Raw genomic sequence first — 56,909 nt, 5'->3', positions numbered from 1 at the left:
GGAGAACATCCACCGGCACCTGGAGGCCGGCGATGGCATGCGCGAAGCGGCCATCAAGGGCGCCGGGGAAATCGGCTTCACCGTGGTGTCCATCAGCTTCTCCCTGGTGGCGGCGTTCATTCCGCTGCTGTTCATGGGTGGCGTGGTGGGCCGGCTGTTCAAGGAGTTCGCCCTGACTGCCACCTCGACCATCATGATCTCGGTGGTGGTCTCGCTGACCCTGGCGCCGACCCTGGCCGCGCTGTTCATGCGTGCCCCGGTGCATCCGCCCCATGGCAAGCCGGGTTTCGGCGAGCGCCTGCTGGCCCTGTACGAGCGCGGCCTGCGCCGAGCCCTGGCGCACCAGAAGCTGATGCTGGGCATCTTCGCCCTGACCCTGGGCATGGCCATCGCCGGCTACATCCTGATTCCCAAGGGCTTCTTCCCGGTGCAAGACACCGGCTTCGTCCTCGGCACCACCGAGGCCGCGGCGGATATTTCCTATCCGGACATGGTGAAGAAGCACCAGGCCCTGGCCGAGATCGTCGCCGCCGACCCGGCGGTGCAGGCGTTCTCCCATTCGGTGGGGGTGTCCGGCAGCAACCAGACCATCGCCAACGGCCGCTTCTGGATCTCGCTGAAAAAACGCGGCGAGCGAGACGTCTCCGCCAGCGCCTTCATCGATCGCATCCGTCCGCAATTGATGAAGGTGCCGGGCATCACCCTCTACCTGCGGGCCGGCCAGGACATCAACCTCAGCTCGGGCCCCAGCCGTGCCCAATACCAGTACGTGCTCAAGAGCAACGACGGTGCGACCCTGGCCACCTGGACCCAGCGCCTGACCGAGAAACTGCGCGGCAACCCGGCGTTCCGCGATATCTCCAACGACCTGCAACTGGGCGGCAGCATTACCCACATCGATATCGACCGGGTCGCCGCCGCTCGCTTCGGCCTGACCGCCAGCGATGTCGACGAGGCGTTGTACGACGCCTTCGGCCAGCGCCAGATCAATGAATTCCAGACCCAGGTCAACCAGTACAACGTGATCCTGGAGCTCGATACCCAACAACGCGGCAAGGCCGAAAGCCTCGACTACTTCTACCTGCGCTCGCCCCTGACCGGGCAGATGGTCCCGCTTTCCGCCCTGGCGCGCTTCGATGCACCCACCGTAGGCCCGCTGTCGATCGCCCACGACGGCATGTTCCCGGCGGCCAACCTGTCGTTCAACCTTGCTCCTGGCGTGGCCTTGGGCGATGCGGTGATCCTGCTCGACCAGGCCAAGCGCGAGATCGGCATGCCGGCAGCCATCAGCGGCAACTTCCAGGGTGCGGCCCAGGCGTTCCAGAGCTCCCTGGCCAGCCAGCCGTACCTGATCCTGGCGGCGCTGGTGGCGGTCTACATCATCCTCGGGGTGCTGTACGAGAGCTTCGTGCATCCTTTGACCATCATCTCCACCCTGCCCTCGGCGGGCCTGGGCGCCCTGCTGATGCTCTGGCTGTGTGGCCAGGACTTCTCGATCATGGCGCTGATCGGCCTGGTGCTACTGATCGGCATCGTCAAGAAGAACGGCATCCTGATGATCGACTTCGCCCTGGAAGCCCAGCGCAATGGCGGCCTGTCTGCGCAGGAGGCGATCCACCAGGCCTGCGTCACGCGCTTCCGTCCGATCATCATGACCACCCTGGCCGCCCTGCTCGGCGCCCTGCCACTGATGCTCGGCTACGGCACCGGCGCGGAGTTGCGCCAGCCCCTGGGCATCGCCGTAGTCGGCGGCCTGCTGGTGAGCCAGGCGCTGACGCTGTTCACTACCCCGGTCATATACTTGTGGCTCGAGCGGCTGTTCCACCGGCCACGATCGGCCCTGGCGCCAGCAACCAATTCCTGAGGCGGGTCATGCGCGTCCTGATCATCGAAGACGAAGAAAAAACCGCGGACTACCTGCATCGCGGGTTGACCGAGCAAGGCTACACCGTGGACCTGGCCCGCGATGGCATCGAGGGCCTGCACCTGGCGCTGGAAAGCGACTACGCAGTGATAGTGCTCGACGTGATGCTGCCGGGCCTGGATGGCTTCGGCGTGCTGCGGGCCCTGCGCGCGCGCAAGCAGACTCCGGTGATCATGCTCACCGCCCGCGAACGGGTGGAAGACCGGATCAGGGGCCTGCGCGATGGCGCCGACGACTACCTGGGCAAGCCGTTCTCCTTCCTCGAACTGGTGGCCCGGCTGCAGGCCCTGACCCGACGCAGCGGCGGCCACGAACCGGTGCAGATCGGCATCGCCGACCTGTGGATCGACCTGATCAGCCGCAAGGCCAGCCGCGCCGGCACCCGCCTGGACCTGACCGCCAAGGAGTTCTCGCTGCTCAGCGTGCTGGCCCGGCGCCAGGGCGAGATCCTGTCCAAGACCGCGATTGCCGAGATGGTCTGGGACATCAATTTCGACAGCGACGCCAACGTCGTGGAGGTCGCGATCAAGCGCCTGCGGGCCAAGCTCGACGGGCCTTTCGAACACAAGCTGCTGCATACCATCCGCGGCATGGGCTATGTGCTGGAGAACCGCAGTGCCGAGTAATTCCATCGCCCTGCGCCTGAGCGGGCTGTTCACCCTGGTGGCGCTGCTGATCTTCCTGCTGATCGGCGGGGCGCTCTATCAACAGGTGGACAAGGGCCTGGGCCTGCTGCCGGAAGCCGAGCTGGATGCGCGCTACAGCGTGCTGGAGTCGGCCCTGACGCGCTACGGGAACCCGGAGCACTGGGCCAAGATCAACGCCAAGCTCAAGCTGCTCAGCGAGGAAGACAAGCGCATCCGCTTCTGGGCCATCAGTGGCGACCCGGGCTATGAATACGGCAACCCCGATGCACGGATCCGCGCCTTCGCCCAAGGCCCGCTGGGCATGCGCGACCTGACCCTGGAGGAACATCCCTATCCGTTGCGGGTGCTGGTCAGCCAACTGCCTGCCAAGGAACAGCGCCCGCCCCTGCGCTTTTTGATCGCCATCGATACCGATACCTTCCACCAGACCCAGCACCATCTGTTGATGGCCCTGATCGGCCTGGCCATCGTCGGCGTGCTGCTGGCCTCGGCCCTGGGCTACTGGGTGGCGCGGATCGGCCTCAAGCCACTGATCAAGCTGTCCCAGGAGGCCCAGCGCCTGGCGCCGCCACGGCTCTCCGGGCGCTTGCAGCTGTCACCGCTGCCGCCGGAACTGAGCCAGTTCGTCAACTCGTTCAACTCCACCCTGGAGCGGGTCGAGGTGGCCTACTCGCGCCTGGAGTCGTTCAACGCCGATGTGGCCCATGAGCTGCGCTCGCCACTGACCAACCTGATCGGCCAGACCCAGGTGGCCCTGACCCGGGGACGCTCGGCGGAACACTACTTCGAAGTGCTGCAATCCAACCTCGAAGAACTGGAGCGCTTGCGCTCGATCGTCAACGACATGCTGTTCCTGGCCAGCGCCGACCAGGGCAGCAAGGCCACCAAGCTCACCAGCGCTTCCCTGGCCACCGAGGTGGCAACCACCCTGGACTACCTGGACTTCATCCTCGAAGACGCCCAGGTCAGGGTCGAGGTGGAAGGCGACGCCCAGGTCAGCATCGAGATCGCCCACCTGCGCCGGGCGCTGATCAACCTGCTGAGCAACGCCGTGCAGCACACCGCCGCCGGCGAAGTGATCCGGGTCCGGATCGAGGTTCAGGAACGGCAAGTGGCGATCGCCGTCAGCAACCCGGGGCAGGGTATCGCCAGCGAGCACCTGCCACGCTTGTTCGAGCGTTTCTATCGAGTGGATGCCTCGCGCAGCAACAGTGGCGCCAACCATGGATTGGGCCTGGCCATCGTCAAGGCCATCGCCCTTATGCATGGCGGCGACGTCTTCGTGCACAGCGACCGGGGCATCAATACCTTCGGTCTCTACCTGCCCCGCTGAAACCACCGCGCCCCCTGACCTGGGACAAGAGGCAGTAAAATCCTGCAACCATCGCGCTCTTGACTGTTGTTTTTTTGGTAACAGTCCTTATCCTGTTCGGCTCTTTTTCCAGCCTCATCGTGGTTATATTTTTGTCGTACCGAATTGAACTTGCACTGCAAGAAGGTCTTCAGAAATGTCCAACAGCATGGGTATTGCCAGCGCGTTCGTCTTGTCTTCCCTGTTCGTGGCGCCTGCCGCCATGGCCGAAGAATCCCAGGCTTTCGTCGCACGCAATGCCGCACGCGCCGCCGCGTTCGAACAAGCACAGATCGCCCAGGCGGCCCAGCAGCAGAACAGTCAGCAAGCCCAGAAGATCACTGCCGAGCACAGCAAGGCTGATGCCCGAAAGGACAGTTGATCCAAGCCACCGACTCGTTTCCCTCGATAACTTCTCTGCGCTCTACACCGGAGTAAGTTGTCTTAAAGCCGCTGAATCCAGCGGCTTTTTTTTGTCGTGGAGAAACCCGCGGCACGTTCGTCATCTACAGAACAAGAACGCACCGAATTCAAAATAAAAAATCATCTTCACCCACCAAAGGAGCAATACGTTGTTTAGGACTTCACTGAAGGTCAGCCCGCTATTCATTGCAATCGCTGCAACTATCCCAAGCCTTGGACAAGCCGCCGAGGACAGCGCGACCGAAGGTTTCGTCGCCGGTTCGAGCCTCAAGCTCAACGCTCGCAACTACTACATGCACCGCAATCGCCAGCAGCACAACGATGACAACATCGAGTGGGGCCAAGGCTTCCTGGGGGTTTTCCAGTCCGGTTATACCGAAGGCACCGTCGGTTTCGGCGTGGATGCCAATGCCATGCTCGGCCTCAAGCTCGATGGCGGTGGCGGCACCGATGGTTCGAGCATCCTGCCGATCAGCCGTAGCGGCAAGGACGGCGGCAAAGCCCCGGGCTCCTTCTCCACCGCTGGCGCGGCCCTGAAGATGCGCGCCTTCGACACCGAACTGAAAGCCGGTGACCTGTTTCTCAACAACCCGGTGATCGCCGGTGGCATGAGCCGCATGCTGCCGCAGACCTTCCGTGGCGTGAGCCTGACCAACCACAGCTTCGACGGCTGGTTGATCGAAGGCGGCCAGGCCAGCTTCACCAAGCTCTACAACCAGAGCGGCCACAAGCGCATCGGTACCGCCTACGGCACCTTGCCCAGCAATGATGAAAGCCGCCACCTGAACTGGGCCGGGGTGGCCTGGAGCGGCGTGCCGGGGCTGACCAGCAGCCTCTATGCTTCCGAGCTCAAGGACATCTGGAACCAGTACTACTACGACCTGGACTACACCTACGCGGTCAACGACCTGGTCAGCCTCAACCCGGGCCTGCACTACTACCACACCCAGGACACCGGCAAGGCGCTGCTGGGCAACATCGACAACAACACCTACAGCCTGCACTTCACCGTCGGCGTAGGCAGCCACAGCGTCACCGCCGCCTACCAGCGGGTCAACGGCAATACACCGTTCGACTACATCACCCAGGGTGACAGCATCTACCTGGACAACTCCCAGCAGTACTCGGACTTCAACGGCCCCAACGAGCGCTCGTGGAAGCTCAAGTACGCCTATGACTTCGCCGGCGTCGGCCTGCCCGGCTTGACCTCGGCGCTGTCCTATTCGCGCGGCGAGCTGGACCTGACCAAGGTCAACCCGGACAGCCGTGGTTATGCCAACTGGTACAGCGCCGATGGCAAGAATGCCAAGCACTGGGAACGTGACCTGGATCTCAAGTATGTGGTGCAAGGTGGCAAGGCCAAGGACCTGGCGGTGCGCCTGCAATGGGCAACCAACCGGGGCGGCAATGGCTACGGCGCCGTGGATAACGACACCGACGAATACCGCGTGATCGTCGACTACCCGATCAATGTGTTCTAAGACGCTATAAATAGAAGGCCAGCAGGTTTTGCTGGCCTTTTGTTTATGTGGGATTTATACAGGCGCGAGGGCCTGGCCGCATGCCTGGCCAGTTCCCCGTAGAGCCGGTAAATCCTCGAGGTGGTAGAAATCAGAACCATGAGCGCGAGCAATGCGATATCCCCCCGGGGGAAATCCGCATCGACCTCCGAACGACTGTTGATCCTGGCCAGCTCGCTGATCGTCGCGGCCATTCTCAGTATCGTCACCTTCCTGCTGATCCGTGAGCGCGCCGCCGCCGAGCAAGCCGCCATTCGCGCGGCGAACAACATCGTGCAACTGATCGACGCCGACGTGATGCGCAACGTCGAACTCTACGACCAGTCCCTCAAGGGCCTGATCAGCGCTGCCCAGCGCAGCGACCTGCAAGATGCCTCCGCCGCCATCCGCCACCTGGCGTTCTTCGACCGCGCCAGCGCCGCGCCGTACAAGGGCGATATCCTGCTGCTGGATAAAAAAGGCGATGTGCTCGCCGACTCGGCCTCGGTGCAGCCACGGGAAGGCAACTTCGCCGACCGCGAATACTTTCGCAACCATTTGCAGAACCCGACGCTGGACATGCTGATCAGTCGTCCGTTTCGCGCCCGCACCAACGAACAGGACTGGCGGATCAGCTTCAGCCGTCGGCTCAACGATGAAGACGGCCACTTCCTCGGCGTTGCCGAAGCGGCCATGCGCCTGAGCTATTTCAACCAGCTGTTCAAGAGCCTCGATATCGGCCGCAACGGCACCATCAATCTGATCAGCCGCGAGGGCATCCTCCTGGCCCAGCAGCCGCAACTGGCCGACGACCTGGTGGGCAAGGACTTCAGCCAGCGGCCGAACTTCGTGCGCTTCCTGCGCGAGGGCTATGGCAGCTTCAGCAGTATTTCCAGTGTCGACCAGACGCCTCGGCTGTACACCTTCTCCAAGGTCGGCGACCTGCCGCTGATCGTCATCGTCGCCCTGGCCAACGACGAGGTCTTCGGTTCCTGGCGGCGCACCGCACTGCTGGTCAGCGGTGCTACCGGAGCCCTGTGCATCGCCCTGCTGTGGCTGACCCTGTTGCTATGCCGCGAGCTGCGCCGCCGGCACAACGCCGAGCAGGAACTGGCGCGTCTGGCCGCTGTGGATGCACTGACCGGGCTGGCCAATCGCCGGAGCCTGGACCTGGCCCTGAAGAACGAATGGGCCAGGGCCCAGCGCTCGCTCCAGCCGTTGTCGCTGCTGATGATCGACATCGATCACTTCAAGTCCTTCAACGACCGTTTCGGCCACCCCCTGGGAGATCAGGCCCTGCGCCTGGTGGCGCAGAACATTGCCGACTGCGTGGGGCGCCCTACGGACCTGGCCGCGCGTTATGGTGGCGAAGAGTTCGCGGTGATCCTGCCCGGCACCGATACGGCCGGCGCCTCGCTGCTGGCCGAGAAGATCCGCGCCAGCGTCGAAGCACTGCCGGCCATTGCCGAACATGTTGCCAGCCTCACCGTCAGCATCGGTATCAATACCTGGTCGGGCAACCCCGGCACTCGCCAGGAAGACTGGGTCGGCAACGCCGACAAGGCCCTGTACCAGGCCAAGTCCAGCGGCCGCAACCGCGTGGTCTCCAACATGTCCCAGGGCCACTCCAGGCGCAGCGCCTGAAATATCGCGGGCATAAAAAAAGGCCATCCGGGGGGATGGCCTTCAAAACAAAAGGAAAGAGAGTATTACTTACACGGCCGCGACTGGACGCATGTAAGAGATCGGTGCAGTGCTGGCATCTTCGAAGGTCACCACTTCCCAAGCATCCTTCTGCTCAATCAACTTGCGCAGGAGTTGGTTGTTCAGGGCGTGGCCCGACTTGAAGCCTTTGAACTCACCTATCAGGCTGTTGCCCAGCAGGTAGAGATCACCAATTGCATCCAGGATCTTGTGCTTGACGAATTCATCTTCGTAACGAAGACCGTCTTCATTCAGTACGCCATCCGAATCGACCACAATGGCGTTTTCCACGCTGCCGCCGAGTGCGAGGTTGTGCTTGCGCAGGTACTCGATGTCACTCATGAAACCAAAGGTACGGGCGCGACTGACTTCTTTTACGAACGAAGTACTGGAGAAGTCCACGCTTGCACTCTGGGTGCGGTCACGGAAAACCGGGTGATCGAAATCGATCTCGAAGCTCACTTTAAAACCATCGAAAGGCACGAAAGTGGCGCGCTTGTCGCCGTCTTCCACTGTCACTTCACGAAGGATGCGGATGAACTTTTTAGCTGCGTCCTGTTCTTCGAGGCCAGCAGATTGAATCAGGAATACGAAGGGTCCGGCGCTACCGTCCATGATCGGGACTTCGGACGCGGAGAGCTCGACGTAGGCGTTATCGATGCCCAGGCCAGCCATGGCCGAGAGCAAGTGCTCCACCGTGTCCACTTTGACGTCACCATTGACCAGAGTGGTCGACATGGTGGTTTCGCCAACGTTTTCCGCGCGAGCAGGAATCTGCACCACAGGGTCCAGGTCGGCACGACAAAACACAATGCCGGTGTCGACAGGCGCAGGCTTGAGGGTCAGGTATACCTTCTCCCCGGAATGCAGGCCTACACCTGTGGCACGGATAATATTCTTCAGGGTGCGTTGTTTAATCATGGCTTGGGCCGCTTCAGCGCAAATTGCGAACTGGTATCAACAAAGGCTGGCGATAATAGCAGACCACGCCTTTGCTGAACACCAATCACCCTAATACCCCTGATGCATTCCATCAATCGGCCTGACGACGCAGGAATGCCGGGATGTCCAGATAGTCCAGATCATCTTGCGGATTCAACTTCGCTGCGGTCGCCGCGTTCGATTGCGCCTGATTACGCATGACGGTCGGACGATCCAGGTCGCGGTAGTTCACCGACGGCAGCTCCTGGCGAGCAGGGGCTGGCGCTTGCGACTGCGCGGACGACATGGAGGTCTGAACGGTATTGTCGATGACCTTCACAGGCTTCTCGATCTTCGCGCCCAGGCCGGTGGCCACTACGGTCACGTGCAACTCGTCACGCATGTCCGGATCGATAACGGTACCGACCTTGACCATGGCGTGCTCGGAAGCGAAGGCCTCGATGATGCTACCCACGTCGGAGTACTCGCCCAGGGACAAGTCGGGACCGGCGGTGATGTTCACCAGGATGCCGCGAGCGCCTTCCAGGTTGACGTCCTCGAGCAGCGGGTTGCGGATCGCCGCCTCGGTGGCTTCGCGTGCACGGTTAGGACCGCTGGCGCAGCCGGTACCCATCATCGCCATGCCCATTTCGCTCATCACGGTACGAACGTCGGCGAAGTCGACGTTGATCATGCCCGGACGCTTGATGATGTCGGAGATACCGCGAACGGCACCAGCCAGCACGTCATCGGCCTTGGCGAAGGCAGACAGCAGGCTGGCGTCCTTGCCCAGGATGGTCAGCAGCTTCTCGTTGGGGATGGTGATCAACGAGTCGACGCTTTCGCTCAGCGCGCGGATACCTTCATCGGCGATCTGCATGCGCTTGCGGCCTTCGAACGGGAACGGACGAGTCACCACCGCAACGGTGAGGATGCCCATTTCCTTGGCCACTTCGGCGATGATCGGCGCCGCACCGGTACCGGTACCGCCGCCCATGCCAGTGGTGATGAACACCATGTTGGTGCCCGCCAGTACTTCGGCGATACGTTCGCGGTCTTCCAGGGCGGCCTGACGACCGACTTCCGGATTGGCACCCGCGCCCAGGCCCTTGGTCACACCGGTACCCAGTTGCAGGATGGTCCGCGCGCCGATGTTCTTCAGCGCCTGAGCATCGGTGTTGGCGCAGATGAACTCGACGCCTTCGATGTTGCTCTTGACCATGTGATTGACCGCGTTGCCGCCGCCACCGCCTACGCCGATAACCTTGATTACCGGACTTTGCGGGATGTTGTCTACGAGTTCGAACATTTTCCCTCTCCTTTCATTCTCTAGTTTTTCGCCTACTGCCTACTGCTTTGTTGCCTGCTGCTTTACTGCGTACCGCTTGAAACCTGTTGCTTGTAACCGCGTATCAGAAGTTGCCCTGGACCCAGCTCTTGATGCGATCGAGCAAGGCGGCCTTGGGCTCGTCGCTGCTGTAGCTGTCGCGGTTGCCGATGCCGGAGAACTGGATGCCGTCGGACTGCTTCTGCAATCCGTACTGCAACAGGCCGACACCGGTGGAATAGATCGGGTTGCGCACGACGTCGGTCAGGCCCTTGACACTGTGGGGCACGCCCAGGCGGACCGGCATGTGGAAAATTTCCTCGGCCAGCTCCACCGCGCCTTCCATCTTCGAGGTGCCGCCGGTGAGCACGATGCCCGCCGGGATCAGGTCTTCGTAGCCGCTGCGGCGCAGCTCGGCCTGGATCAGGGTGAACAGCTCGTCGTAGCGCGGCTCGACTACCTCGGCCAGGGCCTGGCGCGACAGCTCGCGCGGCGGACGGTCGCCGACGCTCGGCACCTTGATGGTTTCGCCAGCACCGGCCAGCTTGGCCAGGGCGCAGGCGTAGCGGATCTTGATCTCTTCGGCGTACTGGGTCGGAGTCCGCAGGGCCATGGCGATGTCGTTGGTCACCTGGTCGCCGGCGATCGGGATCACCGCGGTGTGGCGAATCGCGCCTTCGGTGAAGATCGCCATGTCGGTGGTACCGCCGCCGATATCCACCAGGCACACGCCCAGTTCCTTCTCGTCGTCGGTGAGCACCGCATAGGCAGAGGCCAACTGCTCGAGAATGATGTCGTCGATTTCCAGGCCGCAGCGACGTACGCACTTCTCGATGTTCTGCGCCGCGTTGACCGCGCAGGTCACCACGTGGACCTTGGCTTCCAGGCGCACGCCGGACATGCCCAGGGGCTCGCGCACGCCTTCCTGGTTATCGATCACGTAGTCCTGCGGCAGGGTGTGCAGGACCCGCTGGTCCGCCGGGATCGCTACCGCCTGGGCCGCGTCCAGGACTCGTTCCAGGTCCGCCGAGCTGACCTCGCGGTCGCGGATCGCCACGATGCCGTGGGAGTTCAGGCTGCGGATGTGATTGCCCGCCACGCCGACGAACGCCGAGTGGATGCGGCAGCCCGCCATCAGTTGCGCTTCTTCCACTGCCCGCTGGATCGACTGCACGGTGGACTCGATGTTCACCACCACGCCCTTCTTCAGGCCGCGGGACGGATGGGTACCGATACCGACGATTTCCAGCGAGCCATCGGCCGCGACTTCGCCCACCAGCGCCACCACCTTGGAGGTGCCGATATCCAGGCCGACGATCATTTTGCCGCTTTGCACATTTGCCATGGTCCTGCCTCTTCTTAATTCTTCGCGACGGCGGGCTGCGCCGTCGTGGGTGCCGCCGGATCGCGCCAGCCCACGGCCAGGCCGTTGGCGTAGCGCAGATCGATGCGCGCGATGTTCGTGATCTGTTCTTTCAGCGTTTTTTCATAAATGGCAATGAAGCGGCGCATCTTTTCCACCAGATGATCGCGACCCAGCAGCAACTCGATTCCCGGTCCGGCACTGCCGGCACCGGTGGTCAGGAACCAGCTGCCACGCTCGCGCAGTTCCAGACGGGCAATCGAGAAGCCCAGCGGCCGCAGCATCTGGCTCAACACCTGATACTGCTGCATCACTTGCTGCTGGGCCCGCTGCGGCCCGAACAACTGCGGCAAGTGCTCATAGTTCGCCAGTTCACGCGGGGTGAAGGCCTGGCCCTGGTTGTTCAACAGCGCCTCGTCGCCCCAGCGGGCCACGGGTAGTTGTTCTTCCAGGCGAATCACCACCTGGTCCGGCCACACCCGGCGTACCTCGGCATGGGCGATCCAGGGCATCTGCTCCAGTTCGGTGCGCATGCTCGCCAGGTCGATGGTGAAGAAGCTCGCCGCGACGTAAGGCGCGATTCGCTGCTGCACCGCCTGCTGGCTGATGTAGCTCAAGTCCCCCTGCACCGCGATCTTGGTGATCGGGCGGTCGGCATAGGGCAAAAGACGCTGGGCGCCTTCGTAGGTGCCGAACCCCAATGCCACCAGCAGCACAGGCCAGAACAGGCTTTTCAGGAAGCCGAAGTTGGCTTTTGGCAGGCGCACCGACATCGGCTCTTTGGCCACCATCCGGCTGGCACCCCGCGGCACCGGCTTGCGGCCGGGTACGGGTTGCTGATGACGAAGCGATGCGCCTTGCATGGTCTTAACCTCGCGCCTCAAGACTGGCTGCCAGGATGGCCAACACCAGTTGCTGGAAATCCAGACCGGCCGCACGAGCGGCCATCGGCACCAGACTGTGGTCGGTCATGCCTGGAGCGGTGTTCACTTCCAGGAACCAGAACTGCCCCTGGGCATCCTGCATCACATCGGCACGCGCCCAACCGGCGATACCGAGCGCCTCACAGGCCTTGGCCGTGAGTTCCATGAGTTCCTGCTCTTTGTCGCTATCGAGGCCGCACGGGATCCGGTACTGGGTATCGGAAGCCAGGTACTTGGCGTCGTAGTCGTAGAACGTGTGGGGAGTGCCCAGGGCGATAGGTGGCAAGACCTGGCCGCGCAGGGTCGCGATGGTGAACTCTGGACCCTGGATCCATTGCTCGACCAACACTTGCGAATCATAGGTACTGGCCGCCTTCCATGCCTCGATCAACTCGGAGCTGGTGGTCACCTTGGCCATACCGATACTGGAACCTTCATGGGCCGGTTTGACGATCAAAGGCATGCCCAGTTCCGCCGCCGCGCAAATACAGTCGCTTTCGGAGCTCAGCACCGCATGGCGTGGCGTCGGAATGCCCAGGCTGTGCCAGACCTGCTTGGTCCGCAGCTTGTCCATGGCCAGCGCCGAGGCGAGGATGCCGCTGCCGGTGTAGGGAATCCCCAGGCACTCCAGCAGGCCCTGCATGCTGCCGTCTTCACCGCCACGGCCGTGGAGGATGATGAAGGCGCGATCGATCTTTTCGCTCAACAGGCGCTGCAGCAGGTCATCGCCGACGTCGATGCCGAAGGCATCCACACCGCCGCCCTGCAGGGCTTCGAGCACGGCCTTGCCGGACTTCAGCGACACTTCGCGCTCGGCACTCTTGCCGCCATACAGCACGGCCACACGACCGAAGTCGGCCGGGGGCACGGTGGAGAACAGCTTGGCGTAGGCAGCGATCATTTCGACGCTCCCTTGCCAGCAGCCACGGCTCCGGCGAACAGTGGACTGTTGAGCAGCTTGGGCGCCAGGCCGCCGATGTCGCCGGCCCCCTGGCACAACAATATGTCGCCGGCACGCAGCAACGGCTTGACCAACGGCGCCAGGTCGACACCGCGCTCGATGTAGATCGGGTCCAGTTGGCCGCGCTGGCGGATGCTGTGGCACAGCTGGCGGCTGTCGGCTCCGGGAATCGGCTCTTCACCGGCCGGATAGACTTCCATCAGCAGCAATACGTTGGCGTCGGTCAGCACCTGCACGAAATCGTCGTACAGGTCGCGGGTGCGGCTGTAGCGATGCGGCTGGTAGACCATCACCAGGCGGCGTTCCGGCCAGCCACCACGCACGGCCTTGATCACCGCGGCGACCTCGGTCGGGTGGTGCCCGTAGTCGTCCACCAGCATCACGTTGCCACCTTCCACCGGCAGTTCGCCGTAGACCTGGAAGCGCCGGCCCACGCCCTGGAAGCCCGACAGGCCCTGGACAATGGCTTCGTCGCTGATGCCTTCGTCGGTGGCGATCGCGATCGTCGCCAGCGAGTTGAGCACGTTATGGTTGCCCGGCATGTTCACCGACACATCCAGTGGCTCGCGGTCGCGACGCAGCACGGTGAAGAAGGTCTGCATGCCTTGCTGGCGAACATTGATCGCGCGTACGTCGGCTTCTTCGTTGAAACCGTAGGTCACGGTCGGCCGCTTGACCTGCGGCAGGATCTCGCGCACCACCGGATCGTCCAGGCACATCACCGCCAGCCCGTAGAACGGCAGGTTGTGCAGGAAGTCGACGAAGGTCTTCTTCAGCTTGTTGAAGTCACCGTCATAGGTCGCCATGTGGTCGGCGTCGATGTTGGTCACCACGGCCACCAGCGGTTGCAGGTGCAGGAAGCTGGCGTCGCTTTCATCGGCTTCGGCGATCAGGTAGCGGCTGGTACCCAGTTGCGCATTGGTGCCCGCGGCATTGAGCCGGCCACCGATGACGAAGGTCGGGTCCAGGCCGCCAGCGGCGAACACCGAGGCCAGCAGGCTGGTGGTGGTGGTCTTGCCATGGGTACCGGCCACGGCCACGCCGTGGCGATAGCGCATCAGCTCGGCGAGCATTTCCGCGCGCGGTACCACCGGCACCCGCCGCTCCAGGGCAGTGGCGACCTCCGGGTTGGAAGTGTTCACGGCGCTGGATACCACCAGCACGTCGGCATGGGCGGCGTTCTCGGCACGGTGGCCGATGAAGATCTGCGCCCCGAACGACTCCAGGCGCTCAGTAACGGCCGAGGCCTTGAGGTCGGAACCGGATACCTGGTATCCCAGGTTCAGCAGCACCTCGGCGATCCCGCACATGCCCACGCCGCCGATACCGACGAAGTGGATGCGGCGGATGCGGCGCATTTCCGGTTGCGGCATGGCTTTCTGGCTCTCAACCATGGGCCACCTCCAGGCAGATATTCACCACGTCCTGGGTCGCTTCGGGTTTGGCCAGGCGGCGTGCGGCACGGGCCATGTTGTCGAGTCGTTCTGGTTGCATCAAAACCTCTGTCAGGCGCGCGGCAAGGTCCGCTGCGCCAGTCGTTCTTTGCGGCATCAGGAAGGCGGCGCCTTCACGAGCCAAATATTCGGCGTTGCGAGTCTGGTGGTCGTCGATCGCATGGGGCAAAGGCACCAGCATCGAGGGCAGACCGGCGGCAGCCAGTTCGCTGACGGTCAACGCACCTGCGCGACAAACCACCAGGTCGGCCCAGCCATAGGCTTGGGCCATGTCTTTGATAAAGGGCTGCACCTGCGCCTCGACGCCAGCGGCGCGGTAACGCTCTGCAGTGACCTCATCGTGATTTTTGCCAGCCTGGTGGAACACCTCCGGGCGCAGCTCGGGGGCGACCTGTGCCAGGGCTTCCGGCAGCAGCTTGTTCAACGGCTCTGCGCCCAGGCTTCCACCCAGGACCAGCAAACGTGCCTTGCGTCCGGCCAGGGCCTCGCGCGGTGCTTCGAGGAACAGCTCGGTGCGTACCGGATTGCCCGTGGTGCGGCGGCTACCGGAGGCCCCGAAGGTGTCCGGGAAAGCTTCGCAGACTCGGGCGGCCAACGGCACCAGCAGCCGATTGGCGGTACCGGCGACCGCGTTCTGCTCATGAACAATGACCGGCACCGAGGACAATTTGGCGGCAACTCCACCAGGCCCGGTCACATAACCACCAAAACCCAGCACGCAGACCGGCTTGAGCTGGCGCATGATCCGCCGCGCCTGGAGCACTGCCTTGAGCAGCACGAAAGGCGCCTTGAGCAACGACAGCTTGCTCTTGCCACGCAACCCGGTGACGTTGATCAGGTGCAGGGGCAGGCCCGCAGCCGGCACCAGGTCGTTCTCGATTCCCCGCGGGGTGCCCAGCCAGTGCACGCTATAGCCGCGCGCCTGGAACTCCCTGGCACAAGCCAGCGCCGGGAACACGTGGCCACCGGTGCCGCCGGCCATGATCAGCACGTTAGCGCCCATGGGTCGGCTCCTCGGCAAAGTCACTTTCATTGAACTCCATCTCTTCGCTGCCCAGGTGGGTCCTGCTCTCCCACTCGATACGCAGCAACAAGCCCAGGCAGGCACAGCAGATCACCAGGGAACTGCCGCCATAACTGAGGAACGGCAGGGTCAGGCCCTTGGTCGGCAAAAGGCCGACGTTCACCCCGATGTTGATCAGGAACTGGCCGATCCACAGGAACGACAGGCCATAGGCGACGTAGGCGGCAAAGAACTGCCGGGCCTTCTCGGCCCACAAGCCGATGTACATGCCACGGATACAGACGAAGCCGAACAGCGCCACGGTGCACAGCGAGCCCACCGCCCCCAGTTCCTCGGCCAGCACCGAGAACACGAAGTCGGTGTGGGCCTCTGGCAGGTAGAACTGCTTCTGTACGCTGTTGCCCAGGCCAACGCCCAGCCACTCACCGCGGCCGAAGGCGATCAGCGCCTGGGACAGCTGGTAGCCGGCGCCGAACTGGTCGGCCCACGGGTCGGCGAAGTTGGTCAGGCGCGCCATCCGGTAAGGCTGCATCTGGATCAGCAACACCACCGCCGCCACCGCCAGCACCACCATCAGGGAGAAGCGGAACAACCCGACGCCCCCAAGGAACAGCATCGCCGCAGCCGCGCCCATCATTACTACCGTGGCGCCGAAGTCGGGCTCCATCAGCAGCAGGCCGGCCATCGGCAACAACACGATGAATGGCTTGAAGAAACCCATCCAGCTTTCGCGTACTTCCTTCTGCCGCCGCACCAGGTAGCCGGCGAGATAGATCACCACGAACACCTTGGCGATCTCGGAGGGCTGGACGTTGAAGAAGCTGAAGCCGATCCAGCGCATCGAACCGTTCACCTCACGACCGATGCCCGGGACGATCACCATCACCAGCAGGCCGAAGGCGCCGATCAGCATCATCCAGCCCAGGCGCTGCCAGGTGGCGATCGGGATCATCATGGTCACGATGCACGCGCCCAGGCCCAGCAGGATGTAGATCAGGTGCCGGATCATGTAGTACAGCGCGCTGCCGGACTGGGCCGCGGCCACTTCGGTAGACGCCGAGGCGATCATGATCAGCCCGAGGCCGAGCAGCGTCAGGCAGCCGGCGAGCATCGGGAAGTCGAGGTCGACGCCGCGTCCGGTGATGATCGGCGATGGATACGGCTTGATGATGTTCCTCAGGTTCATGCCAGCTCCTCCACGATACGGACGAACTGGTGACCACGGTCTTCGTAGTTCTTGAACATGTCGAAACTGGCGCAGGCAGGCGACAACAGCACCACATCGCCCGCTTGGGCAACGGCTCGGCACTGGGCCACCGCGTCAGGCAGCGAAGCGGCGCGGATCAGCGGCACACCATCGCCAATGGCCTGGCCGATCTGCTCGGAGTCGCGACCCATCAGGACCACGGCACGGCAGTTGGCCGCCACCGGATCACGCAGGTCCTTGAAGTCGGCACCCTTGCCGTCGCCACCGGCGATCAGCACGATCTTGCCGGTGATGTCGGCGCCCAGGCCTTCGATGGCGGCCAGGGCGGCCCCCACGTTAGTGGCCTTGGAATCGTTGTAGTAACCCACGTCATCCAGGTCACGGACCCACTGGCAGCGATGCTCCAGCCCGGCGAAATTGCGCAGCGCCGCGAGCATGGCATCGAACGGCAGGCCCACCGCGTGTCCCAGGGCCAGGGCCGCCAGGGCGTTGGACTGGTTATGGGCACCACGGACCTTCAGCTCGCGCACCGACATCAGGTTCTGGAATTCGAAAGCCAGGTACTTCTCGCCATTCTCCTCACGCAGGCCGAAGGCCTTGAAGTCCGGCGCACCCAGGCCAAAGCTCCAGCACGGCAGCCCCTCACCCACCAGCGGCCGGGTCAGGGCGTCCTGGCGGTTGAACACCACTTGCCGGGCACCGCGGAAAATCCGGTGCTTGGCCAGGTGGTAGGCTGGTAGGCCGCTGTAGCGGTCCATATGGTCTTCGCTAATGTTCAGCACGGTGGCCACTTCGGCACCGAGCTGGTCGGTGGTTTCCAGCTGGAAGCTGGACAGCTCGAGGACGTAGAGCTCGACGTCATCACCAAGCAGGTCCAGTGCCGGGGTCCCGAGGTTACCGCCCACAGCGACGCGCTTGCCGGCAGCGGCAGCCATCTCGCCCACCAGGGTGGTCACGGTGCTCTTGGCATTGGAGCCGCTGATGGCGACGATCGGCGCCTTCGCGTTACGCGCGAACAGTTCGATGTCACCGGACAGTTTCACCCCACGCGCGGCGGCAGCCTGCAGGGCCGGAGTCGCCAGGGCCAGGCCGGGACTCACGTAGAGCTCGTCGGCACGGCACAGGAAGTCGACGTCCAGCTCGCCACAACGCACTTCCACCTGTGGATAGTCACGGCGCAGCGTGGCCAGCTCCGGTGGATTTTCCCGCGTGTCGGCCACCGCAAAAGCAACGCCCCGGCTCGCCAGGAAGCGAACCAGGGACATGCCGCTCTTGCCGAGGCCGACAACGATGCGGAAGTGGTCGGAAGCGATCAGGGACACTCGTTCTACCTCAGCTTCAGGGTTGCAAGGCCGATCAGCACGAGAATCACGGTGATGATCCAGAAACGGACGATCACACGTGGCTCAGGCCAGCCCTTGAGTTCAAAGTGGTGGTGGATCGGCGCCATGCGGAACACCCGCTTGCCGGTCAGCTTGAACGAAGCGACCTGGATCACCACCGACAGGGTTTCCATCACGAACACGCCGCCCATGATGAACAGCACGATTTCCTGGCGCACGATCACCGCGATGGTGCCCAGGGCCGCACCCAGCGCCAGGGCGCCGACGTCGCCCATGAACACCTGCGCCGGATAAGTGTTGAACCACAGGAAGCCCAGGCCCGCACCGATCAGCGCACCGCAGAACACGATCAGTTCACCTGCGCCCGGCACATAGGGGATCAGCAGGTATTCGGCGAACTTCACGTTACCCGACAGGTAGCAGAAGATCCCCAATGCGCCGCCGACCATCACCGTCGGCATGATCGCCAGGCCATCGAGGCCGTCAGTCAGGTTGACTGCGTTGCTCGAGCCGACGATGACGAAATAGGTCAGGACCACGAAGCCGGCACCCAGGGGAATGCTCACGTCCTTGAGCATCGGGATCAGCAGGGTGGTATCCACCGGGCTTTGCGCGGTCATGTAAAGGAAGATCGCCGCGCCCAGGCCGAACACCGACTGCCAGAAGTACTTCCAGCGGCTCGGCAGACCCCGGGAGTTCTTCTCGATCACCTTGCGATAGTCGTCGACCCAGCCGATGGCACCGAAAGCCAGGGTCACCAGCAGCACGACCCAGACATAGTGGTTGCGCAGGTCGGCCCAGAGCAGGGTGCTGACACCGATGGCCGAGAGGATCAAGGCGCCGCCCATGGTCGGCGTACCGGATTTGGACAAGTGCGATTGCGGGCCATCGTTACGTACGGCCTGGCCAATCTGCCGATTCTGCAGAGTACGGATCATCCACGGACCCAGGCACAGTGCCAAAGACAAGGCGGTCAGCACCCCGAGGATCCCGCGCAGGGTCAGGTACTGGAAGACCGCGAAGCCTTTGTAGAACTGTTGCAGGTACTCCGCTAGCAGCAGCAGCATTAATGTTTCACTCCGTCTTTTTCTTGAAGATGGGAGCCACACAGGGCCGCAACGATGTTTTCCATCGCCGCGCTGCGCGATCCCTTGATCAAAATGGTGGTGTTTGGATCTTGCTCGACGTCCAGGGCGGCAATCAGTTCAGCCTGGCTGGCGAAGTGGCGCGCGTGCGCGCCAAAGGCAGTGACGGCATGGGCCATCATCGGGCCTACGGCGTAGAGGGCCGAAACCTTGCCAGCGGCATATGCACCTACGTCGCGGTGCCCCTGCTCCGCCCAATCGCCCAACTCGCCGATGTCTCCGAGCACCAGGACGGTGCGACCGGAAAAGCCGGCGAGTATATCAACGGCGGCGCACATTGAGGTGGGGTTTGCGTTGTAAGTGTCATCGATCACCCGCATGCCATTCCTGGCCAACTGCGCGACAGTACGGCCCTTGACCGGCTGCACCGCGTTCAGGCCAGTGGCGATGCCGAACAACGACACGCCCATGGCGTGGGCAGCCGCAGCTGCAGCCAGGGCGTTGGCGACATTATGGGTGCCCAGCAGGTTCAGCTGGACCTGCTCGGTGCCCTTGGGGCTATGCAGGGTGAAGGACGGGCAGCCACGGGCATCGCGTCCGATATCGGAGGCGTAGAAATCCGCTGCGCTGTCGGTCAGGGCGAAACTCAGTACCTGGCGCCCGGCGGCGCGGGCCTTCCAGATCGAAAATGCCTTGTCATCCAGGTTCAGCACGGCAATTCCGGAAGCATCCAGCCCTTCCAGGATTTCGCCCTTGGCCTCGACGATTTTCTCCGGACCACCGAACTCGCCGACGTGGGCGGTACCGGCGTTGTTGAGGATCGCCACCTGGGGATGGGTCATCGCCACGGTGTAGGCGATTTCACCAATCCGCGAGGCACCCAGCTCGATAACCGCGGCGCTGTGCTCCGGAGCCAGCTCCAGCAGGGTCAGGGGCGCGCCCAGGTCGTTGTTCAGGTTGCCGCGGGTGGCAAGCACCGGGCCGCGGGTACGCAGGATGCTCGCCAGCATCTCCTTGACCGTGGTCTTGCCACTGGAGCCGGTAACGGCCGCCACTGGATGGGTGAAGGCGCCACGGTTCAGCGCACCCAGCTGGCCCAGCGCCAGGCGTGTGTCCTTGACCAGCAGCTGCGGCAGAGTACTGTCGGGAATCTCACGCTCTACCAGCGCAGCCACCGCGCCCTTGCCGGCCACCTCGTTCAGGTAATCATGACCATCGAAGCGCGGACCGGTGAGCGCCACGAACAACTGGCCCGGCTGGATCGCCCGGCTATCGATGCTCACGCCACTAAAACGGGCATCGCCCGCTATCAGGCGGGCGTTCAACGGAGCGGCTACTTCACTGAGTTTCAGGGGCTTAAGCACTGGCCACCTCCCACGCCGCCAAGGCCTTGCCCGCCTCGACGAGATCGGAGAAGGCATGGCGTTGACCGTTGATTTCCTGGTAATCCTCATGCCCCTTGCCGGCCAGCACCACCACGTCATCAGCCGAGGCGGACGCGATCAGGCGGGCGATGGCAGGTCCACGGCCAGCGATGAATTCGACCTGGTCCGCGTTCAGGAAGCCGGCGCGGATATCGGAAAAAATCTGCGCGGGGTCTTCAGTACGCGGGTTGTCGTCGGTGACCAGCACGCCATCGGCCAGGCGCTCGACCACCTCGGCCATCAGTGGCCGCTTGCCGCGGTCGCGATCACCACCACAACCGAACAGGCACAGCAGGCGCCCCTTGGCATGGGGCCGCAGGGCCAGCAGAACTTTCTCCAGGGCATCCGGGGTATGGGCGTAGTCGACCACGACCAATGGCTGGCGACCGCCGCCCAGGCGCTGCATGCGCCCGGCCGGGCCTTCCAGCTTGGGCAGGACCGCGAGAATCTCGTCCAGCGCATATTCCAGGCCCAACAAGGCGCCCACTGCGGCCAGCAGGTTGCTCAAGTTGAAACGCCCCAACAGGCTGCTGCGCAGGTGATGTTCACCTTGCGGCGTCACCAGGGTCGCGCGCACGCCGTCGTCATCGAAACGAGCTTCGCGGCAATACAGATAGGCGCCGGCATCTTCCTGGCTGTAGGTAATCAGCCGCGACTCGTGGGCCTCGGCTGCCAGCTTGCGGCCAAAATCGTCGTCGAGGTTGATCACCCGGCAACGCAGGTCGGTCCAGTTGAACAGTTTGGCCTTGGCCTCGCCGTAGGCCTGCATGGTTCCGTGATAATCCAGATGGTCACGGGACAGGTTGGTCAGTACCGCGACGTCGAAGGCCAGGGCGGTTACACGACCCTGATCCAGGCCATGGGAAGAAACCTCCATGGCCACGGCCTTGGCGCCGGCACTCTTCAAATCGGCCAGGGCCGCCTGGACAGCGATGGGGTTCGGCGTGGTGTGCAGGCCACTTTGCAGCGCGCCATGGAAGCCTGTTCCCAAGGTGCCCACCAGGCCACAACGCTGGCCAAGCAGATCCAGGGCCTGGGCCACTAGCTGGGTCACGCTGGTCTTGCCATTGGTGCCTGTCACGCCCACCAGGTTCAGTTGACGACTCGGCTCGCCATAGAAGCGCCCGGCGATGTCCGACAGCTGCGCAGCCAGCCCCTTGACCGGGATCAGCGGAACGTCGGTCAGCGGCAGCACTGTGGCGCCTTCTACTTCATAGGCCACTGCCGTCGCACCACGCCGCAGCGCATCGGCGATGTGTTCACGACCGTCGAACCTGGCACCCGGCACGGCCAGGAACAGATCACCGGCACGTACATTGCGGCTGTCCAGGGTCAGTTCGCGGATCAGCAAGTCACGACCGGCGTGGGCAAAAATCTTGTTCAGGCTAAGGGACATCAGCCGCGCCCTCCATTGGCTCGTACAGGGGTGCCGGTGGCATTGGCCTGTTGCGTGGTCGGCAGGTTATCCGGGGTGATGTTCATCAGGCGCAGCGTGCCGGACATCACTTTGCTGAATACCGGGGCCGATACCAGGCCACCGAAGTAACCAGCCTTGCTCGGCTCGTCGATCACCACCACGATGGCGTAGCGCGGATCGCTCATGGGACCGAAGCCGGCGAACAGCGAGCGGTAGGAGTTCTCGGCGTAGCCCTTGGTGCCCACCGAAGTCTTGCGCGCGGTACCACTCTTGCCGGCAACGTGATACGCCGGGACCTGGGCGCGGAACACCCCGCGCGGGGCCTCGATCACTTGCTGGAGCATGCCCTGCATGGTCTTGGCGACCTTCTCCGGGATCACCTGGGCAGTTTGTGGCGCCTTGTCGGATTTGATCAGCGTCAGCGGGGCGATGCGCCCGTTGTTGGCCAGGGCGGAGAACGCGTGCACCAACTGGATCGCGGTCACCGAGATGCCGTAGCCATACGACAGCGTCGCGGTCTCGGCCTTGCGCCACTCCCTGTAGTTGGGGAGGTTGCCAACACGCTCACCAGGGAAACCCAGGCCGGTGTCCTGGCCCAGGCCGATCTTCTGCGCCAGGCGGAAGATGGTTTCGCCACCGATGTCGAAGGCGATCTTGCTCATGCCAACGTTACTGGAATTGATCAGGATGCCGGTCAGGTCGAGGATCGGACCTTCAGTCTTGGATACGTCACGAATGGTGTACTTGCCCAACTGCAGGGTGCCCGGATAGACCTCGACGGTGTCGCTGGGCTTCCAGCGCCCGGTTTCCAGCGCGGCGCTCATGGAGATGGCCTTCATGGTCGAGCCAGGCTCGAAGACGTCGATCATCGCCCGGTTGCGCATCATCGCCGGCTGCAGGTTGCGGCGGTTGTTGGGGTTGTAGGTCGGCTGGTTGACCATGGCCAGGATCTCGCCGGTCTTGACGTCCATGATCACCAGGCTGCCGGCCTTGGCGCCGTTCTCGACGATGGCGTTGCGCAGCTCGCGATTGGCCAGGTACTGCAGGCGCAAGTCGATGGACAACGCCAAGGGCTTGCCGGCCTTGGCGTTCTTGGTGACTTGTACATCCTTGATCAGCCGGCCGCGCCGGTCCTTGATCACCTGGCGCTTGCCCGGCACCCCGGCCAGCCATTCGTCATAGGCCAACTCGACGCCTTCGCGTCCACGGTCGTCGATATCGGTGAAACCCACCATGTGCGCGGTCACTTCGCCGGCCGGATAGAAGCGCCGGAACTCCTCGATGCCGTAGACACCCGGGACCTTGAGATCGAGCACCGCCTGGCCCTGCTCCGGGGTCAGGCCCCGCACCAGGTAGATGAATTCCTTGTTGGCCTGGGCCTCGAGACGTTCGGTCAAGACCTTGGGATCCTGGCCCAGCGCCATGGCCAGGGCTGGCCAGCGGTCCTTGGCCAATTGCATTTCCTTGGCATTGGCCCAGAGGGTGGTCACCGGGGTACTCACCGCCAGTGGCTCGCCGTTGCGATCGGTGATCAGGCCACGGTGCGCAGGAATCGGAATATGCCGCACGCTACGAGCGTCACCCTGCCCCTTGAGGAAGTCACGATCCACCACTTGCAAATCGATGATGCGCCAGGCGATCGCCGACACCATGACAGCAAGCAAGCCCAGCACCACGCGGAAACGCCAAGGATAAAGAGCACCGTCGAGTTTCATGGCGCCACCATTCGGACTTCGGCTGCGCCGGGGATGTGCATTTTCAGTTGTTCGGTGGCCAGCACTTCGATCCGGCTATGGGCGGTCCAGGTACTTTGCTCCAGGATCAATCGCCCCCATTCGGCCTGGGCCTTGTCGCGCACGCTCAACTCGCCGTACAGCGTATTGAGCAGCTGACGGTTCCAGTGGGCGCTGTAGGACACCGCGATCGCGGAAACCAAAACGCCGATGAACAGCAGAAGCATGAAGAAGCTTCCGCCTGGAAGTGGCTTGGCGAAAAGCTTGCTCACCGAAGCTTCTCCGCAACACGCATGACGGCGCTACGGGCACGGGGATTGGCTTTGAGCTCGGCTTCGGAAGCGAACTGCGCTTTGCCGTGGATCTTGATTTTTGGCTGGAAAGCTTCGAAGCGCACTGGCAAGTTGCGCGGCAGGTTGTCGGCTTCACCCTTGGCCAGGCGACGCATGAACAGCTTGACGATGCGGTCCTCCAACGAGTGGAAGCTGATCACCACCAGACGCCCGCCAATTTCCAGGGACTCCAGTGCAGCTTCCAGGCCGGCCTCGAGATCGCCCAGTTCGTTGTTCACGTGGATACGCAGCCCCTGGAACGCCCGTGTCGCTGGGTTCTTGCCCTTCTCCCAGGCAGGGTTGGCCACCTTGAGCACTTCGGCCAGGTCGGCCGTGCGTTCGAAAGGCTGGACTTCGCGGCGCTCGACCACGGCCCGGGCCATGCGGCCGGAGAAACGCTCTTCGCCGTATTCCTTGAATACCCGGGCGATCTCCTCTACCGGGGCGGTGGCGATGAACTGGGCAGCACTGATGCCTCGGCTCGGATCCATGCGCATATCCAATGGACCGTCATTGAGAAAACTGAAGCCACGCTCAGGGTCATCCAGTTGCGGCGAGGACACGCCCAGGTCCAGCAGCACGCCACTGACCTTGCCATCCAGCCCACGTCCAGCGACCTCGGAACCCAGCTCGGCAAAACTACGCTGTACAACGACAAAGCGGCCGTCTTCGGCCGCTAGCGCTTGCCCGGTGGCAATCGCTTGGGGGTCCTTGTCGAATCCGAGGAGCCGCCCACCTGGCCCGAGCTTGCTGAGAATCAGCCGGCTGTGGCCCCCGCGCCCGAATGTGCCATCCAGATAGCAGCCATCAGGACGTACCGCGAGAGCCTCGACGGCTTCGTCAAGCAGTACGGTGATGTGGTTAAAGCCGCTATCAATAGTCACAGGATCAAATCACGCAGTTCATCGGGCATGGCGCCCGGTTGTTGAATAGCTGCCAGGTCAGCTGCAGAAACAGCGTTCCAGGCATCCTCGTCCCACAGTTGGAACTTGTTCAGTTGGCCCACCAGCATCGCGCGCTTATCCAACTTGGCATATTCACGCAGGCGCGGCGGCACCAGAAAACGACCACTACCGTCGAGTTCGAGATCGACGGCATTACCAATCAGCAAACGCTGCAGCCGGCGGTTCTCTTCACGTAGAGAAGGCAAGGCACGCAGCTTGGTTTCTATCAGCTCCCACTCGTCGAGGGGGTAGACGCACAAACAAGGATCAACGGCGTCGATGGTGACGATCAGCTGTCCGGAACTTCGCGAAACGAGCTCGTCACGATACCGGCTGGGCATGGCTAGCCGGCCTTTGGCATCGAGACTGATAGCGTTGGCTCCGCGAAACACGTCAGCGTTTCTCCAAATTTTAGCGTTTTGCGTTCAAAAAACCCACTTTGTGCCACTTTCCGCCACTTGCGCACACTATAGGAATGCGCCCACACCACCGTCAAGGCACGCGGCGACGGAAAACCCTTATAGAACGGAGATTTAGGAGGCTTAGCGGAGGGGTAACGAGAATTCGAGAGACATTCCACGACGTCAACTTCATACAGCTCAGGAAGCTGCATCGCGAAGTTAAAGTAATTTATTAAGAGTAAGATTTTTTCGGTATTACAAAAACGCTTCTGCTATTGAATCAAGCAGGGAAGGAAGGGGGTGGAGAGTCGATCTGTAAGCCGGGTTCTGTCGAGGACAGTCATTCCTCTACGATGGCCATCACTGGACATCTTTAGCAACCTACCCGGTTCCAGCGCGGGCCACGCCTTGGAACCCTATTTGGTCTTGCTCCGAGTGGGGTTTACCTAGCCACGAACTGTTACCAGACGTGCGGTGCGCTCTTACCGCACCTTTTCACCCTTACCGGCACCGAAGTGCTTAGGCGGTTATTTTCTGTGGCACTTTCCGTAGGCTCACGCCCCCCAGGCATTACCTGGCACTCCGCCCTATGGAGCCCGGACTTTCCTCCCCCCTCTAATTTTCATAGAGGGCAGCGACTGTCCAATCGACTCTCCGCCGCGCAGGTTAACGGCAGAGCGGTCTCAGGACAAGCGATAAAAGCCTTTGGCCACCCTGCTCCGCTATTTATTGCTCTTTCTGCTTTTCCAGGGCGAGCTGATACAACACGTTCTTGCGCTCGCCAGTGATCTCTGCAGCCAGTGCCGCCGCTCTTTTGAGCGGCATCTCCTTGAGCAACAGGTCCAGAATTCGCATCGTCTCGCTGCTGACGGCCTCATCACCCTGCGGAGCAGTCCACCCCGCCACCAAAACCACACACTCCCCACGCTGCTGGTTGGAATCGGATTCGACGAACCGACGCAATTCGACCAACGGCAACCCCTTGAGGGTTTCGAAAGTCTTGGTCAGCTCACGAGCCAGCAACGCCGGGCGATCACCACCGAACACCGCCTCCATATCCTGTAGGCATTCGAGAATGCGATGGGGGGCCTCATAGAAAATCAGCGTACGCGGCTCTTCGCGGACCTGCTCCAGGCGCGCTCGGCGCCCACTGGCCTTGGCCGGCAGGAAACCCTCGAAGATGAAACGATCCGAAGGCAGTCCTGCGGCGGATAGCGCCGCTATCAGCGCACACGGCCCGGGCACCGGGACGACATTGATTCCCGCGGCCCGGGCTTGGCGCACCAGGTGATAGCCGGGGTCGGAGATCAGCGGCGTGCCGGCATCGGAAATAAGCGCGACATCATCACCCGCCAGTAGACGAGTAATGAAACGACTACCCTCATCACGCTCATTGTGCTCGTGACAAGCGGCCAAGGGGGTGGAAATGCCAAAGTGCTGCATCAGGCGCTGGGAGTGCCGGGTATCCTCAGCGGCAATCAGGGACACCTCGCGCAACAACTTCAAGGCCCGGGCACTTATATCGTCCAGGTTGCCGATAGGCGTCGCCACCACATAAAGCGAGCCGGCAACGGAATTCATGGAACCTGGAGCAGTCAAAGCGCACACCTCGCGATCAGCAAAAGCGCCATTGTACGCACTGGAGGCTGATCAATGCGTATCGCGTTCACTCAAGCGCACCTGACACAGCAACATCTGCATTCGCTAAATAGACGGTTTATCGCCAGCAACATCGCGCCCCGGCCAGTGCTTGGGTACAATTCAACGTTCATTTGATCGAGTATCAGGAACACTTACATGATCGCTTGCCTGCGGCTGTTTATCGCCCTCTGCCTGGCTACCCTTCTGGTGGCTTGCGCCAGCTCGCCCTCCTCCAGCCTTGGCGAACTTCCACGGACACCGGATGCCAGCATCGAGCAACTGCTCGAAGAGGCCGCCACCAGCAAAAACCCCGACAAAGCCGCCCTATTACGCCTGAGCGCCGCCGACCTGGCCTACCGCCAAGGCAATGCCGGACGCGCCGGACAGATCCTGCAGCAAGTCCAACTGGACCAGCTCAAGCCTGCCCAGCAGATTTTCGCCAGTACCCTCGCGGCGGAACTGGCCATGACGCGCAACCAGCCCAAGGCTGCGTTGACGGCCCTGGGCCATCCGAGCCTGCAACACCTTGGTGAGCTTCCCGCCGCCCAGCAGGTACGCACCCTGAGCGTCCACGCCCGCGCCCTGGAGGCCGATGGCCAGACCCTGGCGGCAGCCAAGGAGCGGATTACCCTGGCCCCCCTGCTCAAGGATGACGCTGCGGCTAAAAACCACGAAGCCATCTGGTCCCTGATCGCCGCCCTGCCTACCGACCAACTGCAACCTGCCGGAAACGACGACCTGAGCGGCTGGCTGAGCCTGGCCCTGGTAATCAAGACCGCAGGCACCCTGGAACAGCAGCAAGCCGCCATCGACAACTGGCGCACCCAGAATCCGAAACACCCGGCAGCAGTTCAATTGCCACAACCACTGGTCAAGCTCAAGGAACTGGCCAGCCAGCCCGTTTCGAAAATCGCCCTGCTGCTACCGCAGGAAGGCCCGCTGGCAGCAGTTTCCAAGGCCCTGCGCGAAGGTTTCATGGCCGCCCACTACCAGGCACAACAAGCCGGGCAAAAACCACCCAGCATCGAGTTCTATGACAGCTCGCGCCTGAAGTCCCTGGATGAGTTCTATCGCAAGGCCCAAGCCGACGGCGTACAACTGGTGGTTGGCCCCCTGGAAAAGCCACTGGTCAAGCAACTGGCCGCCAGTCCACAACTGCCCATCACCACTCTGGCCCTGAACTACAGCGAAGGCGAACAAGCTCCTGCACAGCTGTTCCAATTCGGCCTGGCCGCCGAAGATGAAGCTCGCGAAGCTTCTCGGCGTGCCCGCGCCGACGGCCTGCATCGCGCCGCGGCACTGGTACCCAAGAGCGAATGGGGCGATCGTGTATTCAAGGCTTTCCGCCAGGACTGGGAAAGCAACGGCGGCAGCGTACTGGCCATCGAGCGAATCGACCAACCTGTAGCCCTGGCCCAGCAAATTGCCAACCTGTTCCAGTTGCGCCAAAGCGAAGCTCGTGCCAAGAGCCTGCAGAGCACCGTTGGCAGCCAGGTGGCTGCCCAGCCGTCGCGTCGCCAGGATATCGAGTTCATTTTCCTCGCATCCACTCCGCAACAGGCCCAGCAGATCAAGCCGACCTTGAATTTCCAGTACGCCGGTGACGTTCCTGTCTACGCCATCTCCAACGTCTTCAGCGCCAGTGGCGACCAGAACCAGTACAACGACATGAACGGCATCATGTTCTGCGAGACGCCATGGCTGCTGGACGCAAACGGCACAATGCGGCGCCAGGTCACCGCCCAATGGCCGCAGGCCGGCGGCAGCCTTGGCCGCCTGTACGCCATGGGTGTCGACGCCTACCACCTGGCCCCGCGCCTGGGTCAGCTCAAGGCCTTGCCTGACACCCGCATCGACGGCGAGTCCGGCAGCCTGGGCATGGCCGCCGGCCAGCGGATCGAGCGCCAACTGCCATGGGCCAAGTTCGTCAGCGGCCAGGTCACTCGCCTGCCCGATACTCCGCGCTGATGCACCCCGGATCACGCCAGCAAAGCGGAAGAGATGCCGAAAGCCTTGCGCTTCGGCATCTCCAACAGCAGGGCCTGCGCCTGGTGGCGCAGAACTGGCTGTGCAAGCGCGGCGAGCTTGATCTGGTCATGCTTGACGGCGATACAGTAGTATTCGTCGAAGTCCGCTACAGACAACACACACAATGGGGTGGCGCTCTGGGCAGTATCGATGGGCGCAAGCGCCAAAAACTGATCCTTGCCGCGCAGTTCTTTCTGCAAAGCGAATCACGTTGGTCCAACCACCCCTGTCGCTTCGACGTGGTCGCCATTGACGGCACCCCGGGCCCCCAGGCCCAGTTGAACTGGCTACGCAACGCCTTTGACGGCTGAAAGACGCCTGCAGGCCGCGCCACTTCCACCCAATTTCTTTGCTCTTTGCACTGCGGGCTGCACATTCACGTGCCACCAAGCCCAGCTACTTAAGGTCACACAGATGGACATGCAATCCCGAATTCGCCAGCTTTTCCAGGCCAGCATCGACACCAAGCAACAGGCGATGGACGTACTTGCACCGCACATCGAGCAAGCCAGCCAGGTCATGGTCAACGCCCTGCTCAACGAAGGAAAGATGCTTGCCTGTGGCAATGGCGGCTCAGCCGGCGACGCCCAGCACTTCTCCTCGGAGCTGCTCAATCGTTTCGAGCGTGAGCGGCCCAGCCTGCCTGCCATAGCACTGACCACCGACAGTTCGACCATCACCTCGATCGCCAACGACTACAGCTACAACGAAGTCTTCTCCAAGCAGATCCGCGCCCTGGGACAGCCTGGCGACGTTCTGCTGGCCATCTCCACCAGCGGCAACTCGGCGAACATCATCCAGGCGATCCAGGCCGCACATGATCGCGAAATGATTGTCGTAGCATTGACCGGTCGCGACGGCGGTGGCATGGCCTCCCTGCTACTGCCTGAAGACGTGGAGATTCGTGTACCGGCCACCGTTACCGCACGCATCCAAGAAGTCCACCTGCTGGCGATCCACTGTCTCTGCGACCTGATCGACAGCCAATTGTTCGGGAGTGAAGAATGACCCCTAATCGCCTCGGCCTCCTGGCCCTGACCCTGTGCCTGAGCCTCACTGGCTGCAGCTCGGTGATTACCGCCACCCGCGACAAACCCATCGACGACGACCGCGGCACCCGCACCTTCGGCAGCAAGATCGACGACTCCCTGATCGAAACCAAGGTCGCCGTGAACGTCGCCAAGGCCAACCCGGACCTGGAAAACAACTCGCACATCGTGGTTACCAGCTTCAACGGCGTAGTGCTGCTGGCCGGCCAGACCCCGCGCCCGGACCTCAAGGCAACGGCCGAACAAGCCGCCAGCGAAGTACAACGCGTCAAGAAGGTGCACAACGAGCTGCAAGTACTGCCTCCTTCCGGGTTCCTGGCCCGGCAGAACGACAGCTGGCTGACCACCAAGATCAAGACCCAGATGCTCGCCGATGCCAACGTCCCAGCCTCACGTATCAAGGTGGTGACCGAGAACGGCATCGTCTACATGCTGGGATTGCTGACCAAGCAGGAAGCGGCCCAGGCAACGAACCTCGTGCAGGGCGTCTCGGGCGTGCAGAAGATCGTCAAGCTGTTCGAGTACATCGACTAAGCCTGCCCACAGGCACAAAAAAGGCGATCCCCTCGGATCGCCTTTTTTATTACTTGACCACCTTCAAGCTTGGCCTGCCACTTGGGCGCGGCGGCTCACTGTCTGGCGGCGGCATATCGTCATCCGGCTCGACATCCTCCTCGTCATCCAGAGGAGACTCCAGGTCGAAAACCATGCCTTGGCCATTCTCCCGGGCATAGATTCCCAGAATCGCGCCAACCGGCACAAACAAGCTATGAGGCACGCCACCAAAGCGCCCTTCAAAGGTGACTGCGTCGTTATCCATGTGCAGATGACGCACGGCACTGGGAGAAATATTCAGGACGATCTGTCCATCACTGGCAAACCCCTGAGGCACCTGCACCGCTGGATAATCGGAGTTGACCAGCAAATGCGGGGTGCAATCATTGTCCACAATCCACTCATAGAGCGCGCGGACCAGATAAGGTCGACTGGAGTTCATAACGGCTCCTTAAGCCTTAGCGCATGTCGCGTTCGACACCAGACAGACTTGCCTGGAAAGCCTCACGCGCAAATTGGCGCTCCATATAATCGAGCAACGGCTTGGCTTGCCGCGGCAGTTCAATACCCAGGACCGGCAACCTCCAGAGTATGGGCAGTAGGCAGCAATCCACCAGGCTTTGTTCCTCGCTGAGGAAGAACGGCTTGTCGGCGAACAGCGGAGAAACACCGGTCAGGCTTTCCCGCAGCTCCTTGCGCGCCTGCGCACGCACCGCATCCTTGGTCCGCGAATCGAGTATCAGATCCACGTGCCCGCACCAGTCACGCTGGATCCGATGCATCAGCAAGCGACTGTTGGCTCGAGCTACAGGATAGACCGGCAGCAATGGTGGATGTGGATAACGCTCATCCAGGTATTCCATCACTACGCTCGACTCCCACAGCGCAAGATCACGATCGACCAGCGTAGGCAAGCTCCCGTAGGGATTCACTTCGATCAGCTTCGGCGGCTGACGGCCCGCCTCCACACTGATGATCTCGGCGCTGACACCTTTCTCCGCAAGTACAATGCGCACCCGATGGGAATAGTGGTCGGCGGGGTCGGAGTAACAGGCCAACCGATTGGTCACGCCCATGGCGATCCTCCTCGCGTGTTGAAATTATCGAAAGCAGAAAAAACGAACGCGCCCTGAGGGCGCCTCTGGTAACCCCCGAATGATACAGGGTTGTTACAGCTTCAGAGACGCCCTTGGGCGCGCACGTTCAACAACTGATGCTTAAAACGCTATCAATGCACATCTTTCCAGTATTCGCGCTTGAGCAGATAGGCGAATACGAAGAAGAAGGCCAGGTACAGCAGCACGTAGGTACCGATACGCTGGTGCTGCAGCTTGACCGGGTTGGCCGAGTAGGCCAGGAAAGTCACCAGGTTCTTGACCTTCTCATCGAATTGCGCCTCGTTGAGGGTCCCGGTGTTTTCCTTGACGGTCAACTGATCGCAAGCCTCGTGGGTCAGCGGAGTGCCGGTCAGCGGGTCGAACTGCTTCTTGCCGTCTTCGACAATCTGCACCTGCTTGCAACCGATCACCTGACGACCCTGAAGCCCGACCAGAACGTTAGGCATACCCACGTTCGGGAATACCTTGTTGTTCACACCCCAAGGGCGTGCCGGATCTTCGTAGAAGGACTTCAGGTAGCCATACAGCCAATCGGTACCACGAACGCGGGCCACCAGGGTCAGGTCTGGCGGAGCAGCACCGAACCAGGTCTTGGCGTCGGCTGGCTGCATGCCGATGTTCATGTGGTCACCGATCTTCGCACCGGTGAAGACCAGCTTGCTCATCATCAGGTCATGAGGGATGCCAAGATCATCGGCAACCCGCTCGTACCGCTGGAACTTGGCGCTGTGGCAGCCCATGCAATAGTTGGCAAAGGTACGCGCACCGTCCTGCATTGCAGCCTTGTCGGTCAGGTCGATATCGACCTTTTCCAACTCAGGACCACCGTGCTCGGCTGCGAAAGACAATACAGGCATAGCAGCAAGAATCAGTACAGCAAATAGCTTTTTCATCAGCCAGTCACCCTTTCCGGAACCGGTTTGGTCTTCTCGAGCCTGGTGTAGAACGGCATCAGAATGAAGTAGGCGAAGTACAGGAAGGTACATACCTGCGACAGCAACGTACGACCCGGAGTCGGCGCCAGTACGCCCAGCACGCCCAGGATCACGAAGGAGATGCAGAACACCAGCAGCCAGATCTTGCTCAGCCAGCCTTTGTAGCGCATGGACTTGACCGGGCTGCGGTCAAGCCATGGCAGCACGAACAGCACGGCAATCGCAGCACCCATGGCGATAACGCCCATGAGCTTGTCCGGCACCGCACGCAGGATTGCGTAGAACGGAGTGAAGTACCAAACCGGGGCAATATGCTCAGGCGTCTTGAACGGGTTGGCCTGTTCGAAGTTCGGCTTCTCGAGGAAATAACCACCCATTTCCGGGAAGAAGAACACGATCGAGCAGAAGATGAACAGGAACACCACTACGCCGACGATATCTTTCACGGTGTAGTACGGATGGAATGCGATGCCGTCGAGCGGTACGCCGTTTTCATCCTTATGCTTCTTGATATCGACGCCATCCGGGTTGTTCGAACCCACTTCGTGCAGTGCCAGGATGTGCAGCACCACAAGCCCCAGGATCACGATAGGCAAGGCCACGACGTGCAGGGCGAAGAAGCGGTTGAGGGTAATGCCGGAGATCAGGTAGTCACCGCGGATCCACTGGGTCAGGTCGTCGCCGATGACCGGGATGGCACCGAACAGCGAGATGATCACCTGGGCGCCCCAGTAGGACATCTGCCCCCATGGCAGCAGGTAGCCCATGAAGGCCTCTGCCATCAGCGCCAGGTAGATCAGCATGCCGAACAGCCACACCAGTTCACGAGGCTTCTGGTAGGAACCGTAGAGCAGGCCACGGAACATATGCAGGTAGACCACGATGAAGAACGCCGAAGCGCCTGTGGAGTGCAGCAGACGCAAGATCGCGCCGTACTCGACGTCGCGCATGATGTATTCGACGGAAGCGAAGGCTTCTTCTGCCGAAGGGGTATAGCTCATGGTCAGCCAGACACCAGTAACGATCTGGTTGACCAGAACCAGCAGTGCCAGGGAACCAAAGAAATAGAAGAAGTTGAAGTTCTTCGGAGCGTAATACTTGCTCAGATGGTCTTCCCACATCTTGGTGGCGGGGAAGCGCGCATCTACCCAATCCATGAACTTGCTCATCACGCTTTCTCCGTGTCGACGCCAATGACGATGATGTCATCCGACTCATAGGAATGCGGGGGTACTGGCAGGTTCAATGGCGCGGGCTGCGACTTGTAGACACGACCAGCCAGATCGTAGTGGGAGCCGTGGCAAGGGCAGAAATAGCCACCTACCCAGTCCTTGCCCAGATCCGCAGGCGCCACTTCAGGACGGAAGGTAGGAGAACAACCCAAGTGGGTGCAAATACCGATCAACAGAAGAATCTCTGGTTTGATCGAACGCACTTCGGGGTCGACGTAGGTTGGTTGTACCGAGTTCTTGGAGTCAGGGTCAGACAGCTGGCCCTCGATCTTTTTAAGATTCCCCAGGATTTCCTCTGTACGGCGGACGATGAATACCGGTTGACCACGCCACTCAGCAACCATCTGCTGACCTGGGTCGATCTTGCTGATATTCACCTTCACCGGTGCACCTGCGGCTTTCGCCTTGGCACTGGGAAACCATGACCCCACGAACGGGACCGCAGCCCCCACCGCTCCAGCAGCACCCACCACGGATGTGGCTGCCACCAAGAAGCGACGCCGGCCTGCATTCACGCCGTCATTGCTCATTCAGTCCTCTCCCATCAGCTTTGTGGCCTGTTAAATCAGGCATCTACTAAGTAAAAATCTGAACTTATAAAAATTTTGCCGAATGGTAATGAAAACCCCCAATTCTGACAAGGTAATTACCAGGCGGACTCTGCGCCAGGCCTTGTAGTATAGGGCCTCCACGGATGTGGCAAGTTGTCACACGGCAAATTTTGAGCAATAAAAAACGCCCAGCTCCAAAGGAGGCTGGGCGTTTTTTTGAACGCAGTAGCGAATTAACGCTTGGAGTATTGCGGACGCTTACGCGCTTTACGCAGACCCACTTTCTTACGTTCAACTTCACGTGCGTCACGGGTTACGTAGCCGGCTTTACGCAGGGCGCTGCGCAGAGTCTCGTCGTAATCCATCAGGGCGCGAGTGATACCGTGGCGGATTGCGCCAGCCTGGCCACTTACACCACCGCCGATAACGGTAACGTAGATATCGAACTTCTCAACGGTCTCGGTCAGTTCCAGCGGCTGACGAACTACCATGCGGGCAGTTTCGCGACCGAAGAAGCTATCCAGGGAACGGTTGTTGATGGAGATATTGCCAGTGCCCGGACGCAGGAATACGCGTGCGGTTGCAGTCTTGCGACGGCCAGTGCCGTAATTTTGAGTCGCCGACATAATGAACTATTCCGTTAAATCTTCAGTTCTTGGGGCTGCTGAGCAGTATGAGGGTGAGCAGCGCCCGCATATACTTTCAGCTTACGGTACATGTCGCGACCCAGCGGGTTCTTAGGCAGCATGCCTTTTACCGCGGTCTCGATCACGCGCTCAGGGGCTTTAGCGATCAGCTTCTCGAAGTTGATCGACTTGATGCCGCCCGGGAAACCGGAGTGGGAGTAGTACATTTTGTCAGTGGTTTTAGCACCAGTAACACGTACCTGCTCGGCATTGATCACGACGATGTAGTCGCCGGTGTCAACGTGAGGAGTGTACTCAGGCTTGTGCTTGCCACGCAGACGGCTCGCGATTTCGGTAGCCAGACGACCCAGGGTCTGGCCAGCGGCGTCGATGACGAACCAATCGCGCTTTACTGTTTCCGGTTTAGCAGTAAAAGTTTTCATTCTTTATAGCCTCAGGGGCCGCCCAGCAAAATAGACGGCGGATCTTACTGAATAGTGCTTACTTTGACAAGGTCAAAGGCAGCCGAATACAGACGCTTTCGGGGGCTCGGGTCAGCGCGTCTGGCATGCGGCAAGAATCTTCGGCAGGCGGGGCATCACTTCCACCGCAGAAAGAGCTGCAGAATTATCCAGATTGCGAAAAAAAATTCAACCTGCTTTTATGATTGTTTTACCGAGGAAGTACCCATGGACTACCGCCAACTGGGCCGGACCGATCTGAAAGTGAGCGCCATCTGCCTGGGCACCATGACCTGGGGCGAACAGAACACCGAGGCCGAGGCCTTCGCCCAGATCGAGCGGGCCAAGCAGGCCGGGATCAACTTCATCGATACTGCCGAGATGTACCCGGTGCCACCCAAGGCCGAGACCTACGCCACCACCGAGCGCTACATCGGCAATTGGTTCAAGCAGCGCGGGGACCGTGCCGACTGGATCCTGGCCAGCAAGATCGCCGGCCCGGGCAACACCATCGACTACATCCGCGACAAGCAGCTCAAGCACAACCGCAAGCACATAGTCGAGGCCGTGGATGCCAGCCTCAAGCGCCTGCAAACCGACTGGATCGACCTCTACCAGTTGCACTGGCCGGAACGCAGCACCAACTTCTTCGGCCAGCTCGGCTACAAGCACAAGGCAGACGAAGACTTCACCCCGCTGGAGGAAACCCTCGAAGCTCTGGACGAACAGGTCAGGGCCGGGAAGATCCGCCATATCGGCCTGTCCAACGAAACTCCGTGGGGCACCATGAAGTTCCTGGCCCTGGCCGAGAGCCGTGGCTGGCCACGGGCGGTGTCGATCCAGAACCCCTATAACCTGCTCAACCGCAGCTTTGAAGTGGGCCTGGCGGAAATCGCCATCCGTGAACAGTGCGGCTTGCTGGCCTACTCACCCCTGGCCTTCGGCTTCCTGTCCGGCAAGTACGAAGATGGCGCCCGCCCCGCCAAGGCCCGCCTGAGCCTCTACAGCCGCTTCAGCCGTTACTTCAATCCGCAGTCGGAAGCCGCTTGCAGCCGCTACGTGGCGCTGGCTCGCGAACACGGCCTGGACCCGGCGCAAATGGCCCTGGCTTTCGTGACCCAACAACCCTTCGTGACCAGCAACATCATCGGCGCCACCACCCTGGAGCAACTGGACAGCAACATCGCCAGCGCCGGGCTGAAGTTGTCGGAAGAAGTCCTGGCCGGGATCGAGGCCATCCACAAGGACCAGCCCAACCCTGCCCCATAAGCAGCCCGCCGTTCCGCTTGCCGGCCAACAGGTAACCGCCCCGTTCGCCGGCAAGCGCTCCACCCGCCTTATAGAGAACGGGCGATGATTTCCTTCATGATCTCGTTGGTCCCGGCGTAGATCCGCTGCACCCGGGAGTCGGCCCACGCCCGGGCAATCGGGTACTCCCACATGAAGCCGTAGCCGCCATGCAGCTGCACGCACTCATCCAGGACCTTGCACTGCAGGTCGGTTCCCCAGTACTTGGCCATGGCCGCCGTCGGTACGTCGAGCTTGCCCTTCAGGTGCAGCTCCAGGCAGCGATCGACGAACACCCGGCCAATCTGGATTTGCGTAGCCATCTCCGCCAGCTTGAACCGGCTGTTCTGGAAGTCGGCGATCGCCTTGCCGAAGGCTTTGCGCTCGCGGGTGTAGTCCAGGGTCCATTTCAACGCCGCCTCGGCACTGGCCAGGCCACCGATGGCCACGCTCAGGCGCTCCTGGGGCAGTTCCTGCATCAGGTAGACGAAACCCATCCCGGCCTGGCCCAGGAGGTTCTCCTTGGGCACTCGTACATCCTGGAAGAACAGTTCCGAGGTGTCCTGGGCCTTCATACCGACCTTTTCCAGGCGCTTGCCCTTGGTGAAGCCCGGCGAATCGGCTTCAACCAGGAACAGGCTGGTGCCCTTGGCCCCAGCCTTGGGATCGGTCTTGGCCACCACGATCACCAACTCCGCCAAGTAACCGTTGGTGATGAAGGTCTTGGAACCGTTGAGCACATACTCATCGCCGTCGAGCACTGCCGTGCTCTTCACGCCCTGCAAGTCGGACCCGGTTCCGGGCTCGGTCATGGCGATCGCCGTGACCAGCTCGCCCGAGACCATCCGCGGCAGGTATTTCTGCTTCAGCGCCTCACTACCGTAATGCAGGAGGTAGGGCGCGACGATATCCGAGTGCAGGGAGAAGCCAATGCCGCTCAAGCCCAGGCGGCTGACCTCCTCGATCACCACAGTGCTATACAGGAAGTCCGCCCCCAGCCCGCCGTACTCCTCGGGGATGTGCGAGCACAGCATCCCCGCCTCACCGGCCTTGCTCCACAACTTGCGGTCGATGTAGCCCTGCTTTTCCCATTCGCCATGGAAAGGCACCGCTTCTTTTTCAAGGAAGGTACGCACGCTGTCACGGAAGAGTTCGTGCTCGGAACTGAACAAGGTTCTGGGGATCATGCAGCCACCTGTGGTTGTCATTTATCGGGTCTGGCTGCCAGAGCCTAAGCCCAGCCACCGGCACGGGACACTGGACACATCCGACAAAAAATAAGACGATCCAGCCGTCTGGTGACCACTTTCCCCTATAAGAACAATCGAATTATGTCTAACCAAACTTCCACGCCCTTGCGGCGCGTCAGCATCCTGGCTATCGACCGGGTTTTCGCTTCCACCCTCATGCAAGCCAAGGATTTCTTCCACCTGGCCAGCCTGCGCTACGGCAAACAACTGGGCCATGGCCTGACGCCAGCCTTCGAGACCCGCCTGGTCAGCCCTGATGGCCAGCCGGTGCGCAGCTTCAGCGATGTGATCATGCCGGTGGATGGCCCACTGGGAGATGCCGACGTGATCATCCTCCCGGCCTTCTGGGACGACTTCGACACCCTGTGCCAGCGTTATCCCCAGATATTGCCCTGGTTATGCGCCCAGCACGCCCGTGGCGCCGTGCTATGCGGCGAGGCTACCGGGGTCTTCTGGCTGGCCGAGGCCGGGTTGCTCGATGGCAAGGAGGCCACCACCTACTGGCGCTTCTTCAACACCTTCAGCGAGCGCTTCCCCAAGGTCCAGCTCAACCAGGACAAGCACCTGACCGACGCCGACAACCTCTACTGCGCCAGCGGCACCACCTCGGCCTGCGACCTCTACATCTACCTCATCGAGCGCTTCTGTGGCGCCAGCGTGGCCCAGGCCGTAGCCCGGGACATCCTCTATGAGGTCCAGCGCAGCTACGCTCCGGGACGCATGGGTTTTGGCGGCCAGAAGCTGCATCAGGACGTGATCATCCTGCAGATCCAGCATTGGCTCGAAGAACACTTCGCCGACAAGTTCCGCTTCGAGGACGTCGCCCGCGAGCATGGCATGAGCATCCGCAACTTCATGCGGCGCTTCCAGACCGCCACCGGCGACAAGCCCCTGCACTACTTGCAGCGCCTGCGGATCGAAACCGCAAAAGGCCTGCTGTCAGGCACACGCAAGAGTATCAAGACCATCAGCTACGAAGTCGGCTATGACGACGCCAGCTTCTTCGCCCGACTGTTTCGCCAGCACACCGAGCTTTCCCCCAACCAGTACCGCCAGCAGTTCCAGCAACTGGCGGCATGAAAAAAGGGCCTGCATTGCAGGCCCTTTTTCATTGAGTCGGGATTTACGGCTTGTGCGCCCGCGACAGGAACTCGTGGGACTGCATCTCCAGCAAACGGCTGAGGGTCCGCTGGAACTCGAACGTCAGCCGGCCACCGGTATAGAGATCCTTGAGCTCCACCTCGGCGGAGATGATCAGCTTGACGTTACGGTCGTAGAACTCGTCGACCATGTTGATGAAACGCCGGGCGATGTCATCGGTGGCGACCCCCATCTGCTCCACGCCGCTGAGCAGCACCGCGTGGAAGATCTTGCCCAGCTCGATGTAGTCGTTCTGGCTGCGTGGGCCGTCGCACAACTCGCGGAATTCGAACCAGGCCACATCGTCACAGGTGCGCAGTGCACGGATCTCGCGGTTCTCGATGATCAGCACATCGTTTTCCACGGCCTGGGTGCACTCAGGCGTCAGCGCCCGGAAGCTCTTGCGCAAGCTCTCATGGGCCACTTCGTCCAATGGATAGTGGAACAACTCGGCCTGCTCCAGGTGACGCAGGCGATAATCGACACCACTGTCGACGTTGACGATTTCGGTGTTCTGCTTGATCAGGGCAATGGCCGGCAGGAAGCGGGCACGCTGCAAGCCATCCTTGTACAGGCCGTCGGGCACGATGTTGGAAGTGGCCACCAGGGTCACGCCGTTCTTGAACAATTCCTCCATCAGGGTGCCGAGAATCATCGCGTCAGTGATATCGGATACGAAAAATTCATCGAAACAGATCACCCGCGCCTCCTGGGAGAAACGCTTGGCGATGATGGTCAGCGGGTTCTTCTCGCCGCCCAGGGTCTTCATTTCCTCGTGGACGCGCTTCATGAATCGGTGGAAGTGCGTACGAACCTTTTCCTTGAAAGGCAAGGCTTCGAAGAAAGTGTCGACCAGGTAGGTCTTGCCGCGCCCCACGCCCCCCCAGAAATACAGGCCCTTGACCGGCGCCTGGTCTTTCTTGCCAAAGAGCTTGCCGAGCAGACCCGGCTTGTTGTGCTCGGCCGCGATCAGATCGTCATACAGGCGCTGCAGATGACGCACAGCGGTTTCCTGTGCAGCGTCATGAAAGAAATCCGGGCGTTTCAGATCTGCTTGGTATCGTTCTAGGGGCGTCATAATTCGTTAGCAAGGCAACAAAAACGGGCCGTCACTTTAGCGACGGCCCTAGGGAATGGCAATCAGCCCTTGGTCGGGAAGATTCCGCTCAATCCTGGGCCGGGGCCAAGGCGATCCGTACTTCTTCGATGGCTGCATCACGGGCAGCAGCGTCGGCAAAGACCGGGCTGTCAGCCACGCTGGCGCCGTCCAGCCAGATACTGAAGCTGTTGGCCTCGGCACGCAGGTCCAGCTCCTGGCCCGATTGCAACTGCTTGCTCGCCGCACCGGCAGCCTTGCCGTCGGCAAAGTTGCGCGACAGCAGCAGTTGCTCGCCATCGGCGGACAACAAGCGGAAGCGGAAGCTGCCATCGTCCTCGCGGAAGCTGACGATACGTGCAGCCTTGGCCGCCTTCTTCTTGGTGGTGGCCGCCACCTGGACCTGGTTTTCGAAGGAGCGCAGGCCTACCGCTTCGCGCAACTCGGCCAGGAATGGCGTCGCTACGCTACGGGCCTTGGCCGCTCCAGCCAGGAGGATGTCCTCCAGATCCGCCGGGCGGGCGATCAATTGGTGATAGCGCTCGCGGGCCTCGCCCAACTCGCCGTCCAGCAACTGGAACAGGCGGCTCTTGGCCTCGCCCCAGCCCAGGCCCTGCAGCAGTTCGCTACGGAACTCGGCGGCCTGCTCGGCAGTGGAGAACGCCTGGAACAGGGTGAACAAGTGGGAGTTGTCCGGATCCTTGGCCTCGCCCGGTGCCTTGGAGTCGGTGACGATCCGCGAGATCGCATCCTTCATGTCCTTGGCGCTGGTGAACAGCGGGATGGTGTTGTCATAGCTCTTGGACATCTTGCGACCGTCCAGGCCCGGCAAGGTGGCGACGCTTTCCTCGATCAGCGCTTCGGGCATGGCGAAGAACTCCTTGCCCTGGCCGAACAGGTGGTTGAAACGCTGGCCGATATCCCGGGCCATCTCCACGTGCTGGATCTGGTCGCGGCCCACCGGCACCTTGTGCGCGTTGAACATCAGGATGTCGGCGGCCATCAGCACCGGATAACTGTACAGACCCATGGTGACGCCGGCATCCGGGTCTTCACCGGCCTCGACGTTCTTGTCCACCGAGGCCTTGTAGGCGTGGGCACGATTGAGCAGGCCCTTGGCGGCGACACAGGTCAAGAGCCAAGTCAGTTGCGGGATTTCCGGGATGTCGGACTGGCGATAGAAGGTCACGCGCTCCACATCCAGGCCACCGGCCAGCCAGGTGGCGGCGATCTCCAGGCGCGAACGCTGGATGCGCAACGGATCATCGCACTTGATCAGGGCGTGATAGTCGGCCAGGAAATAGAAGGAATCGGCATTGCTATCGCGGCTGGCGAGGATCGCCGGGCGGATCGCCCCGGCATAGTTGCCCAGGTGCGGCGTGCCGGTGGTGGTGATGCCGGTGAGGATGCGCGTACGAGTAGTCATGGGTAATCGCTTATCAGACTGCAATCAATTCGAAAGTCGCGGCAGCACCAGATCCTTCAGATCGGTGAGCTTGCCATGAAAAAAGTGCCCACATTCTGCCACTTTCAGCAGCTCATGGGGACGAACCAGGGCCGCGGACCAGTCATAGACCGCCTGCGGATCGATGACCTCATCGGTCTCCGGCTGGATCAGGGTCAGCGGGCAGTCGTGGGGCAAGGTATCGGTATCGCGCAGGCGAGTCACCGCTGCGGCCACCATGAACAGGTGCTTGAGCCGTATATCCTGGGCCTCGAGGCGTCCACCGAGGCTCGCCGCGACGAAGCCGCCGAAGGAGAAGCCCAGCAGCGTCAGTGGCAGTTGTGGATGCTTGGCCCGCAGCCAGTGGGCCGCCGCCTCGGCATCGTCGACTTCACCCGTGCCCATGTCGTGACTGCCTTCGCTGGCCCCGACGCCACGGTAGTTGAAGCGCAGGGTGATCAGCCCGGCATCCCGTGCCGTGCGCTGCAAGGTGGAGACCACCTTGTTGAGCATGGTGCCGCCCTGTACCGGGTTCGGGTGGCAGATCAGGGCCACGCCGCGGGCGTCGGGCACCTCCAGATACAGGGCTTCCAGTTGGCCCACGGGGCCGGCAATCACTACAGGGGTTTCACGCATAAGCAAGGAAGGAACTCCGTGACCTCGAAGGGGGTCGACTCGTCTAGCAAATGGTCTGTGCCAATCTATTGCGAGTGAATCGCGGTATACAGCGCAGGTTCGAGCCGTTAACGTAAAGCAAAGCCGTTTATAGAGGAAGGACTCGTGGAACACTCGCTCTTAGTTTGGTTGTTGCCGACTCTTGCCCTGGTCGCGGGTGTCGCCATTGGATTCCTGGTCGCTCGCCTGCTGCCCAACGCCGCGCCTAACCGCACGCAGCGTCAGCTGGACGATATCCAGGAGCGTTTCGACAATTACCAGAACGAAGTGGTGACGCACTTCAACAGCACCGCCACCCTGGTGAAAAAACTCACCCAGAGCTATCAGGAAGTACAGGATCACCTGGCCGAAGGCGCCAATCGCCTGGCCCTGGACGAACTGACCCGCCAGCGCCTGCTGGCCGCCCTGCACTCCGAGTCGGTGCAGGCGCCACGTGAACGCCTGACCCCACCACGGGACCAGGAACCACCACGGGACTACGCGCCAAAGACGCCGAACGCCCCGGGCATGCTCGACGAGCAATATGGCCTGAAGAAGTAAGCGGCTACAGCCAGCCAACAAAAAGCCCGCCCGATCTTCATCGGGCGGGCTTTTTTATGCCTGCGGCTCAAGCCGGTTCGATCAGTAACCCTGCTGCTGGTAGGGCTGCTGATATTGCTGCTGGGCTGGCTGCTGGTACTGCTGGCCAGGGATTGCCTTGAGGTTGACCTCTACCCGACGGTTCTGGGCCCGCCCGTTGACGTCGGCGTTGCTGGCGATCGGATTGTCCGGGCCGGCACCACGCGAAGACAGGTTGGCGCCACTCACACCCTGGGAAGTCAGGTAGGTGGCCACGCTTTGCGCACGACGCTGGGACAGGTCCATGTTGTGCTGGCGGCTGCCGGTGCTATCGGTGTAGCCGACGATCTCGATCTGGTTCTGGTTGAACTCGCGCAGGGAGTTGGCCAGGTTGTTCAGCGGCTGATAGAAGCTTGGGGCGATGTTCGCCGAGTCGGTGGCGAAGGTGATATTGCCCGGCATGATCAGCTTGATCTGGTCACCCTGGCGCTGCACCTCGACTCCGGTATTGGCCATGCTGGCGCGCAGCTTCTTCTCCTGCTGGTCGGCGTAGTAGCCATAACCGGCAGCGGATGCACCGACTACCGCGGCGCCGATCAGCGCGCCCTTGCCACGGTTGTTGTGGCTGATCGCGGCACCGGCCAAGGCGCCGGCCAAGGCACCCAGGCCACCATATTTCGCAGTTTTGCTCATGCCCGACGAACCGCCGTCGGCCTGCCCCTGGTTGTCATAGGGGTTAGGCGAAGCGCAGCCGGATAACAAGGCCACAGCAGTAGCGACAACAATCAAACGACGCGAGGTGAACATGGAAAGCTCCTACATATGCATTCTGTAATGCAGAGGACGTTGGCAACGGACCTGTGCCGGCGTTGGAACACACAGAACGGCAAAAATTCCGTGGAACGCCGAGCAAAAACTCAAGCTCTCACGAACGGGTTCTGACGCATTTCATCGCCCAGCCGGGTGTCCGGACCGTGCCCGGCAACCACCGTGGCGTCTTCGTCGAGGGTATACAGACGCTGCTGGATCGAACGCACCAGGGTGGCCTGGTCGCCGCCCCACAGATCCGTGCGCCCGACCCCACGCTTGAACAAGGTGTCGCCGGTAATCAGAAGCTTAGCCTCGGAAAACCAAAAGCTCATGGAACCTGGAGTATGTCCCGGGGTATGCAGGGCCACGCCGCAGCCGCAGGCCAGCTCCTCATCGTCGCCCAACCAGCGGTCCGGGGCTGGTACTGGGGTATAGGGCACGCCGAACATGCTGCACTGCATCTCCAGGTTGTCCCAGAGGAACTGGTCATCCTTGTGCAGGTGCAAGGTGGCGCCGGTCTTTTCCTTCATCTGCCCGGAGGCCAGGAAATGATCCAGGTGAGCATGGGTGTGGATGATGCTGACCACCTTCAGGCCCAGGGCATCGAGGCGCGCCATGATCAAGTCCGGATTGCCGCCCGGATCGACGACTATGGCTTTCTTGGTCAGCGGGTCGCCGATGATGGTGCAGTTGCACTGCAACGGACCGACGGGGAAGGTCTCGCGGATGAGGCTGGGTTTGGCGGCGTCCATGGGAATGTCCAGAAAAAACGATGGAACATTCTGGCACAGGTGCCGCCACCGCTCACTCAGAACCCCAGCGGCAAGGTTTCCCCACCTTCCAGCGCCAGCAAGAACTGCTTGGCCTCGAGCCCCCCGGCAAAGCCGGTAAGGCTGCCCGAAGCCCCGATCACCCGGTGACAGGGAGTGACGATGGAAATCGGGTTGCGCCCATTGGCCGCGCCTACCGCACGCACCGCCTTGGGGCTGCCGATCTGCTGGGCGATCTGGCTGTAGCTGCGGGTTTCACCGAAGGGAATGGTCAATAGCGCCTGCCAGACCTTGCACTGGAACTCGGTACCGACGAAATCCAGTTCGAGCTCGAAACGCTTGCGCGTACCGGCGAAGTATTCCTGCAACTGGCGCTCGGTCTCCAGCAGTTGCGGGTGCTCGGGGGCTTGCTCGAGCGGGCCGAGGCGCACCCGGTTCTCGCGCTCCTGCTCCCAGAGAATCGCGGCCAGCTTCGCGCCCCTGGCGACCAGGGTCAGCTCGCCCACTGGGGAGGGAATGATCTTGAATGCACAGGACATGTCGGGGTCTCCTTCAATCCACCAAGGCAATCAGGCGGCCCCTTGCGGGGTTCGAGCCTGGATACGCCTTCACTGTAAATCTCGGTTCGAGCGCAAGAACTACGTTTCTTGCGCTCGAACTCGACGGAGAACCATACGCCCCCGGGCTAGTTATCGTCTTCGATCACGTAGCAGTTGTCACTGCTGCTGCGCTGGCCATAAGGGTCGACGATAAAGGCTCCACGCCCCTTGCCACACTCGAGCAGGTGCACGGGAGACAGCTCGCGCTGCTTATCGATCTGCGCATTGAAACGCATGATGTAGGCGCCCAGGGAAATCGAAACACAGAGAATCAACACCAGGCACAACACCAACTGATCGGTGTAGCTGGCGTCATCAGAATGCGCTGGCAACATAATCCGGACCTGCACGCTCGGCGCTCTGCCCAATCAGGAACCAGCTCAGCGGGCCACCCTCGCCCAGGCGCACCAAAGGCGCCTTGGAGGGCAGGACGGAGGCCATCAGGCCCAGAAGAATCAAGACCAGCAAGAGACCTCTGATTACCGAAGACAGGTTCATGGCAGCGCCACGCTCAAGAGAAGTAGGATTGCAGACTAGCGAGCCACGGGTTAACAGCAGGTAAACATCGGCGGAGCCCGAATGGAGTTCGCTATCCTTCGCACCAATGAGCGACACAGGCCCTGAGGGACACTCCCGTGCACATTAACCTGCTGCTGGTCGAGGACAATCTCGATCTAGCCAATACCGTCATCGAATACCTGGAAATCAGCGGCATCGTCTGCGATCACGCCAGCAATGGCCAGGCCGGACTCAACCTGGCCCTCAACCAGCATTACGACGTCATTCTCTTGGACATCATGCTGCCGCGCCTGGACGGCCAGCAGCTCTGCGCGCAACTGCGCCAGCAAGGCAGCCAGACCCCGATCCTGATGCTCACCTCCCTCGATGCCCTGCCGGACAAGCTGGCCAGCTTCGCCGCCGGTGCCGACGACTACCTGGTCAAGCCCTTCGAGCTGGCCGAACTGGTCGCCCGGATCCGCGCCCTGAGCCTACGCCGCAGTGGCCAGGCCAGCCGTTTGCAAGTGGCCGACCTGGTCATGGAGCTGAGTACTCGCAAGGTCAGTCGGGCCGGCCAGGAACTGCACCTGTCGCCGATTTGCTGGACCTTGCTGGAATGCCTGATGCGCGCCAGCCCAGAACCTGTCACCCGCGAACGCCTGGAAGCGACCATCTGGGGGGACGAACCGCCAGACAGCAACACGCTCAAGGTGCACATGCATCGGCTGCGCAAGACCGTGGACAAGTCCTTCGGCCAGCCGCTGATCCACACGCTCCCCGGCGTCGGCATACAGTTGAGGTCCCATGGGTAAGCGCCTGGCTCTGAAATGGGTGATCAGCGGCAGCTTCCTGTTGCTGATCGCCATCGTGTTGTTGATCTACAGCCTGTTGCTGCCCGAATACAGCGTGCGCGGCCTGCTCTATACCGCCAGCGCGATGATGGAAGAGGAGGCGCAGTATTTCTCCAGGCACTACGCCAAGGATCCGAACACGCCGCCACCGAGCAACTATTTCTATACCAGCGTCATCGGCAAGGAAGCATTGCCGGAGAAGATCCGCCACATGCTCGATACCCCGCCGAGCATGTCCTTCGGCGCGGTACAGGTGTTCGGCGACCTGGACTCCGACGACGAGGATGAAGGCCGGGCTGTCCTGGCCCAACCTCTGAGCGACGGCAAGACCCTGTACATGTACGACATCGATCATGACCAGGAGGAAGGCGGAGAGGTGGAAACCCCACGCTCCGATGCCTACCTGGATCATGAACTGCGTGGCGTCATCTTCATCAGCCTCGCGGTGTTCATACCGGCCCTGATCATCATCGCCCTGCTGGTCTGGTGGGTGGTTCGCCCCCTGGGACGACTGGCCCAGTGGTCCACCACCCTCAAGGACCCGGAAGCCGTGTCCGGCGAACGTCCGAATTTCGGATTCAAGGAGTTCAACATGTTGGCAGATGCCCTGGCCCAGAGCGTGCAACAAGTACAGGCCGCCAGCGTGCGCGAAGGTCGCCTGCTGCGCTACACCAGCCACGAACTGCGCACCCCGCTGGCGGTGCTCAAGGCCAACATCGAACTCCTGGCCCTGCAGTCCGGCGGGGTCTTGCCGCCGCCATTGCAAAGGATCGAACGCTCGGTGCTGAACATGCAGCGCATCGCCGAGACCCTGTTGTGGATGAGCCGCGAACTGCCCGAGCCCTTGCCCGAGGAGCCCATCGACATGAGCGGGCTGGTCAACGACCTGATCGAGGAACATCGATACCTGATCGGCACCCGGGATATCGAGCTGATCCTCGACATCAGCGACGAGCCTTGCCGCCTGCCACTCACGGCCTGCCGCATCGTGGTCGGCAACTTCCTGCGCAACGCCCTGCAGTACGCCGATGACGGCGTCGTCGAGATCAGCTTCGGCTACCCGCAACTGCGCCTGGTCAATCGCATCCGCGAAACCCTGCAAAGCGAGACCTCCAGTGACTTCGGCTACGGCCTGGGGCTGGAACTGATGCGCCAGCTATCGGCACGCCTGGGCTGGCACATCGAGGTGGTAGTCGAAGAACAGTGCTACATCGTCACCCTGGCATTCGAGCCCGCACCGGTCGCCGAGCAGCCACCTGCCGAAGAAGACGGCGAGGCCGGGCAACTGGCCTAGGCGGCCTCGGCAAGCGAGGAAAAACATGTTCGCAAGCGATGAAAAAGCTCGGTCGCCCAGGCCCTGTACAGCATCGCTTGTGGGTATCGTGGGCGCACGACAATCGCGCTCGGGAGGCCAGCCACCGGTCCTGCCCTCCCCTTGCGCCCCGGGCAAAGAACGAGGTTCGCCGTGGCCGCCTACAATCTGCGTCAGTTGAAGTACTTCATCACCACCGTCGAATGCGGCAGTGTCGCCGAGGCATCGCGCAAGCTGTACATCGCCCAGCCCTCGATCTCCACCGCGATCAAGGGCCTGGAGGACAGCTTCGGCGTGCAGTTGCTGATCCGCCATCACGCCCAGGGCGTTTCCCTGACTCCCAGTGGCGCGCGTTTCTACCGCAAGGCCCAGGAGCTGCTGCGCATGGCCAGGGAGTTCGAGCAGAACGCCCTGGCGGACAACGATGTTGTTTGCGGGCAGATCGACATCGGTTGTTTCGAGACCGTGGCACCGCTGTACCTGCCGCAATTGATCGCCGGCTTCGGCGCGCTCTATCCCGGGGTGGAGATCCGCATCCGCGATGGCGAGCAGCAGGAACTGGTGCAGGGCCTGACCGGCGGTGCCTACGACCTGGTGATCCTGTACGAGCATGAGCTGGACGGCACCATCGAGACCGAGCCGCTGATGCCGCCGCAACGTCCCTATGCCCTGCTGCCGGCCGACCACCGCTACGCCCAGCAAGCCCGGGTTGCGCTGCGCGACCTCTGCCTGGAACCGATGATCCTGCTAGATGTGCAGCCGAGCCGGACCTACTTCGTCAGCTTGTTCGAGGAGCTGGGCCTGACTCCGCAGATCGCCTTCAGCTCACCGTCCATCGAGATGGTCCGGGGCATGGTGGGCCAGGGCTTCGGCTTCTCGATCCTGGTCACCCGCCCCCACTGCCAATGCTCCTACGACGGCAAGCCCGTGGTGTGCGTGGAGATAGTCGAGGAGGTGACCGGCTCGGGGCTGGTGGCGGCCTGGCTCAAGCGAGGTCAACTGACCAAGCCGGCACGCCTGTTCGCCGACTACTGCAAGCAGCACCTGACCCTGGTCGCCAACCCGCACGCCGAGCCCTAGCCCAGCAGGCCCAGCTCCTGGGCCCGGGCCACCGCCTGGGTCCGGCGCTCGACACCCAGCTTGCTGTTGATGTGGCTGGCGTGGGTCTTCACGGTGTGCAGGGAAATGAACAGGCGCTCGCTGATTTCCTGGTTGGAGCAGCCTCGGGCAATCAGTTGCAGCACTGCCAGCTCCCGGGAGCTGAGGCTCTCGCTATGGGCGGCGGCTTCGTGCAACTCACGAGGCGCCGAGGGCAGGCGTGCGAGCAGGGCCTGGGTCAACGTGGTGCCGGTGCACTGCTCCAGTTGCTCGCGCATCCAGCCGGGATAGTCGAGGATCAGCCCGGCGAACGGCTGGAGGATTCCCCCCACTGCCGCCTCCAGGGCCAGGAGCAGATCCTGGCGTGCCTCCTGGTTTCGACCGAGGGCCAGCAACAGTGCGGTCTTCTGGGCCAGGGCCATGGCACACAGCAACTGCCGGCCGCTGTTCTGCCCATGCTCCACCAACCGCGCCAGGCGCAGCTCGGCCTGGGCGGTGTCACCCTTGATGACTTCCAAGCGAGCCTGCTGCAACTCGATATGCAAGGGCAGTTGGGGATGGAATTCCGGCGGAGCCGCCGCCTGCCCGCCGGTGTAGGTCTGCCCCAGGCGCGCCAGCCAGGCTTCGGCGAGGTCGGTGCGGCCCTGGGCCAGCCAGAGCTCGCATTTCACCAGGGTGATCATCGCCAGGTAGTAGATCGGCGGCACGTCCCAGATATGCATCAGGCGCTCGGCCTCGGCCAGTTCGGCGAAGGCCCGGGCGAATTCACCGCGCATGCCGTCCTGCTTGGCGATCACGCAATGACCGATCAGCACGCTGATATCACGACAGGCTCGAGCTTCCACCAGCCCGGCCTGCAACCTGGCCAGGCCGGTCTCGGGCTCGAGCCTCAGGGTCAGCAGGTAGCCTTCATACAAGGTCAACCGGGCCCGCACCGCGTACAACCGCTGGGCCGACAGTCCCTGCAAGCGGCCCAGCCCTTGCTTCACTTCATCCATCGCCCGCAGCACTTCGCCCCGGGCCTGCAGGACCCGCGCCCGATCGTAGTGGGCCAGGGCCTCGAAGAGCGGGTTGCCGACCCGCTGCGCCAGCTCCAGCGACTCACGATTGAGGCTGCGGGCACGCCACAGGTCGGCATCGGTGATGGCCAGGTTGGACAAGGTCGACAGGCACATCAGCCGCTGTCCATAACGCTTGAGGGGCAGGCTCTCCAGGGCCTCGCTGCAATAGGCCAGGGTCTGCTCCCGCTGGCCGCGCCCGCGGGCGATGATCCCGCTCAGGGCCAGCCACTGCGCCAGCATCGACTTTTGCGCCGTCGCCGAAGGCGCCGGCAGGAAACGGCTCAACTGGGCCGCCAGCTCCTGGGCCGCATCCAGCTGGCAAGCCAGGCCCAGGGCCCAGCTATACAGCACGATCAGGCGCGGCGTGCTGACCAGCAAGCTGTCGGGCAGGTCCATCTTCCAGCGCAACAGCATGCCGATGTTCTGCTCCGCCAGCAGTTGTTCCTCGGACAAGTTCTGTACCAGGTTGGCGGCCACGTCCAGGTGCCCGGCACGCAGTGCCTGTTCCACCGCCTCATCCAGCAGGCCCTGGGCGTTGAACCAGCGACAGGCACGCAAGTGCAGGCTGGCGGCCGGCACCAGGGCACTGGCCGCTGGGCGACTACGCAACAGGTCGGAGAACAGATGGTGATAACGGTACCAGTGCCCATGCTCGTCCAGCGGCACCAGGAACACCTGGTGCGCCTGCAGGAAACCGAGGATCTCGGCGCTGTCGTGGGCCTCGCGCAGGGCATCGCACAACTCGGCGCAGAAGCGCTCCTGGGGGGCGGTGTCGTACAGGAAGGCCTGGACCTCGGCGGGCAGGCAATCGATGACCTCTTCGAGCAGGTAATCGCGGATCAACCCCTCGCCACCATGCAAGCCCTGGGGCAAGGTGCCCACGGCACCGGCTTCGGAGGCGGCGAGCAGCCAGAAGCGCAGCCCCGCGACCCAGCCCTCGCTACGTTCGATCAGGTTTTCCAGGGCCTCGCCGCGCAAGGCGCTGCTGTGTCGGTCCAGCAGGCTCAGGGATTCGTCGTGGGTCAACCGCAGGTCCTGCTCATGCAGCTCCAGCAATTGCCGTGACAGGCGCAGGCGCGCCAGGTGCCAATCCGGGCGCTGCCTGCTGGTGACCATCACCAGCAGGCCATCGGGCAAGTGGTTGAGGAAGAACTGCAGGCAACGATCGAGCACCGGCCCCTGGGCCAGGTGGTAGTCGTCCAGCACCAGCAATACCGGGCTGGCACTGGATAACTGCTCCGCCAACTCGTCCAGCAAGCCGTCCAGCCACTCCTCGAAGGCGAACGGCTGGTGACGCTGGCGCATTTTCAACAACCCCAGGGACTGCCGGCCCAGCTGCGGAAAATACTGCTGCAAGCCGGCCAGCAGGCGCTCGAGGAAACGCCCCGGATCGCTGTCCCGCCGGCTCAGACCCAGCCACAGGCTCTGCCAGTTGCCGGGCAGGCTTTGGCAGAACTCGATCGCCAGGGAGCTCTTGCCGAACCCGGCCGGTGCGCAGACCAGCAACAGGCGTCCCTTCAGCCCTCCCTTCAAGCGCTCACAGAGGCGCGGCCGCGACACATAACCATCAGGCAATGGGGGCCGATAGAAACGTCCTTCCAGTGCAGGAATCACTGCACTGTCAGACCGCTGGAGGGAGAACAGATCAGTCATGGCCAACTCTTATTGGTGTACGGTTGTCGGCGTAGCAGATGTCCGCAGACTAGCGGTAAAAGGCCACCTGTTGAAGATTTTTGCGACCATTCGCGCGAAAAAGACTATGACCAAATCGGTCAGATATTCCGCAATTATTGGGCGATATTTCGTTTGCTTATTTAGACAAGCTCCCAATTCGTCCCGAGAAAGATAGTCGCATTGCCACTGATTTCTACGTCAGCCGGCCCGGACCTATCCACAGGCAAAAAAAAGCCCCGAACCAGCCGGGGCAATTTTCGAGGATGCGGCCTCTAAGGGGTAACGCGGATCAGCGAACTCCGTCCTGGCGCAGGGCGGCCGGGGTGAAATCGCTGGTGGTGGCGGTGAAGCCGAAGTCATACGCCTGTTTCTCTTCGTTCTTCATGCCCAGCGCCAGGTAGCGGCCGGACTGCAGGTCGTAGAGGGTTTCCAGGGCGTACCACGGTACTTGCTTGTCGTAGTAGTCCTCGGCATGGGCCTCGGCCACGCGCCACAGCTGGCCACGACCGTCGTAATGGTCGATCACTGCGGCCTGCCAGGTGTCCTCGTCGATGTAGAAGTCACGCTTGGCATAGATATGGCGCTGGCCTTCCTTCAGGGTCGCGACCACATGCCAGACCCGGCGCAGCTCGTAGCGAGCCAGGTCCTGGTTGATGTGGCCGGCCTTGATGATGTCGGCGTACTTGAGGGTCGGCGAGTCGATCTTGTAGCTGTTGGAGGCGATGTACATCTCCTTCTTGCCTTCCAGCTTCCAGTCGTAGCGATCCGGAGCGCCGTTGTACATGTCCAGGTTGTCGGAAGTACGCAAGCCGTCGGCGGCGGTACCCGGGCCGTCATAGGAGACTTGCGGGGCGCGACGCACACGGCGCTGGCCGGCGTTGTAGACCCAGGCCGAACGCGGCTCCTTCACCTGGTCCAGGGTTTCGTGCACCAGCAGCACGCCACCGGCCAGGCGCGCCGGAGCGGTGACCTTCTGCTTGAAGTAGAACAGGATGTTGCCCGGGTTCTTCGGGTCGTAGTCCTTCATCTTGTCGCGGAACACGAACTGGTCCTGGAAGTACACCAGGCTGTAGGAGCCGTTGGCTTGCGGAGTGGCCTGGGTCACCAGGCGGGTCACGCTGCCGCCGCGATAGCGGGTGATGTGGTTCCAGATCACCTCGACCCCGCTTTTCGGGATCGGGAACGGAATCGCCGTCTCGAAGTTCTCCAGGCCGTTGCCGCCGGAGACCAGGTTGGTCTTGGTGGCGTTGCGCTTGATGGCGGCGAACACATCAGCCGGCACGGTAGCGCCACGGTGGGTGGCGTATACCGGCATCTTGTAGCTGTCCGGGTAGCGCTTGAACATCGCGTACTGCCCGGGTGCCAGCTTGTCCTTGTACTGCTCGACGTTCTGCGCGGTGATGGTGAACTGCGGTTGTTCGTTGCCATAGGGGTTGGACAGGAAACCCTTGCCATCCACGCTGCCGGCGTTGGTCGCCAGCGGCTTCCAGGCCGGGATGGTGCCGGCGGCGTTACCGGCCATCTCGGCGCCCATCGGCGTCAGGCTGCTGCCCAGCTTGGCAGCCTCGTCGGCCGATACCGCAGCCATGACTGCGGTAGCCAGCAGCGACAGTCCCAGCACACCGACGTGCAACAGACTCTTGGTGATTTTCATATTGTTGTTCTTCCTGAAAATACAATGTGCTTAGAAGTTCACGCCAACGCTCAAGGCGAGGAAATCCCGGTCATCCACGGTGCTGTAGTCGCCACCGAAGAAGTTGGTGTAGGCCAGGCTCGCGGTGTAGGTGTTCTGGTACTCGGCGTCCAGCCCCAGGCTGATGGCCTTGCGCCCTTCCTCGAAGTTGCCGCCAGGACCAGGTGAGTATCCCTTGACGTCATGGGACCAGGCCACGTTGGGCTTGAGGTTCACGCCGGCGAACACATCCGGGTATTCCCAGATCGCCCGGCCGCGGTAGCCCCAGGAGGTGGCGGTCGTAAAACCATCGTTGTTGCAATTTTTGGTGGCGTTGCTAGTACTTGCTCCAGGACCCGCACCGGCAATGGTGGTGTTGTCGAGCCCGGCGCAAGTGTTTTGGCCGAACGTGGCCGGCAGCTCGCCGGGCCCGAACACAGGATCGCGGCCATAACGCACTTTCGATTTACTCTCCAGGCCTCCCACGCGGGTAATACCCAATTCACCTACCAGGGTCAGGCGGCTGGCGCCCATGACCTGATCGAAGAAATGCGTGAGCGTGGTCTGGAACTGGGTGATTTCCTTACGCCGATAGCCATTGAGGTCCTGCCCTGCAACGCCCTGCAGCAACGACGCGTTGGTAAAGGCTCCCTTCAAGGGACGCACGGCGGAATACAGGATGTCGGTGGAGTTGAGCTGGACCGGCGCGTTCGGCCGGTAGCTGATCTCGCCGCTCCATGCGGTCCCCGTAGGCAGGGTGGTGGAGAAGCTCAGGCCGTACAGGCGGATGTCCTCGGGATACTCGACGAAGTACTTCGAGTTGCCGGCGATCCATACCGGAGCCAGGGTGCCGAAGCCCGGGGCCATGGCATAGGCCGACTGCGGTGCTGCGGTAGCGCTGAAGATCGGCGCGCGGCTGTGGTAGTTCATGAAGTAGGCGCCGAACTCGGTGTCCAGCGGCTCGAAGTTGTAGCGGAAGGCCACGCCGAACTGGCCGCCGTCACGGGCATCGCGGTCGCCGCTGCGGCGTACCAGGGTGCCCTCTTCGTTGGTATCGACGCCACGAGCCTGCATCGCCGCCAGCGCCGCTCGCCCCGGGGCCGTGGCGGCGATGGTCGAGCGCTTGGCCAGCAAGCGCAGGTTGTCATCGCAGCCGTCGGAAATGTTGTCCGGCTGGGAGAAGAAGGTCCCGCAGTTGTCGGTGACGGTCTGGTCCCATTCCAGTTGGTAGAAGGCTTCGGCCGACAGGTTTTCGGTCAGGTTCTGCGAGATGTAGAACATGTTGACCGGAATCAGGCCTTCCTTGATTTCGGCACCGGGACGGCGGAACGCCGAGACGTCGATCGGGTTGATCGAGTTGATGCCGCCACCGATGAAGGTGCTCTCGCCCCAGCTCACCACCTGCTTGCCCAGGCGCACCGAACCCGGTTCATCGGCAATGGAGTAGTTGTGGTAGACGAAGGCATCGAGGATCTGCCCGCCGGAGGACTTGGCGCCTTCCTTGCGGTTGCTGTCGCTGATGTTCTTGAAGTCCATGTCTTCGTCTTTGAGCTTGAAGTCGTACCAGTACTTGCCACGGACGAAGACACCGGTATCGCCGTACTTGAGCTCCAGGTCATGGATGCCCTTGAAGATCTTCGAGAAGGTCTGCCCCTTGTTGAAGTTCAAGTGGCCGTCGTCGGTGGTCTGGGACAAGCCCTTGCCGCCGTTGTTGACCCCGATCAGATCCTTGTTGCGCCCTGCGGTCGACCAGCTGGCCCCCAGGGAAAGGGACGAATCGAAGCTGCCTTCGATTTCACCGACGTTGAAGGTGACGCCGAATGCGGGCCCGGCGAGCGTGGAGGCGAGACCGACGGCCAGGGGCAGTTTCGCCCGGCGCCAGAACTGGTTTGCTGATGTCATCGACGCTACTCCATGTGCATTATTGTTATGGCAGTTGGTTTTTCCGAGACCGCCCCGGTTACCGGCGCCAGCACACTGGCGCAGGCCCTGGGGTTGCGTGGCGCCAATACCCCGCAATGCCCCGTCCCTCGAAAAAGACTGTTAACGGACTATAGCCAGCAAGGATTACTGCTTGATCCCTCTAAAGTGTGATTTGCAGCCATCCGGCCGTGCTGGAGCGGCCCGTTGCCATAACCGTTGAAAAATGGCCGGCAAGGATGACGGAAAAATCCGCGAGTACAAGGCAAAGGCTTGCAGGGTGGGCGCGCCGTGCCCGGGCGGACACGGCGGGAAAGACTCAGAGGGTGGAGAGAAAGGCGCTGTTGCTGGCCTGCCACTCGCTGATGTTGACGCGGATGCGCTTCTTGTCGAGCTTGCCGACGCTGGTCTTGGGAATTTCCGTAACAAGGGCGATCTGGGTGGGAATGGCCCACTTGCTCAGGTGCCCCAGTTCGACGAATGGCTTGAGGTGTTCCTTGAGCTCCCGGGCGCCGATCTCGTGGCCTTCACGGACCACCAGCAAGGCGAACGGCCGCTCTCCCCATTGCGGATCGGCGATGCCCACCACTGCTACTTCGCGTACCGCCACATGCCGGCTGATGAGGTCCTCCAGGTCCAGGGACGAGATCCACTCCCCGCCGGTCTTGATCACATCCTTGATCCGATCGCGGATATCGATCACGCCCATGCCGTCCAGGGTCGCCACGTCGCCGGTATGCAGCCAGCCGCCCTCCCAGAGCTCGGCGCCCTTTTGCGGCTCGTTGAAATAACCCTCGCTCAACCAGGGTGCGCGCAGTACCAGCTCGCCCTGGGATTCGCCGTCCGCCGGCAGGAAGTTGCCCTCGGCGTCGACGATCGCCGCCTCCACCAGTGGCCCGGGCACGCCGGCCTTGATCCGGTAGGTGGTGCGCTCGTCCTCGCTGCCCGCCATCAGTTCATCGTTGAGGTGGGCGCAGGACACCAGCGGCCCGGTCTCGGACATGCCGTAGGCGGCGGTCAACTGCACACCCCTGGCCTTGGCGGCCTCGTACAGCGTGCGGTTCAGGGCGCTGCCGCCGATGACGATCTTCCAACCGCCGAAATCCGTGCCCTGGGCCGCCTTGGCATTGAGCACCATCTGCAGGATGGTCGGCACGCAGTGGGAGAAGGTGACTTTTTCCCGGCGCCACAGCTCCACCAGGTACTCGGGGTCGTAGCGCCCCGGATAGACCTGCTTGAGGCCCAGCATGGTGGCCACGTAGGGCAGGCCCCAGGCATGCACGTGGAACATCGGGGTGATGGGCATGTAGACGTCGTTGGTGCCCAGCAGGCGCACGCTGTCGATGGCGCCCATGATGGTGGAAACGCCCATGGTGTGCAGCACCAGTTGGCGGTGGGTGAAGTACACGCCCTTGGGATTGCCGGTGGTGCCGGTGGTGTAGAAGGTGGTGGCCACCGAGTTCTCGTCGAAGTCCTCGAACTGGTAGTGCGGGCTGGCGGCCGCCAGCAAGGTCTCGTACTCGCCCACCAGGTTCGGCAGGTCGGCGGTCTTCTGTTCGCCATCGGTGAGCAGCAGGGTCTTGTCCACCGT

At 62.1% G+C, this 56,909-nt stretch carries 53 protein-coding genes and 1 other RNA gene (2 of these 54 only partly in view); 16 read left to right on the top strand and 38 right to left on the bottom strand.

Annotation, left to right across the window (positions count from 1 at the left end; genetic code table 11):
• The 6 genes from GDH07_RS17600 to GDH07_RS17575 form a co-directional block, all read left to right on the top strand.
• A protein-coding gene (locus tag GDH07_RS17600) for a multidrug efflux RND transporter permease subunit (protein WP_152898401.1) crosses the window boundary here: on the top strand, nt 1-1,864 show its 3' portion. It extends 1,232 nt beyond the left edge of the window; 1,864 of the gene's 3,096 nt are visible here — the last part of the coding sequence; its start codon lies beyond the left edge, outside the window; its stop codon occupies nt 1,862-1,864.
• Nucleotides 1,865-1,872: 8 nt separating this feature from the next.
• Entirely contained in the window at nt 1,873-2,550 is a 678-nt protein-coding gene (locus GDH07_RS17595; protein WP_053131907.1) for a heavy metal response regulator transcription factor, read from the top strand.
• On the top strand, nt 2,540-3,904 hold the full coding sequence (locus tag GDH07_RS17590; protein WP_343038278.1) for a heavy metal sensor histidine kinase: 1,365 nt from the start codon (nt 2,540-2,542) through the stop codon (nt 3,902-3,904). Before GDH07_RS17595 ends, GDH07_RS17590 begins: the two co-directional genes overlap by 11 nt.
• A gap of 175 nt (nt 3,905-4,079) precedes the next feature.
• Nucleotides 4,080-4,304 carry a hypothetical protein gene (locus GDH07_RS17585; protein WP_022640787.1) on the top strand — a complete coding sequence of 75 codons (225 nt, stop codon included), beginning with the start codon at nt 4,080-4,082 and terminating at the stop codon, nt 4,302-4,304.
• A gap of 190 nt (nt 4,305-4,494) precedes the next feature.
• Entirely contained in the window at nt 4,495-5,826 is a 1,332-nt protein-coding gene (locus GDH07_RS17580; protein WP_053131913.1) for an OprD family porin, read from the top strand.
• A gap of 138 nt (nt 5,827-5,964) precedes the next feature.
• Nucleotides 5,965-7,488 (top strand): GGDEF domain-containing protein, encoded by a 1,524-nt coding sequence (locus GDH07_RS17575; protein WP_152898399.1) that lies wholly within the window; start codon nt 5,965-5,967, stop codon nt 7,486-7,488.
• Between the two features lie 69 nt (nt 7,489-7,557).
• Here GDH07_RS17575 and lpxC read toward each other — a convergent pair whose 3' ends face one another.
• From lpxC to rsmI, 18 genes are all read right to left on the bottom strand, one after another.
• The gene (lpxC, locus tag GDH07_RS17570) at nt 7,558-8,469 is read right to left on the bottom strand and encodes a UDP-3-O-acyl-N-acetylglucosamine deacetylase (protein WP_011063304.1); all 912 of its coding nucleotides are present in this window, start codon (nt 8,467-8,469) and stop codon (nt 7,558-7,560) included.
• Nucleotides 8,470-8,581: 112 nt separating this feature from the next.
• Nucleotides 8,582-9,778 carry a cell division protein FtsZ gene (gene ftsZ / locus GDH07_RS17565; protein WP_022640798.1) on the bottom strand — a complete coding sequence of 399 codons (1,197 nt, stop codon included), beginning with the start codon at nt 9,776-9,778 and terminating at the stop codon, nt 8,582-8,584.
• A gap of 103 nt (nt 9,779-9,881) precedes the next feature.
• Nucleotides 9,882-11,141 (bottom strand): cell division protein FtsA, encoded by a 1,260-nt coding sequence (gene ftsA, locus GDH07_RS17560; protein ID WP_053131918.1) that lies wholly within the window; start codon nt 11,139-11,141, stop codon nt 9,882-9,884.
• 14 nt (nt 11,142-11,155) lie between these two features.
• Nucleotides 11,156-12,022 carry a cell division protein FtsQ/DivIB gene (locus GDH07_RS17555; protein WP_152898398.1) on the bottom strand — a complete coding sequence of 289 codons (867 nt, stop codon included), beginning with the start codon at nt 12,020-12,022 and terminating at the stop codon, nt 11,156-11,158.
• A 4-nt stretch (nt 12,023-12,026) separates the two neighbouring features.
• Nucleotides 12,027-12,983: a D-alanine--D-alanine ligase gene (locus GDH07_RS17550; RefSeq protein ID WP_152898397.1), complete on the bottom strand. Its 957-nt coding sequence runs from the start codon at nt 12,981-12,983 to the stop codon at nt 12,027-12,029.
• Complete coding sequence (gene murC / locus GDH07_RS17545; RefSeq protein WP_022640800.1) at nt 12,980-14,437, bottom strand: UDP-N-acetylmuramate--L-alanine ligase; 1,458 nt, start codon at nt 14,435-14,437, stop codon at nt 12,980-12,982. The genes GDH07_RS17550 and murC overlap by 4 nt, the downstream gene beginning before the upstream one ends.
• Nucleotides 14,430-15,500, bottom strand: a complete 1,071-nt coding sequence (gene murG, locus GDH07_RS17540) for an undecaprenyldiphospho-muramoylpentapeptide beta-N-acetylglucosaminyltransferase (RefSeq protein ID WP_022640801.1) — start codon at nt 15,498-15,500, stop codon at nt 14,430-14,432. Before murG ends, murC begins: the two co-directional genes overlap by 8 nt.
• The gene (gene ftsW, locus GDH07_RS17535; protein ID WP_022640802.1) at nt 15,490-16,707 is read right to left on the bottom strand and encodes a putative lipid II flippase FtsW; all 1,218 of its coding nucleotides are present in this window, start codon (nt 16,705-16,707) and stop codon (nt 15,490-15,492) included. Before ftsW ends, murG begins: the two co-directional genes overlap by 11 nt.
• A complete protein-coding gene (gene murD, locus GDH07_RS17530; RefSeq protein WP_343038277.1) occupies nt 16,704-18,050 on the bottom strand; it encodes a UDP-N-acetylmuramoyl-L-alanine--D-glutamate ligase in 1,347 nt (448 codons plus the stop codon). The genes ftsW and murD overlap by 4 nt, the downstream gene beginning before the upstream one ends.
• A 5-nt stretch (nt 18,051-18,055) precedes the next feature.
• Complete coding sequence (mraY, locus tag GDH07_RS17525; RefSeq protein ID WP_022640804.1) at nt 18,056-19,138, bottom strand: phospho-N-acetylmuramoyl-pentapeptide-transferase; 1,083 nt, start codon at nt 19,136-19,138, stop codon at nt 18,056-18,058.
• The gene (locus GDH07_RS17520; protein ID WP_085594860.1) at nt 19,138-20,520 is read right to left on the bottom strand and encodes a UDP-N-acetylmuramoyl-tripeptide--D-alanyl-D-alanine ligase; all 1,383 of its coding nucleotides are present in this window, start codon (nt 20,518-20,520) and stop codon (nt 19,138-19,140) included. Before GDH07_RS17520 ends, mraY begins: the two co-directional genes overlap by 1 nt.
• On the bottom strand, nt 20,513-21,976 hold the full coding sequence (locus GDH07_RS17515) for a UDP-N-acetylmuramoyl-L-alanyl-D-glutamate--2,6-diaminopimelate ligase (protein WP_152898395.1): 1,464 nt from the start codon (nt 21,974-21,976) through the stop codon (nt 20,513-20,515). Before GDH07_RS17515 ends, GDH07_RS17520 begins: the two co-directional genes overlap by 8 nt.
• On the bottom strand, nt 21,976-23,712 hold the full coding sequence (locus tag GDH07_RS17510; RefSeq protein ID WP_022640807.1) for a peptidoglycan D,D-transpeptidase FtsI family protein: 1,737 nt from the start codon (nt 23,710-23,712) through the stop codon (nt 21,976-21,978). The genes GDH07_RS17515 and GDH07_RS17510 overlap by 1 nt, the downstream gene beginning before the upstream one ends.
• Nucleotides 23,709-24,002, bottom strand: coding sequence for a cell division protein FtsL (gene ftsL, locus GDH07_RS17505; protein ID WP_003171871.1), 294 nt, complete (start codon nt 24,000-24,002; stop codon nt 23,709-23,711). The genes GDH07_RS17510 and ftsL overlap by 4 nt, the downstream gene beginning before the upstream one ends.
• Entirely contained in the window at nt 23,999-24,946 is a 948-nt protein-coding gene (gene rsmH / locus GDH07_RS17500) for a 16S rRNA (cytosine(1402)-N(4))-methyltransferase RsmH (protein ID WP_022640810.1), read from the bottom strand. Before rsmH ends, ftsL begins: the two co-directional genes overlap by 4 nt.
• Nucleotides 24,943-25,398: a division/cell wall cluster transcriptional repressor MraZ gene (gene mraZ / locus GDH07_RS17495; RefSeq protein WP_011063319.1), complete on the bottom strand. Its 456-nt coding sequence runs from the start codon at nt 25,396-25,398 to the stop codon at nt 24,943-24,945. Before mraZ ends, rsmH begins: the two co-directional genes overlap by 4 nt.
• A gap of 309 nt (nt 25,399-25,707) precedes the next feature.
• An RNA gene (rnpB, locus tag GDH07_RS17490) (RNase P RNA component class A) lies at nt 25,708-26,061 on the bottom strand.
• 72 nt (nt 26,062-26,133) lie between these two features.
• Entirely contained in the window at nt 26,134-26,988 is an 855-nt protein-coding gene (gene rsmI / locus GDH07_RS17485; RefSeq protein WP_178124086.1) for a 16S rRNA (cytidine(1402)-2'-O)-methyltransferase, read from the bottom strand.
• 216 nt (nt 26,989-27,204) lie between these two features.
• On the opposite strand from rsmI, the gene GDH07_RS17480 reads away from it, so the two are divergent.
• The 4 genes from GDH07_RS17480 (at nt 27,205) to GDH07_RS17465 (ending at nt 30,659) form a co-directional block, all read left to right on the top strand.
• Nucleotides 27,205-29,016 carry a penicillin-binding protein activator gene (locus GDH07_RS17480; RefSeq protein WP_152898393.1) on the top strand — a complete coding sequence of 604 codons (1,812 nt, stop codon included), beginning with the start codon at nt 27,205-27,207 and terminating at the stop codon, nt 29,014-29,016.
• On the top strand, nt 29,016-29,387 hold the full coding sequence (locus GDH07_RS17475; RefSeq protein ID WP_085066002.1) for a YraN family protein: 372 nt from the start codon (nt 29,016-29,018) through the stop codon (nt 29,385-29,387). Before GDH07_RS17480 ends, GDH07_RS17475 begins: the two co-directional genes overlap by 1 nt.
• Nucleotides 29,388-29,490: 103 nt before the next feature.
• Nucleotides 29,491-30,084: a phosphoheptose isomerase gene (locus GDH07_RS17470; protein ID WP_022640815.1), complete on the top strand. Its 594-nt coding sequence runs from the start codon at nt 29,491-29,493 to the stop codon at nt 30,082-30,084.
• Nucleotides 30,081-30,659, top strand: a complete 579-nt coding sequence (locus GDH07_RS17465) for a BON domain-containing protein (RefSeq protein ID WP_022640816.1) — start codon at nt 30,081-30,083, stop codon at nt 30,657-30,659. The genes GDH07_RS17470 and GDH07_RS17465 overlap by 4 nt, the downstream gene beginning before the upstream one ends.
• A gap of 49 nt (nt 30,660-30,708) precedes the next feature.
• On the opposite strand, the gene GDH07_RS17460 is transcribed toward GDH07_RS17465, so the two are convergent.
• The 7 genes from GDH07_RS17460 to rplM all read right to left on the bottom strand — a co-directional run bounded on the left by GDH07_RS17460 (nt 30,709) and on the right by rplM (nt 35,585).
• Nucleotides 30,709-31,122, bottom strand: a complete 414-nt coding sequence (locus GDH07_RS17460) for a ClpXP protease specificity-enhancing factor (protein WP_022640817.1) — start codon at nt 31,120-31,122, stop codon at nt 30,709-30,711.
• A 16-nt stretch (nt 31,123-31,138) separates the two neighbouring features.
• Complete coding sequence (locus tag GDH07_RS17455; protein WP_022640818.1) at nt 31,139-31,756, bottom strand: glutathione S-transferase N-terminal domain-containing protein; 618 nt, start codon at nt 31,754-31,756, stop codon at nt 31,139-31,141.
• Between the two features lie 152 nt (nt 31,757-31,908).
• Nucleotides 31,909-32,691 (bottom strand): cytochrome c1, encoded by a 783-nt coding sequence (locus GDH07_RS17450; protein WP_031320478.1) that lies wholly within the window; start codon nt 32,689-32,691, stop codon nt 31,909-31,911.
• Nucleotides 32,691-33,902 (bottom strand): cytochrome b, encoded by a 1,212-nt coding sequence (locus GDH07_RS17445; protein ID WP_053131929.1) that lies wholly within the window; start codon nt 33,900-33,902, stop codon nt 32,691-32,693. The genes GDH07_RS17450 and GDH07_RS17445 overlap by 1 nt, the downstream gene beginning before the upstream one ends.
• Nucleotides 33,902-34,495, bottom strand: coding sequence for a ubiquinol-cytochrome c reductase iron-sulfur subunit (gene petA, locus GDH07_RS17440; RefSeq protein ID WP_031320479.1), 594 nt, complete (start codon nt 34,493-34,495; stop codon nt 33,902-33,904). Before petA ends, GDH07_RS17445 begins: the two co-directional genes overlap by 1 nt.
• 254 nt (nt 34,496-34,749) lie before the next feature.
• Nucleotides 34,750-35,142 (bottom strand): 30S ribosomal protein S9, encoded by a 393-nt coding sequence (rpsI, locus tag GDH07_RS17435; protein ID WP_022640821.1) that lies wholly within the window; start codon nt 35,140-35,142, stop codon nt 34,750-34,752.
• Between the two features lie 14 nt (nt 35,143-35,156).
• The gene (gene rplM / locus GDH07_RS17430) at nt 35,157-35,585 is read right to left on the bottom strand and encodes a 50S ribosomal protein L13 (protein ID WP_022640822.1); all 429 of its coding nucleotides are present in this window, start codon (nt 35,583-35,585) and stop codon (nt 35,157-35,159) included.
• Between the two features lie 246 nt (nt 35,586-35,831).
• Between rplM and GDH07_RS17425 the strand changes: the two genes are divergently transcribed.
• Nucleotides 35,832-36,872, top strand: coding sequence for an NADP(H)-dependent aldo-keto reductase (locus GDH07_RS17425; protein WP_022640823.1), 1,041 nt, complete (start codon nt 35,832-35,834; stop codon nt 36,870-36,872).
• A gap of 68 nt (nt 36,873-36,940) precedes the next feature.
• Here the strand turns inward: GDH07_RS17425 and GDH07_RS17420 are convergent, their stop codons facing one another.
• Complete coding sequence (locus tag GDH07_RS17420) at nt 36,941-38,077, bottom strand: acyl-CoA dehydrogenase family protein (protein ID WP_152898392.1); 1,137 nt, start codon at nt 38,075-38,077, stop codon at nt 36,941-36,943.
• A gap of 243 nt (nt 38,078-38,320) precedes the next feature.
• Here GDH07_RS17420 and GDH07_RS17415 point away from each other — a divergent pair, with 243 nt between their 5' ends.
• Nucleotides 38,321-39,220, top strand: coding sequence for a GlxA family transcriptional regulator (locus GDH07_RS17415; RefSeq protein WP_172681639.1), 900 nt, complete (start codon nt 38,321-38,323; stop codon nt 39,218-39,220).
• A gap of 43 nt (nt 39,221-39,263) precedes the next feature.
• Here GDH07_RS17415 and zapE read toward each other — a convergent pair whose 3' ends face one another.
• From zapE to GDH07_RS17400, 3 genes are all read right to left on the bottom strand, one after another.
• The gene (zapE, locus tag GDH07_RS17410; protein ID WP_152898391.1) at nt 39,264-40,358 is read right to left on the bottom strand and encodes a cell division protein ZapE; all 1,095 of its coding nucleotides are present in this window, start codon (nt 40,356-40,358) and stop codon (nt 39,264-39,266) included.
• Between the two features lie 88 nt (nt 40,359-40,446).
• Nucleotides 40,447-41,802, bottom strand: coding sequence for a tryptophan--tRNA ligase (locus GDH07_RS17405; RefSeq protein WP_152898390.1), 1,356 nt, complete (start codon nt 41,800-41,802; stop codon nt 40,447-40,449).
• A gap of 24 nt (nt 41,803-41,826) precedes the next feature.
• Complete coding sequence (locus tag GDH07_RS17400) at nt 41,827-42,456, bottom strand: alpha/beta hydrolase (RefSeq protein ID WP_103324052.1); 630 nt, start codon at nt 42,454-42,456, stop codon at nt 41,827-41,829.
• Between the two features lie 144 nt (nt 42,457-42,600).
• Here GDH07_RS17400 and GDH07_RS17395 point away from each other — a divergent pair, with 144 nt between their 5' ends.
• Entirely contained in the window at nt 42,601-43,035 is a 435-nt protein-coding gene (locus GDH07_RS17395; RefSeq protein ID WP_011063336.1) for a Z-ring associated ZapG family protein, read from the top strand.
• An 81-nt stretch (nt 43,036-43,116) separates the two neighbouring features.
• On the opposite strand, the gene GDH07_RS17390 is transcribed toward GDH07_RS17395, so the two are convergent.
• The 5 genes from GDH07_RS17390 to GDH07_RS17370 all read right to left on the bottom strand — a co-directional run bounded on the left by GDH07_RS17390 (nt 43,117) and on the right by GDH07_RS17370 (nt 45,730).
• Nucleotides 43,117-43,860 carry a YiaD family glycine zipper/OmpA-like lipoprotein gene (locus tag GDH07_RS17390; protein ID WP_022640830.1) on the bottom strand — a complete coding sequence of 248 codons (744 nt, stop codon included), beginning with the start codon at nt 43,858-43,860 and terminating at the stop codon, nt 43,117-43,119.
• A 110-nt stretch (nt 43,861-43,970) separates the two neighbouring features.
• Nucleotides 43,971-44,615 (bottom strand): MBL fold metallo-hydrolase, encoded by a 645-nt coding sequence (locus tag GDH07_RS17385; RefSeq protein WP_152898389.1) that lies wholly within the window; start codon nt 44,613-44,615, stop codon nt 43,971-43,973.
• 56 nt (nt 44,616-44,671) lie between these two features.
• On the bottom strand, nt 44,672-45,172 hold the full coding sequence (locus tag GDH07_RS17380; RefSeq protein ID WP_022640846.1) for a methylated-DNA--[protein]-cysteine S-methyltransferase: 501 nt from the start codon (nt 45,170-45,172) through the stop codon (nt 44,672-44,674).
• A 146-nt stretch (nt 45,173-45,318) separates the two neighbouring features.
• Nucleotides 45,319-45,567, bottom strand: a complete 249-nt coding sequence (locus GDH07_RS17375) for a hypothetical protein (RefSeq protein ID WP_022640847.1) — start codon at nt 45,565-45,567, stop codon at nt 45,319-45,321.
• Nucleotides 45,548-45,730, bottom strand: a complete 183-nt coding sequence (locus GDH07_RS17370; protein ID WP_031320500.1) for a hypothetical protein — start codon at nt 45,728-45,730, stop codon at nt 45,548-45,550. Before GDH07_RS17370 ends, GDH07_RS17375 begins: the two co-directional genes overlap by 20 nt.
• Before the next feature lie 137 nt (nt 45,731-45,867).
• On the opposite strand from GDH07_RS17370, the gene GDH07_RS17365 reads away from it, so the two are divergent.
• From GDH07_RS17365 to GDH07_RS17355, 3 genes are all read left to right on the top strand, one after another.
• Nucleotides 45,868-46,542, top strand: a complete 675-nt coding sequence (locus tag GDH07_RS17365; RefSeq protein ID WP_022640849.1) for a response regulator transcription factor — start codon at nt 45,868-45,870, stop codon at nt 46,540-46,542.
• Nucleotides 46,535-47,875, top strand: coding sequence for a sensor histidine kinase (locus tag GDH07_RS17360; protein WP_152898387.1), 1,341 nt, complete (start codon nt 46,535-46,537; stop codon nt 47,873-47,875). Before GDH07_RS17365 ends, GDH07_RS17360 begins: the two co-directional genes overlap by 8 nt.
• A gap of 171 nt (nt 47,876-48,046) precedes the next feature.
• Complete coding sequence (locus GDH07_RS17355; protein WP_343038276.1) at nt 48,047-48,973, top strand: LysR family transcriptional regulator; 927 nt, start codon at nt 48,047-48,049, stop codon at nt 48,971-48,973.
• On the opposite strand, the gene GDH07_RS17350 is transcribed toward GDH07_RS17355, so the two are convergent.
• The 4 genes from GDH07_RS17350 to GDH07_RS17335 form a co-directional block, all read right to left on the bottom strand.
• Complete coding sequence (locus GDH07_RS17350) at nt 48,970-51,705, bottom strand: winged helix-turn-helix domain-containing protein (protein ID WP_152898385.1); 2,736 nt, start codon at nt 51,703-51,705, stop codon at nt 48,970-48,972. The genes GDH07_RS17355 and GDH07_RS17350 overlap by 4 nt on opposite strands.
• Before the next feature lie 310 nt (nt 51,706-52,015).
• Nucleotides 52,016-53,380: a DUF1329 domain-containing protein gene (locus GDH07_RS17345; RefSeq protein WP_085594817.1), complete on the bottom strand. Its 1,365-nt coding sequence runs from the start codon at nt 53,378-53,380 to the stop codon at nt 52,016-52,018.
• A gap of 30 nt (nt 53,381-53,410) precedes the next feature.
• Nucleotides 53,411-55,300, bottom strand: a complete 1,890-nt coding sequence (locus GDH07_RS17340) for a DUF1302 domain-containing protein (RefSeq protein WP_152898384.1) — start codon at nt 55,298-55,300, stop codon at nt 53,411-53,413.
• Nucleotides 55,301-55,637: 337 nt separating this feature from the next.
• Nucleotides 55,638-56,909, bottom strand: partial view of a fatty acid--CoA ligase gene (locus GDH07_RS17335; RefSeq protein ID WP_152898383.1) — the 3' portion only. The gene runs 411 nt beyond the window's last position; only the last 1,272 of its 1,683 coding nucleotides appear in the window; its start codon lies beyond the right edge, outside the window — the gene reads right to left on this strand; its stop codon occupies nt 55,638-55,640.

It is taken from the genome of Pseudomonas piscis (genome assembly GCF_009380155.1).
GTDB lineage: Bacteria > Pseudomonadota > Gammaproteobacteria > Pseudomonadales > Pseudomonadaceae > Aquipseudomonas > Aquipseudomonas piscis.
This window is presented reverse-complemented; position numbering and strand designations above follow the sequence as displayed.

Excerpts from the sequence above, each read along its gene's own strand:
- GDH07_RS17465 (WP_022640816.1), top strand. The coding sequence starts at position 30,081 with ATGACCCCTAATCGCCTCGGCCTCCTGGCCCTGACCCTGTGCCTGAGC.
- ftsA (WP_053131918.1), bottom strand. The coding sequence starts at position 11,141 with ATGGCAAATGTGCAAAGCGGCAAAATGATCGTCGGCCTGGATATCGGC.
- GDH07_RS17575 (WP_152898399.1), top strand. The coding sequence starts at position 5,965 with ATGAGCGCGAGCAATGCGATATCCCCCCGGGGGAAATCCGCATCGACC.
- GDH07_RS17405 (WP_152898390.1), bottom strand. The coding sequence starts at position 41,802 with ATGACTACTCGTACGCGCATCCTCACCGGCATCACCACCACCGGCACG.
- GDH07_RS17380 (WP_022640846.1), bottom strand. The coding sequence starts at position 45,172 with ATGTCCTGTGCATTCAAGATCATTCCCTCCCCAGTGGGCGAGCTGACC.
- rplM (WP_022640822.1), bottom strand. The coding sequence starts at position 35,585 with ATGAAAACTTTTACTGCTAAACCGGAAACAGTAAAGCGCGATTGGTTC.
- rpsI (WP_022640821.1), bottom strand. The coding sequence starts at position 35,142 with ATGTCGGCGACTCAAAATTACGGCACTGGCCGTCGCAAGACTGCAACC.
- GDH07_RS17475 (WP_085066002.1), top strand. The coding sequence starts at position 29,016 with ATGCACCCCGGATCACGCCAGCAAAGCGGAAGAGATGCCGAAAGCCTT.
- GDH07_RS17555 (WP_152898398.1), bottom strand. The coding sequence starts at position 12,022 with ATGCAAGGCGCATCGCTTCGTCATCAGCAACCCGTACCCGGCCGCAAG.
- murC (WP_022640800.1), bottom strand. The coding sequence starts at position 14,437 with ATGGTTGAGAGCCAGAAAGCCATGCCGCAACCGGAAATGCGCCGCATC.
- GDH07_RS17385 (WP_152898389.1), bottom strand. The coding sequence starts at position 44,615 with ATGGACGCCGCCAAACCCAGCCTCATCCGCGAGACCTTCCCCGTCGGT.
- GDH07_RS17375 (WP_022640847.1), bottom strand. The coding sequence starts at position 45,567 with ATGTTGCCAGCGCATTCTGATGACGCCAGCTACACCGATCAGTTGGTG.
- GDH07_RS17595 (WP_053131907.1), top strand. The coding sequence starts at position 1,873 with ATGCGCGTCCTGATCATCGAAGACGAAGAAAAAACCGCGGACTACCTG.
- mraY (WP_022640804.1), bottom strand. The coding sequence starts at position 19,138 with ATGCTGCTGCTGCTAGCGGAGTACCTGCAACAGTTCTACAAAGGCTTC.
- GDH07_RS17460 (WP_022640817.1), bottom strand. The coding sequence starts at position 31,122 with ATGAACTCCAGTCGACCTTATCTGGTCCGCGCGCTCTATGAGTGGATT.
- GDH07_RS17350 (WP_152898385.1), bottom strand. The coding sequence starts at position 51,705 with ATGACTGATCTGTTCTCCCTCCAGCGGTCTGACAGTGCAGTGATTCCT.
- GDH07_RS17445 (WP_053131929.1), bottom strand. The coding sequence starts at position 33,902 with ATGAGCAAGTTCATGGATTGGGTAGATGCGCGCTTCCCCGCCACCAAG.
- GDH07_RS17420 (WP_152898392.1), bottom strand. The coding sequence starts at position 38,077 with ATGATCCCCAGAACCTTGTTCAGTTCCGAGCACGAACTCTTCCGTGAC.
- lpxC (WP_011063304.1), bottom strand. The coding sequence starts at position 8,469 with ATGATTAAACAACGCACCCTGAAGAATATTATCCGTGCCACAGGTGTA.
- murG (WP_022640801.1), bottom strand. The coding sequence starts at position 15,500 with ATGGGCGCTAACGTGCTGATCATGGCCGGCGGCACCGGTGGCCACGTG.
- GDH07_RS17480 (WP_152898393.1), top strand. The coding sequence starts at position 27,205 with ATGATCGCTTGCCTGCGGCTGTTTATCGCCCTCTGCCTGGCTACCCTT.
- GDH07_RS17510 (WP_022640807.1), bottom strand. The coding sequence starts at position 23,712 with ATGAAACTCGACGGTGCTCTTTATCCTTGGCGTTTCCGCGTGGTGCTG.
- GDH07_RS17425 (WP_022640823.1), top strand. The coding sequence starts at position 35,832 with ATGGACTACCGCCAACTGGGCCGGACCGATCTGAAAGTGAGCGCCATC.
- GDH07_RS17470 (WP_022640815.1), top strand. The coding sequence starts at position 29,491 with ATGGACATGCAATCCCGAATTCGCCAGCTTTTCCAGGCCAGCATCGAC.
- GDH07_RS17390 (WP_022640830.1), bottom strand. The coding sequence starts at position 43,860 with ATGTTCACCTCGCGTCGTTTGATTGTTGTCGCTACTGCTGTGGCCTTG.
- GDH07_RS17340 (WP_152898384.1), bottom strand. The coding sequence starts at position 55,300 with ATGACATCAGCAAACCAGTTCTGGCGCCGGGCGAAACTGCCCCTGGCC.
- GDH07_RS17360 (WP_152898387.1), top strand. The coding sequence starts at position 46,535 with ATGGGTAAGCGCCTGGCTCTGAAATGGGTGATCAGCGGCAGCTTCCTG.
- petA (WP_031320479.1), bottom strand. The coding sequence starts at position 34,495 with ATGAGCAATGACGGCGTGAATGCAGGCCGGCGTCGCTTCTTGGTGGCA.
- GDH07_RS17585 (WP_022640787.1), top strand. The coding sequence starts at position 4,080 with ATGTCCAACAGCATGGGTATTGCCAGCGCGTTCGTCTTGTCTTCCCTG.
- zapE (WP_152898391.1), bottom strand. The coding sequence starts at position 40,358 with ATGACGCCCCTAGAACGATACCAAGCAGATCTGAAACGCCCGGATTTC.
- GDH07_RS17450 (WP_031320478.1), bottom strand. The coding sequence starts at position 32,691 with ATGAAAAAGCTATTTGCTGTACTGATTCTTGCTGCTATGCCTGTATTG.
- GDH07_RS17515 (WP_152898395.1), bottom strand. The coding sequence starts at position 21,976 with ATGTCCCTTAGCCTGAACAAGATTTTTGCCCACGCCGGTCGTGACTTG.
- GDH07_RS17400 (WP_103324052.1), bottom strand. The coding sequence starts at position 42,456 with ATGCGTGAAACCCCTGTAGTGATTGCCGGCCCCGTGGGCCAACTGGAA.
- GDH07_RS17345 (WP_085594817.1), bottom strand. The coding sequence starts at position 53,380 with ATGAAAATCACCAAGAGTCTGTTGCACGTCGGTGTGCTGGGACTGTCG.
- GDH07_RS17370 (WP_031320500.1), bottom strand. The coding sequence starts at position 45,730 with ATGAACCTGTCTTCGGTAATCAGAGGTCTCTTGCTGGTCTTGATTCTT.
- ftsW (WP_022640802.1), bottom strand. The coding sequence starts at position 16,707 with ATGAACCTGAGGAACATCATCAAGCCGTATCCATCGCCGATCATCACC.
- rsmI (WP_178124086.1), bottom strand. The coding sequence starts at position 26,988 with ATGAATTCCGTTGCCGGCTCGCTTTATGTGGTGGCGACGCCTATCGGC.
- GDH07_RS17550 (WP_152898397.1), bottom strand. The coding sequence starts at position 12,983 with ATGATCGCTGCCTACGCCAAGCTGTTCTCCACCGTGCCCCCGGCCGAC.
- GDH07_RS17455 (WP_022640818.1), bottom strand. The coding sequence starts at position 31,756 with ATGGGCGTGACCAATCGGTTGGCCTGTTACTCCGACCCCGCCGACCAC.
- ftsZ (WP_022640798.1), bottom strand. The coding sequence starts at position 9,778 with ATGTTCGAACTCGTAGACAACATCCCGCAAAGTCCGGTAATCAAGGTT.